This is a genomic window from Flavivirga spongiicola (genome assembly GCF_030540825.1).
Classification (GTDB): domain Bacteria; phylum Bacteroidota; class Bacteroidia; order Flavobacteriales; family Flavobacteriaceae; genus Flavivirga; species Flavivirga spongiicola.
This window is the reverse complement of sequence record NZ_JAUOEO010000001.1, coordinates 2,976,031-3,033,701: the sequence shown is the minus strand read 5'-3', so window position 1 is coordinate 3,033,701 and position 57,671 is coordinate 2,976,031. Positions and strand designations below refer to the sequence as shown.

Genomic DNA, 57,671 nt, shown 5'->3' with positions numbered 1-57,671 from the left:
AATGATATTAGTAGTAGCAATAAGGTGATTCTAATCATTTCTTTTCTTCTGCTACCTGAAAAATTATTGGCAACGAATAAGGCACATCAACTTTTTTACCCCGCTGCTCACCCGGTATCATTTTAGGCAAAGTATTAATTACGCGTATAGCTTCTACCTCTAAAGCTGGGTGTGGTGCTCTGGAACGTACTCCCGTTATATTACCTTCTTTATTAATTTTAAAAATAACATTTATACGTTGCCTCCCAGACAAACCTAACTCAGTCGCTAATTCTGTATTAAAATTTCTGTTTACATGCTTTGTAATGGCATTTGAAGTACATTTTTTTTGCTCTTGTTTGTCTTGCAATGATTCACAGCCTGGGAATATTGGTGCTTTATCCACAACAGAATAAGGAACAGAAATATCTAACTTATCTTTCTCATAACCCGAAATAGCAACTTCGTCTAACATTTGCGTATCATTTTCAACATCAAATATTATTGGCAAGGAATAAGATACAGTTACATTTTTACCGCGCTGAACACCTGGTTTCATTTTAGGTATAGCAGAAATAACTCGTATGGCCTCTGCTTCTAAATCAATATGCGGAGCTCTTGCTCTTATCTCATCTGTACTTATGTTACCTTCAGCATCTATTTTAAAAATAACATTAATACGTTGTCTACCACTTAATCCATTTTGGTCAGCAACTTTAGTATTGAAATTTTCAATTATAAAATTGGTGATATTTTCATTCATACATTTTTTCTTATCAGCATTACTAAGTAGGTCTTCACATCCTGGAAATACTGGCACATTCTCAATAACAGCAAAAGGAACTTCTACTTCATCCAACATCTCTGTTGCATCTGCCACCTGAAATATTATTGGCAAAGAATAAGGTACAATCACAGATTTACCTTTATGTGTCCCTGGAATCATTTTCGGTAAAGCTTTAATAACCCTTATTGCTTCAGCTTCTAAATCTGGATGTGGTGCTCTTGCTCGTACACCAGTAATACTACCTGTTTTGTCTATTTTAAAAATCACATTAATACGCTGTCTACCTGTCAAGTTTAAAGCACTAGCCAATTCTGTATTGAAGTTTCTATTTACAAATTGCGCTATTTTTTTAGACGTGCAATCTCTTTTCTTTGCATTACTCTTCTCTCTTTCACATTCTGGAAAGACAGGTACGTTTTCAATTACTGAAAATGGGACTTCAGATGCATTTGTATATTTCTCTTTTAACTTTAAAAGCTCTTCTTTCTGTCGCTTTTTACTTTCTGCACTTTCTGGAATGTTCTTAAAATACACATACATTTTATATGCTTGACCTTCAGAAGAATTTACCACCCAAGGTTCTGGTTCATAATATTCTGGAACCTTCTCATTTAAGGAATGTACACTATAAGTCGCTGTCTTCTTTTCCTCATCAAAATGTGCCCAACTTACATAATCTGGATGTGACTTTAAAAATGCTTCATAATTATTATGAATCTTTTTGTTTTCGATAGACATTTCCTTTTCTCCAACGTTTAAAGTATAAGTATATTGACTTAAATTTATAGATTCCTTTTGAATCTCTTGCCCTTCAGATGACGTGTATACCAACATCCCAAAAACCATAGGAATTAACAATGCATATTTAAATAGATGGATCTGTTTTGATTTTGATTTTGATAACATGACGATTCGTTTTTTGATTAATGATTGATTGAAAAAAGTATTGATGAATGATATATTTTTAGTCTCAAAAACCTGAGCTAATAAGTTTTGATAATACGCTTCTTTATTTTGATGTTTTAAAGCATTGGCATCGGCTATAAACTCATGAAGTGTTGCTATTCTATTTTGATACATATACACCAAAGGATTAAACCAAAATAAAATGCGTAGCACTTCAAAAAACAATAAATCTATAGTGTGTTTTTGCTCTGTATGTATAAGCTCGTGTTTTAAAATAGTTTCTTTATCTTCTATTTTTATATGTTCTCCTAAAAAAATATAATGGAAAAACGAAAAGGCTGCATTACTATTTAATAATTCAACTAATACAACTTTTCCAATAGATTGCTTTGGGTTTTTTATTACCAAAGAGAAAATCTTAATAACTTTAAAAAGAAATAAACTAAAGGCAACTAAAACACCTATATAAAATATAACTTCCCATATTGATAATGCATTTGTGTTTAATACCACGACATCTAATAATATAGTATTATTAGAGTTTACAGGTGATTGCCCTAAGACAATTTCAGGTAATGAAACGATATAGTCCTGTGGAACTACTTTTTTAAAACTATCAACTTTTATAAAAGGTAGTATTAAAGATAGAACTCCTGTTGATAAAAGATACATTCTGTTCCAATTAAAAAACGTTTCTCTTTTTAGAAATACATCATATACTAACAAAAAGAAAAGTTGAAACGCAATGGTTTGGATAATATAATGTATCATAACTATTGTTTTTTATTAATCTCTTTTAAAACAGATTCTAAATCTTTAATATTCATATCATTCTTCTTCACAAAAAAAGACACCATACTTTTAAAAGATCCTTGGAAGTAATTATCAACTAACTTATTTATAGACTGATTGCTATAGTCCTGTTTTGCAACTAATGGAAAATAGATATGTCCTTTTCCTTCTTTTTCGTAACCTACAAATCCTTTGTTTTCTAAAATTCTAACAATGGTAGACACCGTATTATAAGCAGGCTTAGGTTCAGAAAACTGCTCTATTATAGCTTTAACATTGGCTTTTTTTAACTCCCAAAGTATTTGCATGATGTCTTCTTCTGCTTTTGTAAGTTGTTTCATGAATGCTGAATTTATTTCAGTATCTTTTTGATACTTTTATTTAATTTAATGAGATACTGAATCAAGTCCAGCATAGCAAAGTGAAATATTTCACTTTGCTAATATAACTAAATATTTAGTTCAAACTAAATATTTAGTTCAAAAAATGTAACATTTATCTTCCCAATACGTCTAATCATCATAAAACTTAAATACCTTTATGGACATTGTTTTAATTATTATTGCTGCTTTATTTATGATTTTAGGTATTATAGGCAGTTTTTTACCAGTGCTACCTGGCCCCCTAACAAGTTGGGTTGGACTTTTAATACTTTACTTCACAGACACCATAACAATAAGCAAGTCATTTATAATAACGACATTAATTATAGCAGTACTTATTTGGGTCTTAGATTATATTATTCCTGCCATGGGCACTAAACGGTTTGGAGGTACTAAATATGGCATGATTGGTACCACCATAGGACTTATAGCAGGGCTTTTAAGTCCTATTCCTGGTGGTATTATTATTGGACCTTTTGTTGGGGCATTAATAGGAGAACTTTTAAACAAAACGGACACTAAAACTGCTACTAAAGCAGCTTTTGGATCTTTTATTGGCTTCATAGCATCTACCTTTATAAAATTCATTACGGCCATCATTTACTTAGGTTTTTTTATAGGATTTCTTTTAGATAGTTAAATATTATGTCAAAGTAATATCTACTTAAATCTCATTACAATCTTGCTTATTTCTTTTGTCATTCCTGTGTAAACAGTAATCCACTTTGAATGATCATATTTAAATGATTAATAGACATTGACGAGCTTGTAAAACAATAATAACTCTGGGCTATATAAAATGGGGTACGATTGAGATTCTTGCCTACGCAGAAATTAAAAAAGAAGAAACCCTATGGGTCTCTCACCTCCATAGGGTCTGTAAATTGCTATTATCAACAAAAAAAATTGAGGGATTAATTAATTTTTTTGAAGCGTTGATAAGGTAAATATACTTATAAGTCCTGTATTTTAGCTGCGGAAAACCCGTAACATATTTACGGGTTTATTGTACTATTGAGTTATATCAGTGGTTTTCAGAACAAAAAAAAGTAGGATTTTTTAGAAAAAAATCAAAATACATAAATTCTGGCACTAAACAAAGCCTTTTTTTCTTGCTTCAAGCAATAAAGTTTCATCTTGTCCGTCATTAACTTCAAAAATATCCCTAAGATGTTTTTTCCTTTTTTCAACTGCACTTAGAGAAATATCTAAATGAGATGCTAAATTTTTCGTTTTTACTCCTTGAGATAACAAATGCAATATTTTTCTGTTTTTAACGTCAACTACAATATCCGTTGTAATGGCTTTTCTAATATGGCTATTTACAGTACCGCTATAAAATGGTGGGTTATTAAGTACAGCTTGAAATGCGCTGGCAAGTTCACTAGATGTTAAATCACTTTTAATTAAAAACCCTTCAGGGTCTATCGTTTTAATAATATTATGAATTCTAAAAGATTCGTTAAACATAGTTAATATGATAATCTTAGTATTTGGTAAAATTCGACGTGCATATTCTGCCAGGTCTTCACCGGAACTCATGGATCCATCCTCTGAAGGTGGTAAACTAATATCTACAAATAGCACATTATACGGCAGCTCGTTTTGAATAGATTTATCCATATAAGCGATCGCTTCATCACAGTTATTGGCTATATCAATTTCGAGTTCCTGGTTTTCTTTTTTAGTAAAAAGTAGTGTATTTTGATACCCTTCTATAATTATAGGGTGATCATCAATCATTAATATTTTTATCTTTTCAATCATAATAAATTTTGTTTTAGGTAATTGGGGCTTCGATAGTTACTGTAGTTCCTGCATCTTTTTCTGAGGTTATATTTATATTTCCGTTAATTTCATTTATCCTGGAGTTCATGTTCTTTAGTCCTATACCGGACTTTACTTTATTAACATCAAATCCAGAACCATTATCACTCATTATTAAGCAAATTACATTATTTTTTAATTTAAAACTAATATTTACTTGTGTTGCGCTAGCATGTTTATAGATATTATGGAGCGATTCCTGAATAATTCTGTATATATGAATTTTAGTTTTATTAGAAACATCATCCCAATGAATCGTATCATCATGCTCTAATTTGTAGCCAAGTTTATAGGCTATTGTTTGCGTTTCTAAAAAAGTTTTTATGATATCTATAAATCCAGAACCTGAAACAAAATTGGTATTTAACTCATGCGATACTTTCCTTATATCCTGCTCAATTATTTTAAGTTCGTCTATATATTGGCCTCTGGTTTTTATAGCCTCTGCATCATTACTCATGTTTAAACTGTCTAAACTTAAACGTGTACCAAATAAGCGTCCTAAAACCCCGTCATGCAACTCTTCAGAAATACGTCTTTTCTCTAAGGTCCTTGCTTCTTCAATACTTTCATTTTGAGACAGCATTAGGTTGTAAATCTCTTCATTTGTTTCTTGCTGCTTCTGTATAAACTTTAATTCTTTATTTCTATTTCTTTGGGTAATGACTAGATATAACAGAAAAGATGAAATGACTATGACTACAGAAAGTATTAAAAGCCACATCCGTTCTTTAGCAATTCTAATATTTTCTTGTTCTATTTGGTTTGTTTCAAAACGAATTCTGGCAAATTTATTTCTTATAGATCGTTCATTTTTTTGCAGGCTGTCATTAAGCTTTATATATTCTTTTGAGTACATTGCAGCAACATTACCTTCTTCTATCTCTGAGAGCAATAAAAGAGATTTCAATAAATCATCATTATGATATTGTTCAGCGATGTCTTTCGCTTTGTAAGCGTAATACTTTGCAGATTTTTTGTCGTTTTTATAATTAAAATACTCAGCTAAATGTTGATTTATTATAATAGAATTATACCCATTTTCCTGAATACTATCACTTATCCTTAGTGCTTGAAAATATAATTTAGGGAGCTTTTCGTAATGTTTAGACAGATATAATGTATGTGCATAATTATCCAAGACAAGAGCATAAACTCCTCTTCTCTCTTTCTTCAAATCGTCACCATTAAGAAGTTGATTATAATAATTTAATGCCAATTTATAATTTCCCGCATTTTTATATGATAATGCTAAATTATTTTTCGAATTATTGATAGTCCTTAAATTATTTCCTTTTAATTTTTTCTTTAATTCTATAGCCTTTTTATAATATGAAACAGATTCATCATATTGTTCTAACTGCCTAAAAACCAAACCTAGATTATTATATATAAACGCCTTATACTTTCTAACCTCATTAGTTTCATTTAACAACCCTAAAAGAGAAATAGCTTCTATAGAGGTAATTTCACTTCCAGTAAGATCTTTTTCATTTTTTTGAATAACAGCAATGCCATATAATGTTTTAGCTATACTTAAATTCTTTTTTAAATTTTTATAAATTTTTTCAGCTTTGTGATAATGATAATAAGCACTATCTCCTAAAACACTATATCTATAAAGTTCTCCAATATTATAATGCGCATTTGCAATAGATAAGGAATCTTGATATTTATTGTCTAAGACATTTTGCTTTATTGAATCAATTATTTGCAACCTACTTTGCTTTTGTCCAAAAACTGAAAAAAAATTGAAAATTATAAATATGTTTATTAGAATAAATTTCAAAAGAAAAGAATTAGCTATTTCTTCAAATGTATTTATAATTTTTTAATTAATATAAATTAAAAAAGGTTCTTTAATTAACATAAAGAACCTTTTATTCTATTTACAAAAATAACTTTTAGTCATCTATTTCTCCACCAGTAAAAGGAGGTGCAGGCATATCAGTATGGTTATCTGCTCTTAGTACATCATCTTCGTTTAAGTCTTGTTTTGTACAAGATACTAATGTTGCGAAAAGTAGTGCTACGAATAAAGTAATTTTTAGGGCTTTCATAATTTTCAATTTTAAGGTTATTATTATTTATTTTCTCTAATTATTAAATTGTTGGCTAAGACATTAATAAAAACATCTCAGACGAGGGAAAAAATGGATAATTAACTTAAAATCGAATGCATAAAAGCTCAACGATTCTATAAAATATTTTACGAGGGAGTAATAAATGAATTAATTTGTCTTTTAAAAAACTTAGGGATATTCTGGAGCGCTCTTTAAGACGCAGTAAAATTGGTTAAACTACATTTGTTAAAGAAATATATTCGACAAAATGTATTATTTTATCGATTAAGTGTAGATTATTAATAAAAACTGTTGATAACCTGTTAAAAACTGTTAAAGGGTAGATTTACTTTTAACGAGGCTTGTCTTTACAATTTTGGTCTTCACATCCTCATTTAAATGCATGTTTTCCAGCCTATTAATTAATAATTGGGCTGCATGAGCTCCAATAATTTTAGCGTGTTGCCTAATAGTTGTTAATCTTGGAAGTGTATGATTAGAATCTGATTTACTGGCAAAACCAATAACAGAAATATCCTTTGGTACTTTTAAACCTAAATTAACGGCTGTATTGATAGTGATAATACCCGATGAGCTATCTGCAGCAATGACCGCATCAACCGTTTTATTCTTTTTAAGAAAAGACTTTATTCTTTTTTGGTGGTCGTCTTTCTTTTTTATTTTTAAAACCAGAGGTTCTTGATTATTATTTTCCAGTATCGCTTTGTTATAACCTCTTTCTCTTAATTTACCAACACTTAAATCATTAATGTTACTAATAAAAGCAATATTTTTACGATTTTCAAGAAGCAAACCTTTAGTTGCATTATAAGTAGCATCAAAATCGTCTACAATAACTTTGTCACATAATACATCATGTGCAACCCTATCAAACATAACAATGGGCAAACCCTTGCTAATGGTTTTCTTAAAATGATCTATTTCATTTTTAATTTGGGTTTCTTCCGCAACAGATAGTATAAACCCATCTACACTACCATTTGCCAGTAACAGCAAACTTTCTTTTTCCTTTTCTAAAGATTCGTTAGAGATACAGGTAATAATATTATAACCTAAATTATTTGCCTCTCTTTCTATACCAAAAAGTACTTTGGCTAAAAAGTGATTAAGGATATTAGGAATTATAACACCTATAGTCTTAGTCTTATTTTGCTTTAAACTTAAGGCTACTTTATTAGGTGTGTAGTTATACAACTCAGCAAGTTCTTTAACTCGCTTAACGGTATCTTCTCCAATTTCTTCACTATTATTTAATGCTTTTGAAACTGTGGAAATAGAAACATTTAACTCTTTTGCTAACTGTTTTAAAGTAACCATACTATTTTACATAAAAATTATAAGTATCGCAATTTACAAAATTACTCTATGCAAATGGTCTAATTAAAAAGATTGGGGGAGTTTTATACCAGTTATGGTTTCAATTTACTGTAAATGACATTAGTACAGACAGTGTAGAATTATAAAAAAACGGTATTTCTAAAATTAATATTTCTCAGAAAAGAAGCACAAAAACGGTAAGCGTATGATAGCGTATTTCAAATAAAAACATACTAATATTTGACCAGCCTGATCATAGTCAAATATTAGCTAAGGATTTTATTAAAATTAGATAGATTGTAAAAACTAAAGTCTTTTGTATTTTAACGCAGTTAAGATTTTCCTAATATTCTAAACATACCTGTTCCACAAGTTGGGCAACTTCCTTTCATTGCTTTTCTTCCATTTTTCATGGTCACTTCGTTAGCATCTTTAATTTCTTTTTTCTCTTTACACTTTACACAGTAGCCTTCCATAATTTAAGATTTTATTTTTATTAAACTTTATAACGTTATAAATGTAGGCTTTATTCTTGGTGTTGACAAATAAAAATACCACGTAAACATCACATTCTCAAACAAATAAAAAATTCATGTATTTTTTGATTTATAGCCACTTATCACTGGACGCATTTTACACAACAAATCTTTCTCACCAAATACTTTGGTTTGATGATTACCTAATTCCATGCAATACGATCTTATAAAAACACACTAATGATATAGAAGGATTTGGTTATATCAGAATCAACCCTAAATGGTTATTGAATTTTACTCTCTTTAGTTTTTTTTGGCTCATAAAAGACACCAAAAAAACATCCACATAATCAACCTAAACTGCTGTAAATTAGTAAATTTTTAACATAACTTTCTTAAAAATTTTTAGACAAAAGCGGTAATTTCGTTGGTTAAATACAAATAAACCAACGATGAGAAATATTACTTTATTGTTTATTCTTTTTTTAAGTATAAATTTAATTTCAGCCCAAGATACTAGCCTCTCAACAACACCTGCACCCAATTATCGCTTAGCATCACAGTTTTCCCCAACTAACCTTGCAAAATTAGTGCACTCAACAACTGTTAGACCTCATTGGTTAAAAAGAGGAAATCGTTTTTGGTATCAATATAAAACGACAGAAGGCTCCAACTACTATTTGATAAATGCGGATACAAAATCGAAATCGAAATTATTTGACAATGAAAAAATGGCAAAGTGGTTAACAGAAATCACAAAAGACCCCTATGATGCACAACATTTACCTCGTTTCAATTTTAAATTTGTTAAAAATGAAACCGCTATTCGCTTTAGAGTAACTTCTACAGAAGAAGTGGAAGTTTTAGAAGACGAGAAAACTGTCGAAAAGGATTCTTCTGCCACAAAAAAAGAAAAAAAGAAGGCCCCTAAAATGGAAAAAAAGGTGTATCATCTTGAATATAAATTAGGTGGTAATTCCCTCACTATCTTAGACAATAAAAAGAAAGAAAAAGAGCCCTGGAAAAAATGGGCCACGATTTCACCCGATAGTACCATTGTATTGTTCTCTAAGAATTATAATTTGTTTTGGATGGATAAAGCAAATTTTTTAAAAGCCGTTAAAGACGAAAAAGATTCAACGATTGTAGAGAACCAATGGACCACCGACGGTGTAGAACATTATGGTTATGGTGGATCTGGACGTGGAGAAAACAACGAAACAAAGGAAGAAAAGAAAGACGATAGAAAAAGAATTAGTGGTATTTGGTCTCATGATTCTAAAAAATTTGTATTTACAAAATCCGACTCCAGACATATTAAAGATCTATGGGTAATCAATTCTGTCGCTAAAAAACGTCCTACTCTGGAAACCTATAAATACCATATGCCAGGAGAAGCGGAATTCTACAAACGAGAACTATTGGTCTTTGATATGCCCTCTAAAGAGATTGTTAACATTAAATTAGACACAACAAAACAACAAAGTATCTCTGTTTACAGAGCACCGGGAAAACAATCAAACAGAGATGATGATTTTCAACCGCCATTGTTACTTTCAAAAAAAGGAAAAATTTATTTTAATACCATAAGCAGAGACAGAAAGAAACTGGATATATGTGTTGCAGACATTAATTCCGGAGACGTCACTGTCTTAATAGAAGAACGATTTAACACCTATATAGAATCGAGGCCTTTGGTTTTGTTTAATAATGAACAAGAGATACTCCATTGGTCTGAACGTGATGGCTGGGCTCATTTTTACTTATACGATTCCAATGGCAACCTGAAACGCCAAGTGACTTCAGGCTCTTATCATGTAAACGGATTTACTAATTTAGATGAGAAAGCACGGGTTCTTTATTTTACAGCAAGTGGGGTTTCTAAAAATCAAGATCCTTACTACGAACATTTATATCGCATTAATCTGGATGGTACTGGTTTACGAAACATCAATTCTGGAGATTATAATACAGCTATAAGTATGGCCGATTCTAATAAGTATTTTGTGAGTAATTATTCCAGAGTTAATACCATACCTAAATCTGAATTAAGAAATGCCAATGGTTCTATTATTATGACCTTAGAAGAAGCAGACCTGTCTCAACTCTTTGCAACAGGATACAAGTTTCCTGAGCCCTTTAAAGTAAAAGCAGATGACGGCATTACAGATATTTACGGTGTTATGTACAAACCTTTTAATTTTGATGATACTAAAAGCTATCCTCTATTGGAGTATGTATATCCTGGCCCCCAAACTGAAGCGGTGAATAAATCTTTTTCAATTAGAATGGATAGATTAGATCGTATGGCACAAGTAGGGTTCGTAGTTATTACATTGGGAAACAGAGGTGGACACCCTAATCGTTCAAAATGGTATCATAATTATGGTTATGGAAACCTTAGAGATTATGGTTTGGCTGATAAAAAATATGTAGCAGAGCAATTGGCAAAAACACATCCTTATATTAATATTGATAAAATTGGGATTTACGGGCATTCTGGAGGTGGTTTTATGTCTACCGCTGCCATGCTAGTATATCCTGACTTTTTCAAAGCAGCCGTTTCTTCTGCCGGAAACCACGATAACTCGATGTATAATAGCTGGTGGAGCGAAACCCATCATGGGATTAAAGAAAAAAAAGATGCTGATAATAATATTTCTTATGAATATGCCATTGATAAAAACCAGTCTTTAGCATCCAACCTAAAAGGCCATCTTATGCTAATTACTGGAGACATAGATAATAATGTACATCCTGGGGGCACTATTAGAATGGCAAATGCCTTAATTAAAGCCAATAAGCGATTTGATTTTATGATCATGCCCGGACAACGTCATGGTTTTGGAAATATGACGGAATATTCCTTTTGGCTTAGAGCAGATCATTTTAGTAAATATCTATTAGACACCAAAACTATGAGCATCGATATTACAGAAATGAATAGAGATAGACCAAAAAAATAATGGCTATTGCCAAATAAAAAACCACGCTATAAGCGTGGTTTTTTATTTATAATCTAAATATTATTTGTTATTCTTTTTTACTTAATTAAGAACTTCTTCTACTTCTACACCAGCTATTTTATCACTTCCTTTTAAAGCTTCAATATTAGCTTTTACTTCAGATGCACTTCCATTAAAAGTCTCATAACTAGTTGATTCTTCACCATCTTCAATAGTTACTGTAGTGACTATCGCTTTAACAGTGCCATCATCATTATTAATCATTTCTACTTTAACTTCTTTAGAAATCGCAACATTTTCTATCTCATTTCCTTCTGAAACGTAAGCTGTAACAACATCCGAAGATAAAGCAATACTAGGCGCAATAACCAATGCTACAACCGACATTAATTTCAATAAAATATTTAAAGAAGGCCCTGAAGTATCTTTAAAAGGGTCTCCAACGGTATCACCAACAACAGCCGCTTTATGAGCGTCTGTTCCTTTTTTACCTTGTTCTTCAATAGTTTTTTTAGCATTATCCCATGCACCACCAGCATTCGATTGGAAAATTGCCATAAGTACACCACAAGTAGTCACACCTGCAAGTAAACCGCCTAACATTTCTGCGCCTCCAATAAATCCAACAGCTACAGGAACCGCAATCGCTAATAAGCCTGGAAACACCATTTCTTTAATCGATGCTTTTGTAGAAATATCTACACATTTATCATACTCAGCATAGCCATCGGCAGCATCAAATATTTTTCTATCTTCTTCATTGGCTTTAGACATATCAGAATCGTATTTGCGCATCACTTCAAGAGCCGCTTTTAATTGTGGAATATCTCTAAATTGACGACGTACCTCTTCAATCATGGCCATAGCTGCACGACCAACGGCATTCATAGATAAGGCAGAAAACACAAAAGGCAGCATACCTCCTACTAATAGCCCTGCCATAATTTGAGGTTGCGAAACATCAATAGCAGTCACATTTGCTGTTTTCATAAAAGCCGCAAATAAAGCCAACGCCGTTAAGGCAGCAGAAGCAATTGCAAATCCTTTACCAATGGCAGCTGTTGTATTACCTACAGCATCTAACTTATCGGTACGTTCACGAACTTCACTCGGTAATTCTGCCATTTCAGCAATACCACCAGCATTATCAGAAATTGGTCCATAAGCATCAACTGCCAATTGTATACCTGTATTTGCCAGCATTCCTACCGCAGCAATAGCGATACCATATAAACCAGCAAAATGATGTGATACTAAAATAGCCGCAGCAATTAATATAATTGGAATTGCAGTAGACATCATTCCAATACCTAAACCAGCAATAATATTTGTTGCAGCACCAGTTTCAGATTGTCTTACAATAGAGTTTACCGGTCCTTTTCCAGTTCCTGTATAATATTCTGTTACTTTACCAACTGCTAAACCAGCTACTAAACCAGCAATCGTTGCCCAAAACACACCCATAGCTCCAAAAGGCAAACCGTCAACAGTTTCAGGAATTAAAGCATTAATAATAAAGTAAGAAGCAACAACCATTAATCCTGCTGAACCAAATTCACCAATATTTAAAGCTGTTTGTGGGTTTCCACCATCTTTTACTCTTACAAAAAACGTTCCTATAATAGACATCATAATACCAACAGCTGCTAATACCAACGGTAAATACACAGCACCTAAACCGTTAAAATCTGGTGTTAAAATAAAAGCACCTAATACCATAGTACCAATAATAGATCCCACATAAGATTCGAATAAATCGGCTCCCATACCAGCTACATCACCAACATTATCACCTACATTATCTGCAATAGTCGCAGGGTTTAAAGGGTGATCTTCAGGAATTCCCGCTTCCACTTTACCAACTAAATCGGCTCCTACATCTGCTGCTTTGGTATAAATACCACCTCCAACACGTGCAAATAATGCTATAGACGACGCTCCTAATGAAAATCCAGAAAGTACATTTAGTACTAACGATAAATTCTCGGGACCACTCCACATGTCCTGATAAATCATAAACAAACCACTAAGCCCTAATACACCTAATCCAACAACGCCTAATCCCATAACAGCACCACCGGCAAAAGCAACTTCTAATGCTTTTCCTAAAGACGTTCTTGCTGCACTTGTTGTTCTAACATTTGCTTTAGTAGCGACTTTCATGCCTATAAATCCAGCTAAGGCTGAACAAATGGCTCCAACAATAAATGATACAGCAACCATACCATTAGATCCTTCTTCTGCATTTCCTTTAAAATATAATAGAACAGCCACAGCAATTACAAATATTGATAAAATTTTGTATTCTGCTTTTAGAAAAGACATGGCGCCATCAGCAATGTTTTTCGCAATTCTAATCATTTTTTCATCACCTTGATCCTGTTTGGATACCCACGCACTTTTTATAAAGACATAGAGCAATGCTAAAACTCCAAACACTGGTAAAAATTTCACTATTAATTCCATATTAATTAGTTGTTTTATTGGTTATTATTTTTTAACGGAGCTAAAAATAGGAAAATATAAGTGATAAAAAAAGCCACCCTTAATTAAAGATGGCTCATTTTTTTTTGTAATATTTTATTAATCTTTCAATTATACCAATTTGAAGGTAAGATATCGTATTAAACTGCTGTTATTTTAAAATCTAAAAATGTTGTGATTAGATTACATAACATCGTTATGGGATTTACGAACAAGGTTTTTAAACTTTAAAAAGCCTGTACTCAACTTCCTGCCGACAGAGATTGGGTAAACGAGTCGACATGTGACTTTTACACTAAAATTGGTATTAGATCGTAAAAGTTCGTTTTTTCTTGTGTTCGCTATTTTCATATCGCTTAACACATTCTTGATAAATTTTAGCAGCTTCTTCAGCATTTCCCCATCCCCCAGTATCAACTTTCTTTTTTTCTAAATCCTTATATACCTGGAAAAAATGCTCTATTTCTTTTAATCTATGAGGGTTTAAATCTGATATATCTTTATTTTTACTCCAAATGGGATCGGAAACAGGCACACAAATAATTTTTTCATCAGGTCCTTTTTCATCCGTCATATGGAAGACACCAATTGGTCTTACCTCCATAACCACCATAGGATATGTTGGTTCTGTTCCCATAACCAATACATCTAATGGATCTTGGTCCAAAGCCAAGGTTTCTGGAATAAACCCATAATCTCCAGGATACATCATTGATGAAAACAACATACGGTCGAAACGAATTTTGTGCAGGGTAAAATCGTACTCATATTTATTTCTACTCCCTTTTGGTATTTCTATTAACACATCAAATGTTAAATCTTTTTTCTTACTCATATATTATAAATATTTTAGGGACGCAAATGTACTGAACACTTAGGCTTTAAGCAACAAAAAACTAAGGTTGTTTTATATTAATATTTCCTATCTTGTGCCTGACTAATTCAAATAATACACTAAAAACTATGAGACTTTTTCTTTTTTCATTTTTAGCTCTTTTTGCTATATCACCTACTGAAGCCCAAACACAACCTTGGCAAGGCAAATTTGAGCCTATTGACAATATGATTACTCCACCTAACACTTACAGAACTGCTAGCGGGGCTCCTGGAAGGGATTATTGGCAACAACGTGCTAATTATAAAATAAAAGTGACCCTTGACGAAAGCAACAATACCATTTCTGGTGAAGAAACCATTACTTATTACAATAATTCTCCAGATGATTTGAGCTATTTGTGGATGCAGCTTGAACAAAACGTCAACAAAAAAGGAAATGAAGATTTTGGTGGTATAAATAACAATATAAAAAACGGCATGACTAGCAGGCAAATGCAATTTCTTACTAGAGCCATAGATTTTCCTGCCGGTTATTCTATTAAATATGTAAAAGATTCTGATGGGAATAATATAAAAACCATGGTTAACAATACCATGATGAAGGTTAAACTGAATACACTTCTTAAATCGGGTGAATCTACAAGTTTTTCTATAGCATGGTCTTATCCTATTACCGATAGGAGTATGTATTTGCTATCTCGCGAAGGCTATGAGTATTTTCCATCTGACGATAATACTGTTTACCTCATTGCTCACTGGTTTCCTAGAATGGCCGTTTATAATGATACTGAAGGTTGGCAAAATCAGCAATTTCAAAAGCTTGGGGAATTTGCTCTGGAGTTTGGAGATTATGACGTTGAAATTACCGTACCAGGAGATCATATTGTGGCGGCTACTGGTTTACTTCAAAATAGCGAGTCTGTGTTAACAAAAACACAGCGTAAAAGATTAGATGACGCTCGGAAGTCTTTTGACAAACCTGTCATGGTTATTACACAAAAAGAAGCCGAAGCCAATGAAAAACAAAAATCAAAGAAGCAAAAAACCTGGAAGTTTAGTGCTAAAAATGTTCGTGATTTTGCTTTTGCATCTTCTCGTAAATTTATGTGGGATGCCCAAGCTGTAAAATTACCGACCAACACCGTTATGGCCATGTCTTTTTATCCAAAAGAAGGCTTACCTGTTTGGCAGGAAGAATCTACTAAAGCGGTCATGCATGCTTTAGAAGTATATTCTGAAGCTACTTTCGATTATCCTTACCCTGTAGCTATTTCTGTAAACACGTCTAATATTGGCATGGAATTCCCAATGATTAGCTTTAATGGCGGACGACCAAAAAATGGCAAAATAAGCGATGGGGCTAAACAAGGTATGATAGGGACTATTATTCATGAAGTCGGTCACAACTGGTTCCCTATGATTGTGAGTTCGGACGAACGTAAATGGATGTGGATGGACGAAGGTTTAAATACTTTTTTACACCAAAGAACCGTTGCAGAACGCTATCCAGATTTTAATAGTGTAACACCTAAAAGTATTGTGCCCTTTATGAGTGGTGATAAAAATATTTTACGTCCAATTATGACGACTTCAGATAGTGAACTTATGTCTCAATTTGGGGCTAATTTTTATTTAAAACCAACCGTTGGACTGCAAATGCTTCGTAATTCTATTATTGGAAAAGAGTTATTTGATGAAGCTTTTAAAGAATATGCTAACCGTTGGAAATACAAACACCCAAATCCTTCCGATTTATTTAGAACACTTGAAGATGCTACTGCTACCGATTTAGATTGGTTTTATAGAGGTTGGTTTTTTACTACCGATCATGTAGATATGGAATTAAGTCATGTAAAATGGTTTAAAGTATATGAAGAGAATTCGAATATCGAAGATCAAAATAACAGCTCTAAAGTAAAAATTGATGCCTCTGGCAAAAACGCCCAAGCTCAAGCTAAGGACTTTTCCAGTGGTCCGGAAACAATTACTATGAATACAACACCTGACGCTGCGTATGGCCAATTTTTATCAAGAATTGATGAACCTGAATTACGCAAACAGCTTTCTGGTAAAAATATTTACGAAATCACAGTCAAAAATGTCGGTGGGCTTGTTATGCCTGTTACTATTGAGTGGATCTTCACCGATGACTCTAAAGAAATAGACATCATCCCTAGCGAAGTTTGGCGTAGAAATGAATACGAAATTCAAAAAACGTTTATAAAAGCAAAGGAAGTAAAGGAAGTGAATTTAGATCCCAATTTTGAATATGCCGATACCGATATGAAAAATAACGCATTTCCTAAAGTTGAAACGCCATCTGAGTTTGATGCTTTTAAAGAGAAAAATAATTAATGTTGTTCTACAGAATAAACTTTAAAAAAAGCTTCCAAAAGGAAGCTTTTTTTAATCCACATCAAACCTAACGCCTAATGAGATATTGTTCTGATCTACCATCTGGTCTTTAAAAATGGGCGACACATCGTATTTAACATATAGTGCTACATCATCAAAAGCAATATAACCACTTAATCCATACACTAAATTACTAGTGTTAAAACCACGCTTTTGCTTGTCTTTTATTCGCTCTCCATTCAATTCATATTTTAATTTTTGACGTGTACCAATATTAAAACCAGCATAGCCACCTACACCTATTTTGAATTGATTTCGCGTAGAGTACCTAAAATATGTGTCTTTTTCAATCTTTCTTGAAGGCCCAAACTCAAAATGTACAGGAAACACCAAATTGGTAATCGACAATTTAGACTTTTTAAGGTTTTCTGGAAATTCTTGCAATATGGTTTGATTGCCTTGCTGAATGAAATACTTATTATCATCAGGTTTTAATCCATTAATTTGAAAAGAGTACCCATACTTAAAACGCAAAAAGTTAGAATTTTTAAACACGCGTGTTTTCCACGCCCAGCCTAGTTCTAAAAATCGAGAACCGCCAAATTTATATGGAGAATCGTCAAGCTTTTCACCTTCAATAATAGCATTATTTAAGCCAAAAGCCAATACAAAATCGCTGGAAGTTCGCTTATCATATTTCTTTAATTTGTTTTTCCCTCTCACAGAAAACACTTCCTCTCCATCTATGGCAATACCTAGTTTAACTTCTTTTTCTTCCCTATTCAACCCATAACTATTTCGTTCAAGAAGCGCTATCTTATTATCTATAATTCCTATACGATTTTCAATATTCAATGCTGCTAATTTTGCTGCTTCCATTTTTAACTTTTGAGCTTCTTCACTTGTAATTTCACCATTGTTTAAACGCTTATTAATAGCCTCTACTTCTATTTTCAGAAAGTCTTTTTCTTCCTTTTCAATAACTGTTTTCAAATGCTTAAGCATTTTAATGTTCTTTTCATTTTTAATGGCTGGAATCGTATCTTGTGCATTGATTAATTGCACGCTTACACATAGCACAACGAGTGCTAAATACTTAGTAATAGTTTGCATAACTGTTCGTTTTTTTATGCTGAAATAAATTCAGCATCTGTTGATTATTGATGATGATTTGATGATATTTATAGTTATAATTCATGAGATTCCTGCCTGCGCAGGAATTTGTTAATCATTACGCTGGGCTACTGCTGTTTTAACAGTACCGTAACTTGCTTTGATAGCTTCAAAAACTTTGCTTCTAAAGGATTGATCTAATTCTGCTTCAACGTCTTGAAGTAATAATTTAGCATCAACCACGCCTGTAGTTCCATTATATAGTCTGTTTAATTTGATTTCTTTTTGAGCCTCTAATAACAAGGCATTAATAGCATCGTCTGTAACTATGTCATTATCTTTTAGTGCTTGTATTTGATTTGCGACTGCTTGAATCTTTTCTTCTTCAAATGATAAAGGTTCAAGAGCTACTTCAACAGTACTAACAGCCTCTTTGTTTAATTCTTTTATGTTGCTTTCTTGAACAAGAGCTGTTTGCTCTTTATTAAATTCAGATTTAACAAGAACTGATTTTTTTGCCGGTTCTTTAACGACTTCCTTTTCTTTAACTTGAGTCTCTTTTGTAGTATTTTCAATATTAATATATTCTTCAACGGCTATGGCTTTATTTTCATTCTGCTCCACAATCTCTGGATTTACCACCGTTTTTGGAACATCATTTACACTAGTTTCATTATTAAAAAACTGAGGTATTATTAGCAAAATCCCAACCATACTTGCAGCTAAACCTAACCATAAGATGGGTTTATTATTTTTCTTTTTTTCTTGATTACCTAAACGTTCTGAAAGTTTACCCCAAGCATTATCAGATGGTTGTAACCTTCTTTTATCAAGCTTATCCTTAATATTTTTTTCAAATTTAATTGGTGCCATAGCTTGTTGTTTTGTTTAATTCTTTAATTCTTTCCTGAAGCCATTTTCGCGCTTTAAATAATTGCGATTTTGAGGTGCCTTCTGCTATATTTAACATCTCTGCTATTTCGTAATGTTTATATCCCTCAATAGCATACATTACAAATACGATTTTATAACCTTCGGGAAGCGCATCAATAAGCTGCTGTATTTCGGCAACTTCCATATCGGTATTCATATTATTAGCATAATCACTCTCAGGGTCAAAATCTTCAACAGAAAATTCTATTTGTTTTTTTTGTCTTAAAAATGAAATAGACTCTCTGATCATAATACGTCTAATCCAACCTTCAAAACTTCCTTCTCTTTTAAAACTTTTCAAATTAGAAAACACTTTAAAAAAACCATTTAGCATGGCTTCTTCAGCTTGCTGTAAATCTTTTATATAATATCTACAAACACTTAGCATTTTTGGCGCATGTAATTCAAATAATACATGTTGAGCCTCCCGATTATTTTTAATCGCTTTTTTTATAAGTGACGATTCGTTATTATGCAGTTGTATGACTTTCAAAAATGATTTCATTTAGCCTTCTATTTTTAAAGACGCAAATTTCATGCTAATGGTTGCCCAGTATAAAAAATATTTATATAAATGTAAATGAAATAAGATATAACACAAACGAGTGCTAAGCTTTCCGGTTTACATTGAAATTAGAAATAATAGATACAAACCATATGATTGTGACTAATTGTAAGCATTTAACTTGTAGGAATAAATAACTATATTTATAACTTGTTAAATTCATAATAAAATATGCACTTAAAAGCTTTATTCGCATTCTTCCTTTGTACCTTAAGTATTTCAAGTCAAACTAACTCTATAAATGAATTAATCGAGTCCAGTTTAAATTATAGAGGAACCTTAAAATCAAATTGTAATATAGAAAATACTGTATTTGAAAGTAAACCGAATCCTTTAATTATTAAAACAAACCATGTTAGTATAGGACTAAACTCTAATTATATTATTTATAAATTAGACCTAGAAAAAGGCAAAAAATATAATATTTCTACTCTTTCAGATGAATATAATATTGATTGTCATATAGTTTCGGATAGCATTATTAATAGCGGGGTTAAACATAAAGGCAGAACTTGGAGAAAAAATATAGTGATTAATAATTTCAAAAAAAACAACTATCTTTTTCTTACAAAACCAGATTCCACAACATTTAAATTTCAAATTTTTATTTGTGAGAAACCAATAAAAAGCTTTAATTCAATAGTAACTAATAAAACTATCATTAATTCTGATAATATAAAACTACATACTAATTCAATAAAATTCCAAGGAGAACAATATAACATATATAAAACTAATGAGGTTGATACTAATAAATGGTTAAAAGTTGAAATTTTAGGAGATTTTGTTCCAGTTATTTATGGACTTAATAAGAATAATGAAATTATTAAAGTAGACAAATCATCAATTAATAGTAATAACGCAGAAATAAATATAGCTCCTAAAGATAGTATTAGAAAAATATTAGTAGGGAAATATCATAATAATAAACAAAATAATGAAAGCGAATTTATATATTCTCTAAAATTTAAATCTTATGGTTTTGATCCTAATGGGGGAATTTATGACAGAACTAAATATTACTTCAGTAACCCTTTATTGAATTTTATTATTGCCTTTTTAAGTAGCTTAATTTTAAGCTACTTGTTTTATTTTAAATCATTAAAGAAAAAAAAACTGTCATACAAGGAATTGACAGATAAGCCTATTCTATTTGAAGACGAATCTGACAAAACCAATGATAGATTTATTATAGTTAATAATGAAAAATTATATAGATGTAACATCTATGAGATTATTTTTAAAAATAGTGGAGCTTCAAGAATAGAAAAATCATATGTAAAAGAACCTCTAATGTTAACCTGTGAAAATATTGAAAGAATTATAGACTTAAAAGAAAGTAAAAAAGGAAATGGATGGGGTAACATAGAAATAATTGATGAAAATAAATTAAAAATAAATTTTGATTTTATCGATGAAAATGATTCTTTAGATATCAAAATAATCGGCTTAATCAATGAAGATTATATAAAGAACAAAGGTGTTAGTCCAATAGTTGATGGTAGAATAGCTGAAGTTACAATCAAGAATGAACGAACCAAGCTAGATTTTTTCTTTGAAACGAACTATCTTATCATTTCATTTATTTTTATTCTTATCGCAATTCCATTGTATGTAGTAATTATATTTGATTTAGAAATACCTGAATTCCTTTGGGATATGATCGGTTTATTTTATAAAATTGGATTTCTCTTCATACTTTTTTACTCTATAATTAACAAATCAATTCGTCGTTCTTATGTTCGAACGTTCAAACTAATACCATATCTAATAAGAAGAATCATCAAATCTAGTTAAATTAATATCAAAATTATATTATGAAAGATTCTACTTCTTCCTATCAATGACATAATTCACCATAAGTTCCAATGAATTTTTATAATCGGATTCCGGATAGGTTTGAAGTATTTGTAAGGCCTCTTCCTGAAATGCTTTCATCTTCTTTATAGCATAATCTAAGCCCCCGTTACCTTTCACAAAAGCAATAACTTCTTTAACACGCTTAGTATCCTTATTATGGTTTTTTATAGAATTAATGAGCCACTTTTTATCTTTTTTTGAAGACTGATTAAGCACATAAATTAGAGGCAAAGTCATTTTCTGTTCTTTAATATCTATGCCTGTAGGTTTGCCAATTTGAGTATCACCGTAATCAAACAAATCGTCTTTTATTTGAAACGCCATACCTATAAGTTCACCAAATTTTCTCATAGACTCCACATGCTGCGATTCTGGTTTTACAGATGCCGCTCCCAAACTACAGCAAGCTGCAATTAAGGTTGCTGTTTTTTGACGGATAATTTCATAGTAAACAGCTTCTGTAATATCTAGTTTTCTAGCTTTTTCAATTTGAAGTAATTCACCTTCACTCATTTCACGAACCGCAATAGAAATAATCTTAAGTAAATCAAAATCATTATTGTCAATACTTAAAAGCAAGCCTTTAGACAGTAAATAATCACCTATTAAAACGGCTATTTTATTTTTCCAAAGCGCATTTACAGAGAAAAAACCACGTCGACGATTACTATCATCAACCACATCATCATGCACCAAAGTCGCCGTATGAATAAGCTCAATGACCGAAGCGCCTCTATAAGTACGCTCGCTAACCTCGCCATTAGACACCATTTTAGAAACTAAAAACACGAACATAGGACGCATTTGTTTCCCTTTTCTGTTTACAATATAATGGGTAATCCTATTAAGCAACGCAACCTTACTAGACATGGAGAGTTGGAACTTCTGTTCAAAAAGATCCATCTCATAAGCTATAGGTTGTTTTATTTGCTCTACTATTTTCAATATTCAAACTTAATCTCAGCGAAATTACTAATAAAGTTAAAATATTACTACTATAGATTCCCGAAAGTTCCTTTTCAATGTGTTTACTATTTATCTTACAAAAAAACGCTTAATCGATAAAATGCTTGTTTAGAAAAAAGATTTCATACCTTAAATAGATAATAACCAACCAATTACAGTATGAAAAAATTTACTTTATTAATAATATTTTCGATTTCAACAATTTCTATCAATGCTCAAACGGTAGCATGGTCATCAGATTTAGAAGATCTAACTGGTTGGGGTGTAGGTAATGGAACCGCAGACACAAATGATGATACATGGGGTTTTTACTCAGGTGGCGGAGAAGCATTAGGTTTTACTGGAGCCTTGGGTTTCTCAAGATCTTGGGATCCAGAACCAGCAGCAACTGGTGGAACACCTATAACACCTGATAATTTATTGTTTACGCCCACATTTGCAATTCCAGCAAATGCTCTTTCAATTTCTTTTAAAATGAAAGTTGGGTCTAATGACCCTAATTTCTTTGCAGAGAATTTTGCTATTATAGTTTATGATGATGCCGACTTTGATGGAACACTAACAGGAATTTATGAAGAAACTTTAACCGCTGGTGGGAATGGTAGTGCAAAAGATATTACAGCTGATATACCCGCATCTTTTGCTGGAAAAACTATTGGGATTCTTGTAAGACATTATGACTGTACGAATCAAAATCAATTATTAGTTGATGACTTTGAAGTATCTTTTTCTACATCTTTATCTATTACAGACCATACATTAGAAATAGTTCATTTTTATCCAAACCCTGTTAAAGACTTTATAAAAATTGACACCAAGTCAATTATTGACTCTGCGATAATAGTTAATCAATTAGGGCAACGGATAATTGATGTTAAACCTAATAATATTGTAGATAATTCTATTAATTTGTCTACACTCAATAAAGGCTTGTATTTTATAACTGTTAAATCTGAAGAAAGATCTGCTACTATTAAAATAGTTAAAGAATAATACTATTCTAACGGACGAAATGAAAAAAGAACTTTGGCTTGAAGTTCTTTTTTTCATTTTTTATTTGCTAATTGCCCGCAAGCAGCATCAATATCTTTACCTCTACTTCGGCGTACATTTACAACAATTCTGTTTTTCTCTAAAGTGTTGATATAGTTTTCTAAAGCCTCATTCGTTGCCTGCTGAAAAGCACCATCATCAATAGGGTTATATTCAATTATATTTACTTTACATGGCACATACTTACAGAATCTCACAAAAGCATCAATATCTTTTTGAGTATCGTTTATCCCTTTCCAGACTACATATTCGTAACTAATTTTTCTGTTTGTTTTTTCGTACCAGTATTCTAATGCCTCTTTTAAATCCGCTAATGGAAAGGTTTCATTAAAAGGCATAATAGATGTACGAACAGCATCAATAGCTGAGTGTAAAGACACTGCTAAATTAAACTTCACGGCATCATCTGCCATTTTCTTTATCATTTTTGGCACACCCGACGTAGATACAGTAATTCGCTTTGCAGACATTCCTAAACCTTCTGAAGATGTAATTTTATCGATAGCCTTAATAACATTGTTATAATTCATGAGAGGTTCCCCCATACCCATAAATACAATATTACTTAATGGCCGATTATGATATAAACGGCTTTCTTTATCAATAGCGACCACCTGATCGTAAATCTCATCTGGATTTAAGTTACGCATACGTTTTAAACGCGCTGTTGCGCAAAACTTGCAGTCTAAACTACACCCCACCTGACTGGATACACAAGCGGTTGTTCTTGTTGCTGTTGGTATTAAAACCGACTCTACTATGAGGCCATCATGCAATCGAACTGCATTTTTTACTGTGCCATCTTTACTACGTTGCATCGTATCAACTTCGATATGGTTGATAACAAAATTTTCTTCCAGCATTTGACGTGTTTCTTTTGAAACGTTAGTCATGTCCTTAAAAGTATGTGCTGATTTTTGCCAAAGCCATTCATAAACCTGATTACCCCGAAAGGCTTTATCTCCTTGTTTTACAAAGAATGCTCTTAGATCGTCTTTGGTTAATGCGCGAATGTCTTTTTTACCAGCTGCCATAAGTGTTGCAAAAATAGTGAAAGGTTTTTCGAATTTCGATATTTGATTTATTAATTGAAGTTGTAATACTGTATTAGGATTTGAAACCGATAGATTGTACTTAAGATTCACTTCTTTTCCCTATAGAAGAAAACTGTCATTCAGAGCGTAGCGAAGAATCTCTTAATGCTTACATCTGATAAAAACTCAAGTCCCTATTACTATTCATTTAGATGTCTACAGGTACAACACAAGAACTGTTCCAGATTCTTCAGTCGTTCCTCCTTCTGAATGACATAGACCATAAAAAAAGCCTTGTTAAAATAAAACAAGGCTTAAGAACATATTTCTCTTTAATAAGATTCTGAAACAAGTTTTAGGACTAAATAATTAACATGGCATCGCCATAACTGTAAAATTTGTATTTTTCTTTTACAGCTTCATCGTATGCTTTTTTAATAAAATCGTGTCCTGCAAATGCCGAAACCATCATTAATAATGTTGATTTTGGGGTGTGAAAATTAGTAATCATACAATTAGCGATACTAAAATCGTACGGAGGGAAAATAAATTTATTGGTCCATCCGTCAATTTCATTTAGCTTTCCATTAGATGATACAGAACTTTCTATAGCACGCATAGCAGTAGTCCCAACAGCACAGATACGTCTTTTATTTGCTATACCTTTGTTTACAATATCTACTGCTTTTTCATCAATTTTTAACTCTTCGCTGTCCATTTTGTGTTTCGACAAATCTTCTACCTCAACCGGGTTAAAAGTACCTAACCCCACATGCAAAGTCACTTCGGCAAAGTCAATACCTTTAATCTCTAATCTTTTTAGTAAATGTTTAGAAAAGTGAAGCCCAGCAGTTGGAGCTGCTACTGCACCTTCATTTTTTGCATATATAGTCTGGTAACGTTCTTCATCTTCTGGCTCTACATCTCTTTTTATATATTTTGGAAGCGGCGTTTCTCCAAGTTCGGTTAGTTTTCTTCGGAACTCTGTGTACGACCCATCATATAAAAAACGTAATGTACGTCCTCTGGATGTTGTATTATCTATAACTTCTGCGACCAATGTATCATCATCGCCGAAGTACAATTTATTACCAATTCTTATTTTACGTGCCGGGTCTACCAAAACATCCCAAAGACGTTGTTCTTCGTTTAATTCTCTTAACAAAAACACTTCTATTCTTGCTCCTGTTTTTTCTTTATTACCGTATAATCTTGCAGGAAAAACTTTGGTGTTATTAAGAATTAAAACATCATCTTCGTTAAAATAGTCAATTAAGTCTTTAAACATTTTATGTTCAATGGTTTGCTCTTTTCTATTTAAAACCATTAAACGTGACTCATCTCTATTTTCTGCAGGATGTTCTGCTAATAATTCATCTGGTAAATTGAAGCCAAAGTGTGATAATTTCATTTGTTAGTTTTTATTGTTTTTATTGCGTCAAAGGTGTTTTTCAATAGTATAAATCTTAGGTTAAAAATAACCTATAATAGTATTGAAAGGTTTATTTAGCAAGCCGTTAGTTATTTTTTGAAAGTTGCAAATATACAATCTCCGAGTAGGGGTTGTCAAGTAAATGGGTGATTATTATTTAGTTATTTTAAATCCAATAGATTTTAGGTCATCCCAAAAGCTTGGATATGATTTTGAAACGACATCCGCATCTTCAATAACAACAGCTGTTTTAAGTGCTATAGGAGCAAATGCCATGGCCATTCTATGGTCATGATATGTCTCAATTGACACGAGTTCATTAATCCTATTTGAAGCTGATAAATGCAGAGACTTGTCTGTAATTTTAACGTGACCTCCTAATTTTTCGATTTCATTTTTCAAAGCAACCAACCTATCCGTTTCTTTAATTTTAAGTGTATGAAGTCCTGTTAAATCACAAGGTATTCCTAAAACAAAACATGTTACTGCTATAGTTTGAGCAATATCTGGAGCGTTTTTTAAATTTAAAGCTAATGGCTCTAAGTTTGAAAATTCTTTCTTTAAAGTAACGCTACTATTATCATTGAAAATTGCGCTTACTCCAAAATGTCTATAAACATCGACTAAAACAGAATCACCTTGTAAGGAATTTGCTTTGTATGAAGACAATGTAATTTCTGTTCCAATCTCACTAATAGCAGCAATACTAAAATAATAGGATGCTGATGACCAATCTGATTCTACAGTTAATGTTTGTGGTTGTTCGTTGTTGGTTGTTGATTTAACTGTAATCACATTTCCTTTAAATGAAGATTCTACCCCAATTTCATCTAATAAACTAAGTGTCATTTTTATGTATGGAACCGATGTTATTTCACCCTCCAAAGTTAGTTCTAATCCATTTTCAAGTTTGGAAGCAATAAGCAATAAAGCAGAAATATATTGACTACTTACATTTGCTTTTAATGATACTTTATGCTTAGTTAATTTTTTCCCTTTTATTTTTATTGGTGGAAATCCTTCATTTTCAACATAACTAATATCCGCACCAAGTTCTTGAAGTGCTTCTACTAAAACTTCAATGGGGCGTTCTTTCATGCGCTTAGACCCTGTAAGAGTCACTTCTCTTCCTTCCTGAACAGAAAAATAAGCCGTTAAAAAACGCATGGCTGTTCCAGCATGGTTTATATCAACCAAATCCGAATCTGTACGCAACGCCTTAGTCATTAGGTTACTGTCATCAGAATTAGACACATTATTAAGACTGATTTCAGGATACAGTGCTTTTAAAAGCAGTAATCTATTGGATTCACTTTTAGACCCTGTTATTTGAATTGAAGATTGCTTGTCAATTTTAGATTTTTGAAGTGTGATATGCATGCTTGTAAATTCTCTTTTAAAGCTGCAAATTTACTTTAATTTTTCGTTATTATGGTGCCTATCATGATCTCGTTTTGCCTTCTTATCCATTCTTTTATCAAAAGCTTTTTGCAAATCAACGCCTGTTTGGTTTGCTAAACATAATACCACAAATAAAACATCTGCCAATTCTTCTCCTAGGTCTTTCCCTTTATCACTTTCTTTTTCGCTTTGTTCACCATAACGTCTTGCTATAATACGAGCTACTTCGCCTACTTCTTCTGTAAGCTGAGCCATATTGGTAAGCTCGTTAAAATAGCGAACACCGTGTTCATTTATCCAATCGTCAACTATTTTTTGTGCGTTTTTAATATCCATCTATACTTTAGTTAATACTATTTGTTCGTTTTCTTTTTCAATAATTTGTTTAAAATACTCTTTTAAAGCATCATAATATAAGGGAGAAATGATAGATTCATTGATTTTAGCATCGATTAATAACTGAATTGAGGATCCATTATTCGATATATTAAACTTAAATAGCCCCAAATTATCTGGCATACTAAATGCAGCGGATTCTGGAACGGATTCCACTTTATACCCTTCAGGCAAATTGATTATGATTCGATATTTAGAGGTAGAAGGATATCCAAAATCGACTGGAAATGCTCTTTTTTCCAACTTAAAAGGATTCTCTGCTGTTCTTAAAAAAAACATTGGTGAAAAGTATATTTTATCTCCTATAATATCTGCTTGACTTTCCTTAACAAATTTGTAAGACTCTATTATTGGTTTTGATAAATCTAATCCATTTGTAACTTTAAATTCTGAAATTTCTAAACCACTATATTTATTCTCTAATTTCTCTATAAAATCATCTTCATTAGCATCGTTATAACGCTCTCTATACGACAGGGCGTTATGATTTGTTTTAACACTTCTACACCCACCGCTTATGCTACCGTCTTCATTTAAATTGATCATCATAGAAATATTATTCTTTGATTTTTCTTTAGGATACAAATCTACCAATGTAGAGCCTCCGTTTTCTGAAATGACCCGTCCCTGCCAATTCAACGCTCTAAATGGCAAAACATTAGGCGTACTATATTTGTTAGTTGCATCTAACAAAACACTTCCTTCAGGGAATTTAACATAACTTACTACATAATTATAACCTTCTCTTGTAGGGAATATTGGGACACCATTTCGCCTTGTACTGACCAAAACAGGATATGCATTTAAACCTGCATATTTTAACATGGACGTTAGCATCAAATTTATCTCTGCAACATTTCCTACTTGATCCTTATATGCCTTTTTAACACCATCATTTGTGTACTTACTATTATAACCATTCCATTTTACTTTAGATTTAACAAAATCAAAAATTAAAGCGGTACGCTGCACAGGGTCCGATATAGAACTAATCACAGCATCAATTTCATCTTTAAAATAGCTTGTTTTGTTTAATTCCTCTCCAAAATATGAGCTTTTATAAATGGTTTTAACAACATCTTCCCATGTTGTTGAATAATACTTAATAGTAGATTGTGGTAACTTTTCATAAGACAACTCATATTTTACAGAAGATCTATAATTATTTATACTATTCACATGAGGTTCTTCTTTTAAAGCAGGTACATTTGTAAGGTTATATGATGATATATTCTTAATAAATTCTAGATCTGATGAGCTGTATGATGTTCTAGTTATTCCATTACGTATACCTGTACCACTTGACCTAGTCTTATTTGTGAAAGTAATTTTATCATTTTTCTTTTTTGTTTTAGGAATCACTGGCAAAAACCCTTTAGTATTCACTTTAAAAACAAAATACTCAGGGACTTCAAATCTAGCATCTAATTTTTTTACAGGAATATCATACTGAAAAACAAAATCATCAACGAGAGAATAAAAAGGTGACACCACTTTATATTTAAACTCAACTACACAGCCTTCTTTAATATTTGGCAAGGTAAATTTCATTTCATTAAGACGTTTAGATTTTTCTGTTTCAAACATCCCTTCTTTGGTTAGCTTAGCTTCTTCTATTTTTCCTTCCAATAAATTATAGGTATAAGCCTTTATACTATTTATTTCTTCCTTATGACCGCCATTATTAAACAAACTCACTTGTTTAGTAGCATAACCGAAGCCTTCTTTATTGTATATTTTTATCCGTTCATGTATCTCAGTAATAAGCTGAAACCCTTTTCCCTGGTGATATTCAAAAAAAGTCTTTCTGTACTTATATAAATACGTTGCACTAGCTGCTGAATCTAACGGGTTAAATTTTTCTTGCAACTCTTCTTTAGATACTTTTCTGAATTTGTAATCTTGAGCAAATGCTGTTAGCGTAAAGCATAAGCTCAATAAAATCATTGTGATTCTCATTCTTTTTATTTTTTAATCAGGGCCATTTTTGCATTGTCTTGTTTATTCACTTCTTTATAAAAGTTTCTGAACAATTCGTAATCTTCTTTTGGAAACTCTCCATCTTTTACTACAAATTCTCTTTTATAAATAAGCGTGTTTTCATCTTTAACAATCACCTCTGATTTATAACTACCAAATTTATTTTCAATATTTTTATTATCAGGCTTAGATTCTACTTTATAATCTTGTGGTAATTTAATCTCGACCTCATCTATATCTGTAAACCCTCTTTTAATTTTAAGAGGGAGCTTTCTATTTCTGTAACGATCCGGTATATCTGTATTTCTATTTAAAGCATTTAGCGTAAGCAGCATTCTATCTCCTAATATTTTAGAGTATTTCGATGCCTGGAAACTAACATCTTCTATAAATTCAACAGCTTCTTTATCATTCGTAATATGCATGTTATTAATTGTAACCGTATTTATGTATTTCCATCGTTCTTTATAATGTTTATCAAGGTCTCTCTCTGTTTCTGTTTCTAACCAATATTTATTATCATATTGTATCCCTTTGGAATTAACATTTACATGCGCATTAATACCACCATCATTGGAAATCGTATAATTTCCTTTAATTATTTGCACACTCTCTTCTGCTTCGTATTTTTTTGTGTGCTGAATTTTACCCCCTTCCGAAGTTATAACCAATACATCTCTATCATCGGTGAAATCTCCAATAAAACCAAAGGGCAGTTTTTGGCTTGTGCACTCCAGCCATATATCTTCTTTATTTTCTTGTGGGATGTTAAGAATAACGTGATTTGCCTGCCCCATTAAAGATGCAAATTCACTATCAATATTATATTGAGTATTAGGTGATGCGTAAACTTCTGTATAATTAGATTTAACTCCAACAGCCTCTAATAAAGCTTTTGTGTAATTTGTAAGCCCTTTGCAATCCCCATATTTCATTTTATCAACTTCTAAAGCCGAAATTGGCTGAATTCCCCCAATACCAACCTGAACACTAATATACCTTGTATTATCTTGTACAAATTGATATACAATTCTTGCTTTTTCTATTGGGTCTTCAACATTTGCGGTTAAATTTCTAATTTTTTCTAATGATTCTTCGGAGATTTTTGTTCTACCAATTAATAATTTATCATTAATCCATTTACCTAACCCTCCCCAGCTTTCATTATTATCTCCATAATATCCATCATAATGAAAATTCTTTGTTGAGACCAATAGCCTAGGCGCAAATGTCATAAGTTTAGGGCTCATTTCTTCCTGCTTTAAAGCTTCAATACTCTTAGCTTCATAAGCTAAAACACCTGCTTCGCTATTATCAATAATATTATATCCTGAAAAGTTTTTCTCTTTTTTATTTATCCCAACAGAAGCATCGTAAATAATTTTAAACGAACTATGTTGTGTACTTATAAGATACCCTTCCAACGGCCTCCAAAAAGGAATCCATGCTGTATTTGATGTCTCTGTTTCATATTCAAACTCAACCGTATATGGGTAGTCAATAGGCGTATATTCCAAATATTTCATTCTATCATCCTCATATAAAGAAAAACTACTTACGGCAGCAACATCCTTAAAATCATTTTTTTTAAACTTTTTTATTTCTTTTCCAAATTTGTCATAAACAACAGCTCTTAGTTTTTTTATAGTAATCTTGTCATCGTAATAAACATATGAACTTATATATTCATTTCCTTTTTTATTTAATACTGTAACTACCCGCCTATATGAATGGTTTAATTTTTTTACCGAAGAAATATTAATCTGAGTATCGTCTACTCTAAGAACTGCATTTGCATTTTTGGTTAGGCTTTCTGGAAGGGTTAAACTTTGATATAAATTTTCTTGTGAAGAAACAGATAAAGCTATGAGTAAAATAACCATACTCATAATTTTTCTTACTATCATATATTTATTGCTTTAAACGTCAAAGATATTTGTATCTGACTGATTATTATATGAGAAAACTCAGTTTTTACCATAAAGACCCTTTTTTACCCAGAAAAATAAAATTCTCACAAACAATATAAGAAAAGATGGGACAAAAACATATTTAAACTCGCTAAATAGTACTTTCATTCCCCATTCTGAAAAAAATTCTTTTATACCAATTGGAGACACTTGTATCCCTCTAAACGGAAAGAAAAAACGACTATTGTTAAAAGGAATAAGAAAGCCAACACCTTTCCCTCCAGATGTCATAGCGTCTAAAATACCATGTGAAAGCGTTGATAAAAAAATAACCGAAAACCAAATACCTTTATTTTTTCTACCAAAAGTAATCATTAGAACAAAAGCCCATAAAATGGAGAACAAAATGGAGTGAGTAAATCCTCGATGTCCCATAGGGTGACCATAGGGAATACCAAATTTAAAGGTTATAACATCAAAATCAGGAAGTATTGTTGAAAATATAGCTAGTGCTATTAGCCATTTAGCATTGTGCTGATCAATGACTTTAGCCAATGTAAAACCGACCACACCATGTCCAAATATAGATGCCATTAGACTTTGTTTTTTGAATCGATTATTATAGTTACCGGCCCGTCGTTTAGCAGTTCTACTTTCATATCGGCTCCAAATTGTCCAGTCTGTATTTTTTTACCTAAATCAACTTCTAATTGTTTCACAAAACTTTCATAAAGTGGAACAGCGACATCGGGTTTTGCTGCTTTAATATAACTTGGTCTATTTCCTTTTTTTGTAGAAGCATGCAAAGTAAACTGACTTACCACCACAGCATCACCACTAACATCTAACAAAGAGTTATTCATTATATCATTTTCATCATTAAAAACACGAAGATTCACTATTTTATTTGTTAACCATTTAATGTCTTCTAACGTATCTTCATTAATAATACCTAAAAGGATTAAAAGCCCTTTAGAAATGGATGCTACTTTTACCTCATCAATAGTTACACTTGCTTTTGATACTCTTTGAATAACAACTTTCATAAACTCCTAAATAGCAAAAGAAACTTCTTTTTTAAATTTATTAATAAACTGAATACTTCTTTTCTCGCAAAGACGCTAAACCACAAAGGTTTAAAAATGATGAAATCGACTGTGGATTTCAAACTACCCATTAACAAACTGAGACTGATTACTGATTATCCCAATTATCAGTTCTGTAATGTTCATCTTCACCTTCTATAATTTGTAAATAGCTTCTGTAACGCGAAAACGTTATTTCATCATTATCCAGCGCCTTTTTAACTGCACATTTAGGTTCCTGAATGTGTAAACAATTATTAAATTTACAGTCTTGTTTCAATTCAAATATTTCTGGAAAATAATCGCCAACTTCTTCCTTATCCATATCAACCACCCCAAAACCTTTTATTCCAGGTGTATCAATAATTTTTGCATCAAAGCTTAAATCGAACATTTCTGCAAAGGTTGTCGTATGTTGTCCTTGCATGTGTTGTGTTGAAATTTCTTTTGTCTTAATGTTTAAAGCTGGCTCTATAGCATTTACAAGTGTCGATTTGCCTACTCCAGAATGTCCCGAAAACATGCTAACCTTATCACGCATTAAAGCCTTTACTTTATCTACATTTTTACCAGTTTTAGCAGAAACGCCTATGCATTCATACCCTATTTTCCTATAGACATGTGCCAGATATTTAACTTCTAAAAGTGTTTCTTCATCATAGGTATCTATTTTGTTAAATAGCAATACTGTTTTAATAGAATAGGCATTGGCTGTGACTAAAAATCGATCGATAAAACTGGTTAATGTTGGTGGATTATTAATGGTGATCATTAAAAAAACCTGATCCAAATTGGCAGCAATAATATGTGTTTGTTTAGATAAGTTAACCGATTTTCTAACAATGTAATTTGTTCTATCATGAATCTTATGTATGATACCAGATTCTTGATTATTATTGGTTTCAAGTTCAAAATCCACCATATCACCAACAGCAATGGGGTTCGTGCTTTTAATACCTTTTATGCGAAACTTCCCTTTTATGCGACATTCATAAACATGGCCCAAATCGGTTTTAACCGTGTACCAACTTCCAGTAGATTTATAAACGAGTCCTGTCATATTTTTTCAAAAGTAAAGTTAAAAAATCTTTTTTTTGGCATAGATATTGTTTAATCTTGTCATTATTAATTTTAAAAACCTCTATTAAGATGAAAAAACTACTTATTGTTTTTACTATTGCATTATTTTCTTTTATCGATTCAAGTGCTCAAGTTCAGTACAAAGTTATTACCAGTGTAGAATCTATTGTTCCTAGTGGATTAGGACGTTCTAGAATCATTAGCGCAAACGAAGAAAAAGATTACAAAGAATACACCAGTACACAAACTGAAGAAGATAAAACTCGAAACAAATCTAAACGTGGAGATATAAGAGTTAAAGGTTTTGATGAAACAAAATTATTAAACTTTTATAACATTGGTGGTATCCGTTTTCAAAATATTGCTGCCAATGATGCTCTAATTACTTCTAAAATCAATACAATGATAGAAGAAGGCTGGGAGTTAGCTTTTGTAACTAGTGCTGTTGAAAGTAAAGGTGGTAAAGATGACAAACAAGGTATTTTTATTACTCGTTATATTTTTAAAAGAAACAAATAATTTTATTTCTTTTATCTCAATAAAAAAGCCTCGCAATTGCGAGGCTTTTTTATAAAATCAAATTACTATTTAACCATTAATAATCTTCTCTTGATGATTAATAGATTCCTGGTGAATCGCTTTAAACATTCTTAGAATAAACTCCTCACTCAATCCGTGTTCTTCTCCTTCTAAAACCATTTTTCCTAAAATCTCATTCCAACGTTTAGATTGTAATACGGCTACATTCTTCTCCTTTTTAAGAGATCCAATACCATCTGCAGCTTCCATACGTTTTCCTAACAAAGTGATAATTTGATTATCTACAACGTCAATTTGCGCTCTTAAATTATTTAGGGCACTGTTATATTCTGCTTCAGCATTCGTCTCTTTTCTAATTTTAAGATCTTTCATAATTTGCACTAAAGTACTAGGCGTTACTTGTTGGGCAGCATCACTCCAAGCATTTTCAGGATCATAATGAGTTTCAATCATTAGCCCATCAAAATTTAAATCTAATGCAGCTTGAGACACATCAAAAATCATATCGCGATTACCCGTTATATGAGATGGATCATTAATTAAAGGGATATCTGGAAACTTATTTTGAAACTCAATAGCTAATTGCCATTCTGGAATGTTTCTATATTTGGTTTTTTGATATGTTGAAAACCCTCTATGAATAGCGCCTATATTTTTAACGCCTGCTTTATATATTCTTTCAATACCACCTAACCATAAAGACAAATCTGGATTTACCGGATTTTTCACCAATACAGGTTTATCTGTTCCTTGTAAAGCATCTGCAATTTCTTGCATAATGAATGGACTCACTGTAGAACGTGCGCCTATCCATAATAAATCTACATCATGCTCTAAGGCTAATTTTACATGAGCCGCATTTGCTACTTCTGTACAGATTTTCATTCCTGTTTCTGCTTTCACCTTTTGTAGCCACTTTAAACCCAATGCACCAACACCTTCAAACATTCCCGGTCTTGTTCTTGGTTTCCAAATACCAGCTCTAAAATAGTTAACGTCTGTATCTTTTAACTCATGAGCTATTTTTAATACTTGCTCTTCTGTTTCAGCACTGCAAGGTCCTGCAATAACCAAAGGATGATTTAAATTCAATGCATCCAACCAGTTTTTCATTTCTTTTTTATTCTCCATGTTACTTAATATTCAGCCGACTAAGCTATTCCGTTTAAAATTTGTTTTATATGATTCGTGTTTTTCATTTCGTTGTAAACTTCTTCAAAGTCATCTTTTTCCATAAGTTCTTTAAACTTCTTCAGATTATTGATGTACTCTTCTAAAGTCTCAATGACATTCTCTTTATTTTGTTTAAAAATAGGTGTCCACATCTCTGGGGAGCTCTTTGCCAGACGGACTGTGGATGCAAACCCACTGCCTGCCATATCAAAAATATCACGTTCATTTTTTTCCTTTTCTATCACCGTTTTTCCTAACATAAATGAACTTATATGTGATAAATGCGACATATACGCAATGTGTTTATCGTGCGCTTCCGGGTTCATGTAACGAATCCGCATCCCTATATCTACAAAAAGTTTCAACGCTTTTTCTTGAAGTTTGAATGCCGTTTTTTCTACTTCACAAACAATATTCGTTTTACCCTTAAACAAACCGCTAATGGCTGCACTAGGACCTGAATGCTCTGTTCCTGCTATAGGGTGCATTGCTAAAAAATTTCTACGCTTAGGGTGGTTTTCAATGACTTTACATATATCTAATTTGGTAGATCCCGCATCTACAACCAATCCCGAATCGGAGATCTTATCCAAAATAGTTGGTAACAACTTTACCGTAGCATCCACGGGGATAGATATAATAACTAAATCGGCATTATCAATATCCTCTAAGGTTGCTTTTTTATCAATTAAATCAAGTGACAAAGCTTCATTGAGTGTGGCTTCCTTTCTACTAATACCGTGAATAACTACTTCAGGATTATTTTGTTTAATATCTATAGCAAGGCTACCACCTATTAACCCAACTCCTATGATGTAAATATTTTTCATTTTCTTCTCCCTAACCCTCTCCAAATGAGAGAGAATTATTACGGGTTTATTTAATTATTTTTCTCTATATTTTTTACTCATAATAAACTTAACTGCATACTGCAAACTATCTTACTCTTTTTATAGCTTCTTCTAAAACTTCGTTTGATGCACATAAAGAAAATCGAATATATCCTTCACCTTTACTTCCAAAAATAGTTCCTGGGGTAATGAATATGTGATTGTTTTTAAGTACTGAATCTATATAGGCTTCAGCTTTTACAGAGGCTGGTAATTTAGCCCAAACAAAAAGCCCCACAGCATTTTTATCATAAGTACAATTTAAAGCGTCTGCTAATTGCCAAACTAAATCGCGACGTTGTTTATAGACACTATTAAGGGTAACAAACCACATATCTGAACACTTTAAAGCTTCAATAGCCCCCTTTTGGATGCCAAAAAACATGCCCGAATCCATATTACTCTTCACCTTTAAAATATTTTTTATATGCTTACTATCGCCAACTACCATTCCTACACGCCATCCTGCCATATTAAAGGTTTTACTTAACGAATTAAGTTCTAAACAAACATCTTTTGCTCCGGCAACACTTAATATACTTTTTGGCGCATCATTCAATATAAAACTATACGGATTATCGTTAACTATTAAAATTCCATGACGCTTAGCAAATGCTACTAATTCTTCAAATAAATAAGTGTTTGGTTGAGCTCCTGTTGGCATATGTGGATAGTTTACCCACATCAGTTTCACTTTGCTTAAATCTAATTGCTCTAAAGCTTCAAAATCCGGCAACCAATCATTTGCTGCATCTAATTCGTAAAAAACAGGTTTAGCACCTACTAATTTAGTAACAGATTGATACGTCGGATAACCAGGATTTGGAATCAACACGGCATCACCTTCATTTAAATATGCCATCGAAATATGCATAATACCTTCTTTACTTCCCATAAGTGGTAAAACCTCCGTAGAAGCACTCAAAGAAACCGAAAAATGTTCTTTGTAAAACCCCGCTATGGCCTCTCTTAACTCCGGTAGCCCTTGATAACTTTGATACTTATGTGCGTTAGGTGCTAACAATCCTTTTTTTATGGCCTCTACAACTCTTTGTGGCGGCTGTAAATCCGGACTACCAATACCCAAATTAATGATAGGTTTACCGCTGGTTATAAGAAAATTCACCTCTCTTAATTTTTTTGAAAAGTAGTATTCTTCCACCGTTTGTAATCTATTCGCAGCTTCAATCATAATTTAGCATTTTTATATTCACCCAGCACTTTAAGGCCTTCTCCCATAATATCAATTATAGATTTTGATTTTTTAAAATCCATGTATTTTTCAAAAGTAACATCAACAAAAAAAGCATATTTCCAAGGCGTTTCAACTATTGGTAATGATTGAATTTTAGTTAAATTCAATTTACAATCACTCATCACATTAAGAATGGCTGCTAAACTGCCTCGTTTATGGTCGCTTTCAAACTTAACCGAAGCTTTGCTAATTTCATTTTCGGGTACTTCAGAATTTGTTCGCTTTATTATAACAAAACGCGTTTCGTTGTGTTTTATAGTTTGAATACTTGGTGCCAGAATATCTAACTCAAATATATCGGCAGCCAAAGTACTTGCAATAGCACCTACCCCTTTAAGCTTATTTTTATGTATCCGTTGGGCCACCTCTGCTGTATCCTTATCTTCCACTAATTTAATGTGAGGATATTGTTTAAAAAACTCTTTGCACTGCAACAATGCCATGGGATGCGAATACACTTCTTCTATGTCTTCTATACGTTGATCTGGCCATGCCATTAAATTGTGCTGAACATCTATATAATGCTCTCCAACAATGTGTAAGCCATATTTATCAATTAAAGCATAATTAGGAATAATAGATCCTACTATAGAATTTTCTAAGGCCATAATAGCAGCATCGCATTCTTTAGTAATTAAAGAATCAACGACCCTATCGAATGTTAAACATTCAATGGCATCAACTGGCTTATCAAAAAATTGTTGTGACACAATATGATGAAATGATCCTTTTACTCCTTGTATAGCTACCGTTTTAATCAAATTCAATTTTTATTAATCAGACCGAAATCTTCATTGTTGAACAAAAAAAAGTCCCGATTTTCATCGAGACTTATATTTAAAATTTATAGTTATAAATTATACATACAACGCCTCGTTCCTTTTGCTAAAAAAGAAATAAAACCAGTTGTTAAAATATGTATAATATACTGTTGTCATAATTACAGTGCTAAAGTAAATAATATTTTAAGAAATCAAAATTGTAGTATTAGTTTTTTTTGAATTTTTTAAAAATTTTAAAGATTATATAACAAAACTTCTATTGCATTATATAATTATTATTTTTGAATAAATAATTTTAATTATGTCTATTGAAGTAGTAGGAGTTTCAAAACACTATGGCGAACAGAAAGCTTTAAATAATATTTCATTCAAAGTTAACAAACCAGAAATTGTTGGATTTTTAGGGCCTAATGGTGCTGGGAAATCTACTATGATGAAAATTTTAACTACTTATATTAACCCTAGCAAGGGTGCTGCGAAGGTAAATGGATATGACATAAAAGAAAGCACACAACTTGTTCAACAAAGTGTCGGATATTTGCCAGAGCATAATCCGTTATATTTAGAGATGTTTGTTAAGGAATATTTAAACTTTAATGCCAATATTTATAAGGTTTCCAAACAACGTGTTAATGAGGTTATTGAACTTACAGGTTTAACTCCAGAAGTTCACAAAAAAATAGGACAACTTTCTAAAGGGTATCGACAGCGCGTAGGTTTAGCTAATGCATTATTACATGATCCCGAAGTTTTGATATTAGATGAACCAACCACTGGTTTAGACCCAAACCAATTGATTGATATTAGAAATCTCATAAAAGAAATTGGAGAAACTAAAACCGTATTTCTATCTACACATATTATGCAAGAGGTCGAAGCTATGTGTGATCGTGTCATCATAATTAATAAGGGAGAAATTGTTGCAGATAAAAAACTTAACGAATTACGTGATACCAAAGAACAAATTGTTATTGTAGAGTTTGATTATCGTGTTGAAGATGCTTTTTTACTAAAACTTCCAAAAGTAAAAAGCGTAGCTAATACGCATGGTTTTGTTTATGAAATCACTTTTAAAACTTCGGAAGATATGCGGTCTTATGTATTTGACTTTGCTCATGATAATCAATTGAAAATTTTACAACTCAATCAAAAGAATGCCAGTTTAGAATCACTTTTCAGGGATTTAACATCAAAATAATCCCCTCTTTTATATGGATAAGTTTTAAATGAAAAGTATGACAAATATCATCCTTATCATAATATGAAGGCATTAATTTTGCGGTACAATATTTTAAACACAGCATAGTTAATTCGTTTAAAGACAAACAATAAACTATCTTGTAATACTATAAAACACTACTATGAGCAAAGGAATTTATGTAGCTACTATTGAGCCTAACAGTGGAAAATCTGTTGTTGTTCTTGGCTTAATGCGTATGCTTTTGGGAAAGACTGCTAAGGTTGGGTATTTTAGACCAATCATTGAAGATCTTGAAGCTGGAGAAATGGATAATCACATCAATACAGTGATGTCTCATTTTGAACTAGATATTAATTACAAAAAAACATTTGCATATACAAGAAGCCAAGTGCTTGACTTATATAATCAGGGGAAATCTGGTGAAGTTATAGATGAAATTATAAAAAAATACAAAAATCTTGAAGCCCATTTTGATTTTGTTTTAGTAGAAGGTACTGATTTCTCTCACGAAAACTCAAGTTTAGAACTAGATATTAATATTTTGATATCTAAAAATCTGGGGATTCCTGTTATTATAGTTTCTCAAGGAGACAAAAAAGAACTTAAAGAGATCGTGGATAGTGTTCAATTAGCACATAATACTTTTATACAAGATGTTGATGTGCTTTCAATAATCACTAACAAAGTAAACCCTGAGGACCTTTCTACGCTTAAAGCACAATTAAAAACACGTATAAGCAACGGAACAGATATTACTGTTATACCTAAAATCCCTAACCTTAGCAGTCCTACTGTAAAAGAAATTTCAAAAGCTTTAAATGGCGAAGTTCTTTTTGGTCAAGACATGCTAAATAACCTAACCGAAAATTTTAGCGTAGGAGCTATGCAATTACGTAATTATTTAATCCATCTAAAGGAAAATGCACTGGTTATCGCACCTGGTGATAGAGCCGATATTATCTTGGGAGCTTTACAAGCTAATATTTCAAAAAATTATCCTAAAATTGCTGGGATTATTTTAACAGGCGGCCTTATCCCTGAGGAACCTATTTTAAAACTTATTGAAGGACTTTCCAGTATTGTGCCTCTTATTAGTGTAAAGGGCGGCACATATCATGTAGCTAGTAGTATTGGAAATATTAAATCTAGAATATATGCCGAAAACAAAGAAAAAATAGCCACATCTATAGCTGCTTTTGAAAAACATGTAGATACAGACAAGCTAGCAGAACGGCTTATTACTTTTGAATCTGAAATATTTACACCTAGAATGTTTCAATACAATTTACTACAACGTGCCCTAAATGATAAAAAGCATATTGTTTTACCTGAAGGTTATGATGAACGTGTTTTGCGTGCAGCTGCAAGATTAATTAATGCGCATGTCGTAGAACTAACACTTCTGGGCGATGAAGATAAAATTAAGGAGCTTATTGAAAAACTAGATATTCCACTAAACATTAAGGAAATAAACATCGTATCACCAACTAAATCACCACATTTTGAAGACTATGCAAGCACTTTTTATGAACTCAGAAAGCATAAAAATATAAGCATACAAATGGCAAGAGATGCCATGTCTGACGTTTCATATTTTGGCACGATGATGATTTATAAAGGTCATGCAGATGGTATGGTTTCCGGAGCGGTACATACTACACAACATACTTTACGACCTGCATTACAATTTATAAAAACAAAACCCGGAGTAAACTTGGTATCATCTATTTTCTTTATGTGCTTAGAAGACAGAATTTCTGTGTTTGGAGATTGTGCCATTAATCCAAATCCGAATGCACAACAATTGGCAGAAATAGCTATTTCGTCAGCACAAACGGCAAAAGAATTTGGTATAGAGCCTAAAGTTGCTATGCTTTCTTACTCATCTGGTTCTTCCGGAAAAGGGGCTGATGTAGAAAAAGTTAGAGAAGCTACCGATATTGTAAAAGGGCAAACTTCAGATTTAAAAATCGAAGGCCCTATTCAATATGATGCTGCGGTAGATATGCGTATTGGAAAAAGTAAATTACCAGATTCTGAAGTAGCTGGGCATGCCAGTATTTTAATTTTTCCAGATTTAAACACAGGCAATAATACTTACAAAGCCGTACAACGAGAAACAGGAGCATTAGCTATAGGACCTGTTTTACAAGGGTTAAATAAACCGGTAAATGATCTTAGTAGAGGTTGTACTGCTGATGATATTTATAGTACAGTTATCATTACTGCTATTCAAGCTCAAAATCAATAAATATGCAAGTATTAGTTTTAAATTCAGGAAGTTCCTCTTTAAAATTTCAATTATTTTCAATGCCGGAAGAAACCATTCTTTGTTCTGGTTTAATTGAACGCATTGGGTTTGATGATACAAGATTCAAATTCAAAACCGAAGAAGACACTCTTGAAGTTGTAACCGCCATTCCTAATCACAAAAGGGGTCTGGAATTATTAGCAAAACAGTTATTAGATAAAGATACTGGCATTATTAAATCTACTGATGATATTGATATTGTAGGACATCGTGTTGTACATGGTGGTAAACATTTTAGCGATACCACTGAAATTACTGAAGTTGTAAAAGATAAGATAAAAGCGCTTTCGTCATTAGCACCTTTGCACAACCCTCCAAATTTAGAAGGCATTGAAGTTGCCGAAACCATATTTCCAAATGCTAAACAAGTAGCGGTTTTTGATACGGCATTTCATCAATCAATTCCAGAATATGCTTATAAATATGCGATTCCAAATGAATATTCAGAAAAACATAATATTAGAGTTTATGGATTTCATGGCACCAGCCATAAGTATGTTTCAGAAAAAGCTATTGAATATCTAGGGAAAAACAATTCAAAAATCATCACTATTCATTTAGGTAATGGCTGTAGTATGACTGCTGTTAAAGATGGAAAAAGTATTGATCATTCTTTAGGTTTTTCACCTATTAGCGGATTGATTATGGGCACGCGTTCCGGAGACATTGATCCTGCTATCATTTTTCATTTAGCTGAAAAATATGATTATAGCATAAATGAAATCAATACACTACTCCAAAAGAAAAGTGGCATGTTTGGTTTAACAGGCTTAAGTGATTTAAGAGACATCGAAGCGGAAGCTGAAAAAGGCAACAAAGCTTGCCAATTGGCGTTACAAATGAATGTGTACCGTATAAAAAAATATATTGGTAGTTATGCAGCAGTTTTAAACGGATTGGATGCTATCGTATTTACCGCTGGAATTGGTGAGAATTCTATTTTAATGCGCCAAATGGTTTGTGAAGATTTAGACTTTTTAGGTATCGAGCTCGATTCTAAAAAAAATAATATAAAGCCTAAAAACTTAAAAAATATAAATACGGAAACATCAAAGGTTGAAATATTGGTCATTCCTACCAATGAAGAGTTAGAAATTGCTAAGCAATCGGTTAATTTATTTAGTGATTGATCGGAAACAGAGCAAAATTAAAAAAGTTTCTTTTTACAATCTTTTGATAAAATTAGTCTGTTTCCGACCAGTCTCTATTCAAAAATTAATCGTCCTTTATATAATTCATCAACGGCAACTATTGGTGGTCGATTTACAGAAATCACGTCACCCGTTCCAGAAATAGTACCCTTTATTTCTTGTTGCGGGTTTACAATCATATCGTTTGATGACCTGTTCCATAATTGTACCTTTTGAGCAACAAGATCTCGTCCTTCAAAACGCGATGATACTGCTGCAAAAGTAAGATTTAAGTTTTCTGTTTTACCTGAAATAAAACAATTAGACAAATTGTTAAAGACTAATCGAAACGTATTATTATCAATCTGCAATCTAAAATTAGCAGTTGTAAAGGTATCCGGTACTCCAAAATCTTCTGATAGAATAGTTAAACTTGGATATGTTAAAATGCCATCAGAGCTTATATCATATTGTGTAGAACTCCTTATTTCTGTAATATTTGGGGATGTCACGTATACCTTAGTAGTACCATAATCGCGCACATAGTTACAAGTGTTATTATCTGTTAATGTTAGCTTACCGTCTAAAACAGAAGCTTCTACATCATTTAATAAATTCGCTCCAGTTTCGATAATAACCTTTTGTTCAACTCCTTCTTTAATGACTAATTCAATATCGCGATTTACTAATATTCTATTAAAAGGTGCGACAACTATTTCCTGTTGAATAATGGATCCTGCTTTCTGAAAACAGTCCCCAGAATTTTCGCTATCACAAGCTATTATTAAAAACAAAACTAATATTTGAGTTATTCTTTTCATGTTTTCATTCCTGCGAAGGCAGGAATCTATTATTATATTTTAACAATTTAAACTTATTTTGCTTAGTCTTACAAACCCTTCGACTGCGCTCAGGGAAACAGCAGAACAATCTTTTTCAATGGCGTCATTACCACATGCTAATCAAAATTTTTAAACCAAGCCTTGGACAGATATCTGACCATACTATTTATAATAGTCTTTTTTAATTCCTTTTGGGTTTAAGTTTCAATTTATGAGATTCCCACCTTCGTGGGAATTGTTCACAATCTAACACCAACCCCAAATTCTACCGCCTCTGCTTTGGCACCATGCGATTTTAGTGTCAATGCCCCAAACCATTTATCACTAAAATAGCGTTTTAAACCTATCCTAACATATGTACGCCCCTCAAAATCAAACGGATAATAAACATAGTACCCAAACTGTGTAATTAGTGACGTTTTATTAATAAACAATTCATGACCTGCAAAAACACCAACTCTTTTATAATCTTCCTTACCAGATACACCATCTTCTGGGAAAGCAACTGATTTGTGATGAATAATCTCTTTTAAAAAATTTGAAAAGAACACATCGGTTCCAAATTGTAAGGCACTTTTTATATTAATACGCTTATCTGCATAGGCAGAAAAAATATAAAAAGGGAATTGTCCGCTACCAATTATATCACTTTCGTTAATACCACTTCTAAAAGCAAAATTATATTTTATGGGTTGTATAAATGTTTCTTTTTCCTCATTACTAAGAAGTGTTATATATTCCGGTTCTACATCATCTAAACTATAAATTATTCCAACATTTAGAGCTAATGTATTTATACTTGCGTTAGGAGCTTTTACATTAGCATTAGAATAGTGAAGAAATGACAAACCTGCCTGCACCCCAAACCTATCTATAATATGCTCCTTTTTGTAATTAAACATCAAGTAGGTACTACTCATTATTTTAGAACCAAAAGCAATATTTCTGAAATTTTCTTCTTTATCATAAGGATTGGTCGTTAAGGCTAATCCTTGACCAACACGCAGCATTAAATGGCGTTTTAAGAAATAAAAATTGTAATGCGCATATAGTGAATAATTATTTCCTAAAACATCGTTTTTTAGATTTTGGTAAGCAAAAGAGATACCATAATCAGGATAATTATAGCGTTGTTCCCAATCTTTAAATCCATAGGTTTTTTTGTTCCAACCTAAAATTACACCTTCTGGATGTCCTTTAATTAAATGCAGAATATCGTTATTGTGCAACGCGATGTTTCCTTTAAAATAATTAACATCTATGTAAGATGTATATGCTTTTTCTTGTGAAAAAGAAACACTGAAAACTGCACAAAAAATACAGACTAAAAATAACCTCATTAACAGATTTGCTTAAAGAGCAAAAATAACAGAATTATCAAAACAACTGTGATGCAATGGCTTTTATATTATCGCTCTTACCCATAGAGTAATAATGAAGTACAGGAACTCCTGCTTTTTTAAGCTCTTCTGATTGCTTTATAGCCCACTCTATTCCCACTTGTCTTACCTGCTTATTGTCTTTACATTTTTCAACTTCATCAACTAAGGTTTCTGGCAAATCTATTTTAAATACTTGTGGTAATATCTGTAAATGACGCTTTACTGCCAGTGGTTTTATTCCCGGAATAATAGGCACATCAATCCCCGCCTCTTTTGCTTTGTCTACAAATTCAAAGTATTTTTTATTATCAAAAAACATTTGTGTTACTACATAGTCTGCTCCGGCATCTACTTTCTCTTTAAGGCGTCTTAAATCGGCCAGCATCGAAGGAGCTTCCATATGTTTTTCCGGATAGCCGGCAACACCAATGCAAAAATCAGATTTATGATCCGACTCTATAACCTCATGCAAATACTTTCCACAATTCAAATTCTGAATTTGAGCCACTAAATCTGTTGCATAGTTATTACCTCCTTTTGAGGGTTCAAAATATTTTTGATGACTCATAGCATCTCCACGTAAAGCCATCACATTATCAATCCCTAAATAATGACAATCAACCAGCAAATATTCGGTTTCCTCTTTTGTAAAACCACCACACAATACATGTGGAACTGTATCCACATTATATTTATGTTTTATAGCTGCACAAATACCTACGGTACCTGGACGCATACGGGTTATTTTCCTATCTAATAAACCTTCTCCTTTATCAATATAAACGTACTGTTCTCTTGAGGTTGTCACATCAATAAATGGTGGATTAAACTCCATTAAAGGATCTATATTATTATACAATTCCTGAATACTTCTACCTTTTTGTGGTGGAATAATTTCAAAGGAAAACAATGTTTTTCCGTCTGCCTTTTTTATATGTTCTGTTACCTTCATATTTATTTCCTGCAAAGGCAGGAATCTTTTAATTCATTATTTATTTTTTGTCATTCCTACGCCCGCCTGCCGGACGGGCAGGAAAGTGGGAATCTCTTCAATTTTAGTTCTTACCTTTTAACCTACGTTTCAAGTCCTTACTTATTATGTACTGTGAGTTTTCTACTGTAATCACTAACGCAGACTAAACCAATGTTTTCTTCAAATCTTCAAAAGCCTCTTCATACTCCCAATATATCCATCTACCATCTATGTAGTCTGTTAAAATATATTTTTCACTAACTGATTTTATTCTGGAAACAGCTACTACTTTTTTAGAAAACCCATCCAGAGTTATATGCTCTGTTATTTCTTTATTATCATTATCATAACCATGTACAATAATATGACTTCCTAATGTTAACTCTATAAACTCCATTATTTTTTATTATTACTCACAATTAGAAACTCTTCAATTTAATTTCATAAGATTCCTGCCTTCGCAGGAATTTATCTACTGATTAGCAAGATTAGGATGCAACCACTTTCTGGCTTTATCTTTTTTAATCCCTTTTCTAGTAGCATAATCGGTTACCTGATCATCCGTAATTTTACCTAAACCGAAGTATTTTGCTTCTGGATTCCCAAAATAATATCCAGATACTGCAGCAGCCGGCCACATGGCCAAACTTTCCGTTAAAGAAACGCCTATAAGCTTTTCGACATCTAATAACTCCCAAATAGTTTCTTTTTCTAAATGATCCGGACATGCCGGGTAACCAGGTGCCGGACGAATCCCTTTATAAGTTTCTTTTATCAATTCTTCATTAGATAAACTTTCACCTGCTGCATATCCCCAATGTTTTGTTCGCACTTGTTTATGTAAATATTCTGCAAATGCTTCTGCAAATCTATCAGCAATGGCTTGTGCCATTATAGAGTTATAATCATCTTCTTTTTCCTTGTAATAAGTTGCTAGTTCCTGGGCTCCAAAAATACCTACACAAAAAGCTCCCATATAATCCATTTTACCTGTTTCCTTTGGTGCAATAAAATCAGACAAGGCTATATTTGGAATCCCATCTCTTTTCTTTAATTGCTGGCGTAGGGTTCTAAACACTGCAATCTCGCGACCTTTTTTCTGAATAGATATGTCGTCATGGTTAATAGTGTTGGCTTCAAACAAACCAAAAACAGCTTTTGGTTTTAATAATTGTTTTGCAACAATTTGTTTAATCATAGCTTGTGCATCTTCGTATAATTGTGTTGCCTGTTCACCCACAACCTTATCCGTTAAGATCTCTGGGAATTTACCATGCAAATCCCACGAAATAAAGAAAGGTTTCCAATCTATGTATGGTAGTAATTCTTTTAAGCTTAATTGCTTTAATATTTGAATTCCTAGCTCATTAGGCTTTACAATTTTAGATGTTTCCCAATCTATAGGGTGTTTTTTACTTCGAGCTTCTTCTATGGATATATATGATTTCTCTTTGCCTCGTTTTAAAAACTTCTCGCGAAATTCATCGTAATCCTTTTTTAGTTTTGCAACATACGCATTGGAAGTTTTCTTATTCAATAAATCTCCGACAACAGTCACCGCTCTGGATGCATCATTTACATGAACTACAGCATTTTTATACTGAGGATCAATTTTCACAGCCGTATGTGCTTTCGATGTCGTTGCACCACCTATTAGTAGGGGTACCGAAAAGTTTTGGCGTTCCATTTCTTTAGCTAAATACACCATTTCGTCTAAAGACGGCGTAATTAAACCTGACAAACCAATAGCATCTACATTATGTTCTTTAGCCTCAGAAATTATTTTTTCTGGTGGCACCATGACCCCCAAATCAACTATCTCGTAATTATTACAACCTAAAACAACGCTCACAATATTTTTACCAATATCGTGTACATCTCCTTTTACAGTTGCCATTAACACCTTTCCTAAGGCTTGTTGTTTTTCGCCTTTTTCAGCTTCAATAAATGGATTTAAATAGGACACCGCTTTTTTCATGACCCTTGCCGATTTAACCACTTGTGGTAAAAACATTTTTCCGGCTCCAAACAAATCACCAACCACATTCATTCCAATCATTAAATGACCTTCAATAACCTCTATTGGTTTTTCGGCTTCTTGTCTTGCTTGTTCTACATCTTCAATAATATAGGCATCAATTCCTTTTACCAAGGCATGTGTAATACGCTCTTGAAGTGTATTTTCCCTCCAGGATAAATCTAAAACCTTTTCTTTTTTAGAACCTTTTACCGTTTCAGCAAAATCTAATAAACGCTCTGTTGCATCGTCTCTTCTGTCTAAAATAACATCTTCAACATGTTCTAATAAGTCTTTAGGAATATCATCATATACTTCTAAAAGGGCAGGGTTTACAATTCCCATATTCATACCTGCCTGAATGGCATAGTATAAAAACACCGAGTGCATCGCTTCACGAACACCATCATTTCCTCTAAAAGAAAACGACACATTACTCACACCACCGCTAACACTCACATTTGGTAAATTTTCACGTACCCAACGCGTCGCTTCAATAAAATCGATCGCATTTCTACGATGTTCTTCCATGCCTGTAGCTACAGGGAATATATTTAAATCGAAAATAATATCTTCCGATGGAAATCCTACTTTGTTAACTAATACATCATAAGAACGCTTTGATATTTCAATACGTCTTTCGTAATTATCTGCTTGCCCAACCTCATCAAAAGCCATCACAACAACAGCTGCTCCATAGCGCTTAATCTGTTTTGCTTCCCAAATAAACTTTTCTTCACCTTCTTTTAAAGAAATAGAGTTTACTACACATTTTCCTTGCACAACTTGAAGTCCGGCATCAATAATCTCCCATTTAGAGCTATCTATCATAATGGGAACACGACAAATATCTGGTTCGGCAGCTATTAAATTTAAAAAGCGCACCATCGATTCTTTACCATCAATAAGACCATCGTCCATATTAATGTCTATTATTTGTGCACCTCCATCAACCTGGTGACGCGCGATATCCAACGCCTCATCAAATTTCTCTTCTTTTATTAATCTTAAAAACTTACGAGACCCAGCAACGTTAGTACGCTCACCAACATTTATAAAATTGCTGTTTTCGTTTAGAACCAAAGGTTCTAATCCCGAAAGTTTCATGTACCTTCTTTGGTTATTAGTTGCTAGTTGTTGGTTGTTGGCTGTTTTATCCATCATATTTTTTTATAATAATTAATAAAACCACTTAACAATTTTTTGCTTGAAATCACTTTTTCTAATATGTTTTTTAATTCTTCTTCTAAAATATATCCTAAATCAAAGGATAAATATAATTGGGTTTCCACTTCATTAAGAGAGCCTTTTGCTATAAAAAGGAAATGAATAGTTTCTTTGTTTGATTGTCTGCCAACTCCTTCTGCTATATTTGATGGTATAGAAATTACACTTCTTCTAATTTGATTTGTTAAGCCATATAGCTCTTCTTGAGGATATGATTTTGTTAATTTATAAACCAACTTAACCAATTCTCTTGAATATTTCCAAACATCTAATTCTGTATAATTCATATAGCTATTTTCTAACCATCAACCAAAAAACTAACAACCATCAACTATTGTATAATGTTCTACTATAGGAAATGGTTCATAAAAATCATGCAACAATGTTTTCCATTCTTGATATTCTTTCGATTTTCTAAATCCGATTTCGTGATCTTCAACCGTTTCCCAATTCACTAATAATATATATTTATCTTCTTGCTCCACACACTTTTTTAATTCGTGCGATATGTAGCCTTTCATGGACGAAATAATACTTTTCGCTTCTTGAAAAGCTTTTTCATAATCTTCTGAAAGTCCTTTCTTGATGTTTAATATGGCTACTTCGAGAATCATAACTCCTATTTTATGAGATTCCTGCCTCTGCAGGAATGACAGTTCTTGGTTTATATTTAGCTGCTATGTCTGCAATAACTCTAATATGTTCCGGACTTGTACCACAACAGCCTCCTATAATATTTATTAAATTCTTTTTTAAATATTCTTCTATTTGCCCCCCCATTTCTTCTGGTGTTTCATCATATTCGCCAAAAGCATTTGGTAACCCTGCATTGGGATGTGCAGAAATTGCAAAATCTGTTTTAGAAGCAATCGCCTCTAAGTGTGGTTGTAATAAGTTAGCTCCCAAAGCACAATTAAAACCTACTGACAATAATGGAATATGTGATACGGAAATTAAAAATGCTTCTGCTGTTTGACCGGAAAGTGTTCTCCCTGATGCATCGGTAATGGTACCACTAAGCATAATAGGAATATCTATGCCCCGTTCTTCTTTGACTTCTTCTATAGCAAACAAAGCTGCTTTAGCATTTAAGGTATCAAAAACAGTTTCTACCAATAACAAATCGGCTCCACCATCAATTAAAGCTTCCACTTGTTGTTTATAGGCTATACGCAGCTCATCAAAAGTAACTGCTCTATAACCAGGATCGTTAACATCTGGCGACATACTCGCCGTACGGTTTGTAGGTCCGATTGACCCCGCTACGAAACGAGGTTTGTGTGGTTCTTTTGCTGTAAATTCATCGGCAACTTCTTTGGCAATCTTAGCCGATTCGTAATTAAGTTCGTATACCAAATCTTCCATTTGATAATCTGCCATAGCGATTGTTGTGCCAGAGAAGGTATTAGTTTCTACAATATCTGCTCCTACTTCAAAATATTTGGCATGTATTTCTTTAATCGCTTTTGGCTGTGTGATAGATAGTAAGTCGTTATTACCCTGCAATGGTGTTGGATAATCTTTAAAACGATCGCCTCTAAAATCCTCTTCGGTAAATTTATAAGCCTGCAACATAGTCCCCATAGCACCATCCAGTACTAAAATACGATCTTGTAAAGCTTGTTTTATGTTTGACATTTTGATATTATTTTTGACGAATGTTTGATTTTCAAATATTCGTTTTATCTATATGTCATCAAGAAAAGTAAAAGAAACACTTTTCGTTATCTTTCTAATATTATTGAATATTAGTAGAATTTAGCACCTTCTTTAAAGTTAAAGGGTTGCCAAGGTTTCACAGGGTCTATTCCCTCTACCTTTCTGGATAACAATATTTATACATTAATGAACTAGCGAACAAAAATACTAACAATATTTTTTTTATTCACATTAAAACAAAAAATTTTAAAAAATTACTTGATTTATTCAAATAAGGGAGATGATAAATACCTATCACCTCTATCACAAATAACAGCCACTATTACACCTTCATTAATGGACTCAGCAACTTCTAAGGCACAAAACACAGAACCGCCGCTACTCATTCCAGCAAACACGCCTGCTTCTTTTGCTAAACGTTGTGTTATTGCTTTGGCATTAGCTTCTGTCACTTCTATAACCTGATCTACCTTAGACCGATTAAAAAATTTAGGCACATATTCTTCAGGCCATTTTCTTATTCCCGGAATTCTGGAATTGTCATCTGGCTGTGCTCCTACAATGGTTACATCTTTATTTTGTTCTTTTAAATATGTTGAGACCCCCATAATGGTTCCGGTTGTTCCCATAGCCGAAACAAAATGAGTTATTTTACCTTGTGTTGTTTCCCAAATTTCAGGCCCAGTAGTTTTATAATGTGCTTTCCAATTATCATCATTTTCAAACTGATTCAACAGCGTATAGCCTTTTTCATCTCTAAGTTTGAATGCCAGATCTCTTGACCCTTCAATTCCGATATCTGAAGAGGTTAAAATAACTTCGGCTCCATAAGCTTTCATCGTCTTTACGCGTTCTTCCGTAGAATTTTCAGGCATGATCAACACCATATTTAATTCTAAAAGTTTTGCAATAAACGCTAAGGCAATCCCTGTATTACCACTAGTGGCTTCAACTAAGGTGCCTCCTTTTTTAATATCACCACGCTTAAGCGCTTCATTAATCATATTAAAAGCAGGTCTGTCCTTAACACTACCTCCGGGATTATTCCCTTCTAATTTCAAAAAAAGCTTAACACCTTCTTTAGAAATTAAATGACTAGCATCTACCAAAGGTGTGTTGCCAATAAAATCTAAAATTGTTTTACCGTATGCCATTCTTTTTGGGTCTGATTTTTATTTCAGTTTGATAGGTTACCAAGGAATTTTCCGGAACCGATTGGGTAATCCATACATTGGCACCTATAATACTATTGGCACCTATAACAATATCACCTCCTAAAATGGTTGCATTGGCATATATGGTCACGTTTTCATTTATAGTTGGGTGTCTTTTTACTTGGGCCAAGTCTTTACTAACCTGAATGCCCCCTAAAGTAACACCTTGATAAATTTTAACGTTGTTTTTTATTATGGATGTTTCTCCTATTACAATTCCCGTTCCGTGATCTATATAAAATGATTCTCCAATAGTGGCTCCTGGATGTATATCTATACCCGTAATACCGTGAATATACTCACTCATCATTCTAGGGAGAATAGGCACATTCAATTTATAAAGTGCATGACTCAATCTATGAATAGATATCGCATAAAAACCAGGGTAAGCCAAATAGATTTCCTCTAAACTGTGTGATGCTGGGTCATTATTTTCAAAAGCTATTGCATCTAAATCTAATTGCTTTCTAATCTCAGAGAGGTTTTGGTTGAAGCTTTTCCACTTTTCTTCCCCGTCTTCTATTGATAGTTTAGAAAGTATTTTAAGAAAAGTAGTTTCTAAATATTGCGCATGTACGACCTGTTGTTCTTCATCAAACAAAGCATAAAACAACCTTTTTGTAAATGTTTTAACTGTATCTTTTAAACAAACGTTGTAACTTTTTTTCATCTGTTTACTTTTATTGCTTTTTATTTGTCAGACCTGCCTGTCGGCAGGCAGGTGTACTGTGATATTTAAAATAATCATTTCCTTGTACGTCTAAAGATTATTTTAGACATGTCGTTTCATGCATTTATTTAATTAATCGCTTGAACAACTGCTTTTGGAGCTTCCTTACGTGTCCCATCAAACCCATCAATTCCACTAACTGTTGTATACTTCAAGACATATTTTTTACCTGGGTTGATAATTCTATAAGCTGCCTGACACATTAATGTAGCCTCATGGAAGCCACAAAGAATTAATTTTAATTTCTCCGGATATGTATTAACATCTCCTATGGCAAAAACGCCAGGGATGTTTGTCTGATAGTTTAAAGCATTATCAACTTTTATAGCATTTTTTTCAATCTCTAATCCCCAATCCCCAATAGGTCCTAATTTAGGAGACAAACCAAATAAAGGAATAAAGTGGTCGGTTTCAATTTTAGTCGTTTCACCATCCTTTATCACACTAACCGCCTCAATTTTTCCGTCACCATGAAGTTCCTTAACTTCAGCTGGAGTGATTAGGTTTATTTTATTTAAGAGGGTTAACTCTCTAACTTTCTCAACAGAGTCCAACGCGCCTCTAAATTCATTTCTTCTGTGAATTAATGTGACTTCGGAAGCTACACCCGATAAAAAGATACTCCAGTCTAAAGCTGAATCTCCTCCTCCGGAAATCACTACCTTCTTGTTTCTGTAAAATTCCGGGTCTTTAATGATGTATTCAACACCCTTATCTTCATAATCAGCAATACCTTCGATAGCTGGTTTTCTAGGTTCAAAAGACCCTAGTCCTCCTGCAATAGCTACAACAGACGCATGGTGTTGCGTTCCTTTATTAGTCGTAACAATAAAAGAACCGTCCTCCTGTTTTTCTATTGTTTCAGCACGTTCACCTAAAGTAAAACCAGGCTCAAATTGCTTGCCTTGTTCAAGTAAATTTTTAGTTAAATCTCCTGCTAAAATTTCTGGAAACCCAGGAATATCATAAATAGGTTTTTTAGGGTAAATCTCAGAACATTGTCCTCCAGGTTGTGGTAATGCATCAATTAAGTGACATTTAAGTTTTAATAAACCCGCTTCAAAAACTGCAAATAATCCGGTTGGACCTGCTCCTATTATAAGTATATCTGTTTTAATCATGTTACAATTTCTTTTTTTCAATTAATCCTTTGGTAAATTCATTAAGCGTTTCTACTTTTTGCTCGAAATCACCTTTTATTGTTTTTCTATATTCATTTAAATTTTTAACCAAATCGTCTACATTTTCCGGAATGACATCCTCAAAAAACTGACGTAATCTTTTGGCTGTTGTTGGCGACTTTCCATTCGTGGAAATTGCTACTTTCACATGGCCTTTTGTTACAATACCTCCCATGTAAAAATCACAATATCGTGGATTATCGGCAACATTAACTAAAATACTTCTTTTCCTGCAATGCTTGTAAATTTTTATATTTACTTCGGGTACATCAGTCGTAGCTACAACCACATGCTTTCCTTTTAAATAGCATTTACTATAAATAGCTTCTATTAATGTAACATCACCTTTCTTTGCAAGTTCTATAGTACCTTCTCTAAACATAGGTGATACCATTGTGACATGTGCATCTGGACTCGATTTTAGTAAAAAAGTTAATTTTTCTTCGGCCACAAAACCTCCACCTACAATAAGTACGCTTAAGTTTTTAGCCTTTAAAAAAACAGGATATAAGTTATTCCTTTCTTCCATACCTAATCAAACTATATGGCATTAACTTCTTTATAAATGGATGTTAATACGGCTCGTTCTTTAACAACATCACCAATAACAATAATAGCAGGGTTTGCCAACCCTTTTTCTGCTACAATGCCCCTAATAGTTTCAATAGTACCAATACCAACATTTTCATCTTCTCTGGTGCCATTTTGAATAATTGCAATAGACATGCCTTGTTTGTTTTCTTCTGAAAAAATACGAACAATTTCGTCCAACTTACTCATTCCCATTAAAATGACCACGGTTGCCGTTGATTTTGCTGCCAAAGCAACATCTGATGACAACTGATGATTTTTAGTTGTTCCTGTAATGACCCAAAAACTTTCTGCAGTGTTTCGTTTTGTTAAAGGAATCCCTCGATATGCAGGTACTGCAAGAGCCGATGATATTCCGGGAACCACAAAAGTTTCTAAACCAAATGACCTTACATAATCTATCTCTTCTGCACCCCTTCCAAATATAAATGGATCTCCGCCTTTCAACCTTACAACATGTCCATGACTTTTAGCTTTACTAACTATAAGCTCATTGATTTGTTCTTGCTGAAACGCGTAACACCCTTTACGTTTACCCACAAAAATAAGTTCGGCCTCGCTTGATGCGTATTTTAGCAACGCCTCATTTATAAGAGCATCGTACAGGATAACATCTGCAGATTCAATAGATTTAATAGCTTTAAGCGTTATTAAATCCACATCGCCTGGTCCAGCTCCTACAACGGTTAAACGCCCCCTAACTCCCGAAGGGGGGACAGATACAATATTGTTGCTATGTGATTTTTTTTCTTTCATCAATAAATTAATGCCAAGGCGATTTTATACCTATGCCGTTATTTTTCCCCCTTTGGGGGCTAGGGGGCTTTCAGCTTCTCTGAATGTTCTTACTTTTTCTAAAAACAAATTAGCATTGCTAATATACTTTGCAGCAAACGCTTCTGTCGGAGCAAATTTATTAATTTGATATATCAATTCTGAAAAAGATGTTCCTAAATCTATATTTCCGCTTGCTATAAACAATTCATCAAACTGACTTACAATGCCTGCATGCGTATTTGTTTTCTTATTTTCTGCCAATAATAACGCTTTCGCGGAATTAACTAAAGAACTGTAAGCATGATAAATGGCACTTGAATACACTTTGTCTCCAAAAGATTTTTTAGCATTATCAATCTTTTCTTCACTTTCTAAAAACAATGTTGTTATTAAATCGATAACCACACCGGCACATTCACCAATACCAATTTCCTTAACATATTTCTCTTCTTCTCCCCAGTCGATAAAATCGTCTTGTGTTAAATTAGTAACATCTTGAAGGTCGTTTAAGAAATCGTAGAAATATCTTTCTCCTTTTTCTTTATAATAGTCTACAAACGATTTCCCTTTTGCATTTGCTTCAAAATCATCTAAAATACGTCGTAATGCTTCCGGCCCTCTTTTACTAGGCACTTTAACCACCTTATCTGCAAACACGCCGTTACCATCTCCTAAGTTTCCACCACCTAATAATACTTGTAATGCAGGTGCTACTAATTTATCCGGTGTACGAACAGACATACCCTGAAAACCAATATTTGCCATATTATGTTGTCCACAGGCATTCATACAACCACTAATTTTAATGACTAAATCTTCATTATTTAAGTACTGTGGATATTCAGCTTTAATAACACGTTCCAACTCATCTGCAATTCCCGTACTGCTTGCAATTCCTAAATTACAAGTATCTGTTCCTGGGCACGCTGTAATATCAACTGCTTTATTATAACCTGCTTCTACAAATCCTAATTTTTCTAATTCATTATAGAAAAACGGTACCAATTCTTCTTTTACAAAAGGAATGACTATGTTTTGACGCAATGATAGTCTTATTTCACCAGCCGCATATTTTTCAATTAAATCGGCTAATAATCTTGCTTTGTCTGTATAAAAATCTCCTAAAAGCACCTTAATACCAATGGCTACATAACCGTCTTGTTTTTGAGGAATCAGATTTGTTGACTTCCAAGTTTCAAAAGCTTTTTGGTCTTTTATTTCAACTTGTGGTATCTCATTTACTTCAACCGGTGTTGAAGCTTCATATGAATCCGCATCAATAGCAACTGACTTAAATTCAATAGCATGTTGCTCTTCTTCAACTAAGTCCTTAAAAGCCTCTAACCCGATATCTTTTATTAAAAATTTCATACGTGCTTTGGCACGACTTTTACGCTCACCATGACGGTCAAAAATTCTTAAAACACCTTCTGTTACCGGAATAATTTTGTCTGTTTCTAAAAAATCATATAACACATCTGCGTGACGCGGCTGTGAACCTAATCCACCACCAAGCATCACTTTAAATCCGCGCACACCATTTTCAATCTTTGCTATAAAACCTAAATCGTGCATGTATGATAAACCTGTATCTTCATCTGAAGAAGAAAAAGACACTTTAAACTTACGCCCCATTTCCTGACAAATAGGATTCCTCAAGAAGGAACGAAATAACGCATCTGCATAAGGTGATACATCAAACGGTTCATTGACATCTATTCCCGCAGTTTCTGAAGCGGTTACATTTCTAACGGTGTTACCACAAGCTTCTCTAAGTGTAACATCGTCACGTTCT

50 protein-coding genes and 1 riboswitch (2 of these 51 only partly in view) are annotated in these 57,671 nt (G+C 32.7%); of the genes, 9 read left to right on the top strand and 41 right to left on the bottom strand.

The annotated features are described in order from the left end of the window. The 3 genes in view from Q4Q47_RS12130 to Q4Q47_RS12120 are tightly spaced (at most 2 nt apart) and all read right to left on the bottom strand, a layout consistent with a single transcriptional unit that may run on beyond the window. Positions 1 to 38, bottom strand: partial view of a tetratricopeptide repeat protein gene (locus tag Q4Q47_RS12130; RefSeq protein ID WP_303306922.1) — the 5' portion only. The gene continues 1,105 nt to the left of window position 1, outside the view; the window shows 38 of its 1,143 coding nt (coding positions 1-38); it begins with the start codon at positions 36 to 38; its stop codon lies off the left edge, out of view. After that, positions 35 to 2,443 carry a M56 family metallopeptidase gene (locus tag Q4Q47_RS12125; protein WP_303306921.1) on the bottom strand — a complete coding sequence of 803 codons (2,409 nt, stop codon included), beginning with the start codon at positions 2,441 to 2,443 and terminating at the stop codon, positions 35 to 37. Before Q4Q47_RS12125 ends, Q4Q47_RS12130 begins: the two co-directional genes overlap by 4 nt. A gap of 2 nt (positions 2,444 to 2,445) precedes the next feature. Further along, positions 2,446 to 2,805 (bottom strand): BlaI/MecI/CopY family transcriptional regulator, encoded by a 360-nt coding sequence (locus tag Q4Q47_RS12120; RefSeq protein ID WP_303306920.1) that lies wholly within the window; start codon positions 2,803 to 2,805, stop codon positions 2,446 to 2,448. Between the two features lie 199 nt (positions 2,806 to 3,004). Between Q4Q47_RS12120 and Q4Q47_RS12115 the strand changes: the two genes are divergently transcribed. Beyond that, positions 3,005 to 3,487: a DUF456 domain-containing protein gene (locus Q4Q47_RS12115; RefSeq protein WP_303306919.1), complete on the top strand. Its 483-nt coding sequence runs from the start codon at positions 3,005 to 3,007 to the stop codon at positions 3,485 to 3,487. Positions 3,488 to 3,939: 452 nt separating this feature from the next. Here the strand turns inward: Q4Q47_RS12115 and Q4Q47_RS12110 are convergent, their stop codons facing one another. From Q4Q47_RS12110 to Q4Q47_RS12090, 5 genes are all read right to left on the bottom strand, one after another. After that, entirely contained in the window at positions 3,940 to 4,614 is a 675-nt protein-coding gene (locus Q4Q47_RS12110; RefSeq protein ID WP_303306918.1) for a response regulator, read from the bottom strand. 13 nt (positions 4,615 to 4,627) lie between these two features. After that, entirely contained in the window at positions 4,628 to 6,391 is a 1,764-nt protein-coding gene (locus Q4Q47_RS12105; protein ID WP_303306917.1) for a tetratricopeptide repeat-containing sensor histidine kinase, read from the bottom strand. Positions 6,392 to 6,578: 187 nt separating this feature from the next. After that, the gene (locus Q4Q47_RS12100) at positions 6,579 to 6,734 is read right to left on the bottom strand and encodes a hypothetical protein (protein ID WP_303306916.1); all 156 of its coding nucleotides are present in this window, start codon (positions 6,732 to 6,734) and stop codon (positions 6,579 to 6,581) included. 336 nt (positions 6,735 to 7,070) lie between these two features. Beyond that, positions 7,071 to 8,075: a LacI family DNA-binding transcriptional regulator gene (locus Q4Q47_RS12095; protein WP_303306915.1), complete on the bottom strand. Its 1,005-nt coding sequence runs from the start codon at positions 8,073 to 8,075 to the stop codon at positions 7,071 to 7,073. Positions 8,076 to 8,407: 332 nt separating this feature from the next. Continuing rightward, positions 8,408 to 8,551, bottom strand: a complete 144-nt coding sequence (locus tag Q4Q47_RS12090) for a DUF5679 domain-containing protein (RefSeq protein WP_303306914.1) — start codon at positions 8,549 to 8,551, stop codon at positions 8,408 to 8,410. A gap of 452 nt (positions 8,552 to 9,003) precedes the next feature. Between Q4Q47_RS12090 and Q4Q47_RS12085 the strand changes: the two genes are divergently transcribed. Continuing rightward, the gene (locus tag Q4Q47_RS12085; protein WP_303306913.1) at positions 9,004 to 11,517 is read left to right on the top strand and encodes a S9 family peptidase; all 2,514 of its coding nucleotides are present in this window, start codon (positions 9,004 to 9,006) and stop codon (positions 11,515 to 11,517) included. Positions 11,518 to 11,598: 81 nt separating this feature from the next. On the opposite strand, the gene Q4Q47_RS12080 is transcribed toward Q4Q47_RS12085, so the two are convergent. Together Q4Q47_RS12080 and Q4Q47_RS12075 are read right to left on the bottom strand one after the other, a co-directional pair. After that, the gene (locus Q4Q47_RS12080; RefSeq protein WP_303306912.1) at positions 11,599 to 13,983 is read right to left on the bottom strand and encodes a sodium-translocating pyrophosphatase; all 2,385 of its coding nucleotides are present in this window, start codon (positions 13,981 to 13,983) and stop codon (positions 11,599 to 11,601) included. Between the two features lie 325 nt (positions 13,984 to 14,308). After that, on the bottom strand, positions 14,309 to 14,836 hold the full coding sequence (locus tag Q4Q47_RS12075; protein WP_303306911.1) for an inorganic diphosphatase: 528 nt from the start codon (positions 14,834 to 14,836) through the stop codon (positions 14,309 to 14,311). A 128-nt stretch (positions 14,837 to 14,964) separates the two neighbouring features. On the opposite strand from Q4Q47_RS12075, the gene Q4Q47_RS12070 reads away from it, so the two are divergent. Continuing rightward, the gene (locus Q4Q47_RS12070; protein ID WP_303306910.1) at positions 14,965 to 17,193 is read left to right on the top strand and encodes a M1 family metallopeptidase; all 2,229 of its coding nucleotides are present in this window, start codon (positions 14,965 to 14,967) and stop codon (positions 17,191 to 17,193) included. A gap of 51 nt (positions 17,194 to 17,244) precedes the next feature. Here the strand turns inward: Q4Q47_RS12070 and Q4Q47_RS12065 are convergent, their stop codons facing one another. The 3 genes from Q4Q47_RS12065 to Q4Q47_RS12055 all read right to left on the bottom strand — a co-directional run bounded on the left by Q4Q47_RS12065 (position 17,245) and on the right by Q4Q47_RS12055 (position 19,744). After that, positions 17,245 to 18,306 carry a hypothetical protein gene (locus Q4Q47_RS12065; protein WP_303306909.1) on the bottom strand — a complete coding sequence of 354 codons (1,062 nt, stop codon included), beginning with the start codon at positions 18,304 to 18,306 and terminating at the stop codon, positions 17,245 to 17,247. Positions 18,307 to 18,417: 111 nt separating this feature from the next. Beyond that, positions 18,418 to 19,179: a hypothetical protein gene (locus Q4Q47_RS12060; protein WP_303306908.1), complete on the bottom strand. Its 762-nt coding sequence runs from the start codon at positions 19,177 to 19,179 to the stop codon at positions 18,418 to 18,420. Further along, the gene (locus Q4Q47_RS12055; RefSeq protein WP_303306907.1) at positions 19,166 to 19,744 is read right to left on the bottom strand and encodes an RNA polymerase sigma factor; all 579 of its coding nucleotides are present in this window, start codon (positions 19,742 to 19,744) and stop codon (positions 19,166 to 19,168) included. The genes Q4Q47_RS12060 and Q4Q47_RS12055 overlap by 14 nt, the downstream gene beginning before the upstream one ends. Positions 19,745 to 19,975: 231 nt before the next feature. Between Q4Q47_RS12055 and Q4Q47_RS12050 the strand changes: the two genes are divergently transcribed. Next, a complete protein-coding gene (locus Q4Q47_RS12050; RefSeq protein ID WP_303306906.1) occupies positions 19,976 to 21,601 on the top strand; it encodes a hypothetical protein in 1,626 nt (541 codons plus the stop codon). Between the two features lie 30 nt (positions 21,602 to 21,631). On the opposite strand, the gene Q4Q47_RS12045 is transcribed toward Q4Q47_RS12050, so the two are convergent. Continuing rightward, positions 21,632 to 22,609, bottom strand: a complete 978-nt coding sequence (locus Q4Q47_RS12045) for a polyprenyl synthetase family protein (protein WP_303306905.1) — start codon at positions 22,607 to 22,609, stop codon at positions 21,632 to 21,634. 180 nt (positions 22,610 to 22,789) lie between these two features. Between Q4Q47_RS12045 and Q4Q47_RS12040 the strand changes: the two genes are divergently transcribed. Continuing rightward, positions 22,790 to 23,623 carry a T9SS type A sorting domain-containing protein gene (locus Q4Q47_RS12040; protein ID WP_303306904.1) on the top strand — a complete coding sequence of 278 codons (834 nt, stop codon included), beginning with the start codon at positions 22,790 to 22,792 and terminating at the stop codon, positions 23,621 to 23,623. Between the two features lie 53 nt (positions 23,624 to 23,676). On the opposite strand, the gene rlmN is transcribed toward Q4Q47_RS12040, so the two are convergent. The 9 genes from rlmN to rsgA form a co-directional block, all read right to left on the bottom strand. Continuing rightward, positions 23,677 to 24,717 carry a 23S rRNA (adenine(2503)-C(2))-methyltransferase RlmN gene (rlmN, locus tag Q4Q47_RS12035; RefSeq protein WP_303308468.1) on the bottom strand — a complete coding sequence of 347 codons (1,041 nt, stop codon included), beginning with the start codon at positions 24,715 to 24,717 and terminating at the stop codon, positions 23,677 to 23,679. Positions 24,718 to 25,078: 361 nt separating this feature from the next. Next, positions 25,079 to 26,128, bottom strand: coding sequence for a tRNA preQ1(34) S-adenosylmethionine ribosyltransferase-isomerase QueA (gene queA / locus Q4Q47_RS12030; RefSeq protein WP_303306903.1), 1,050 nt, complete (start codon positions 26,126 to 26,128; stop codon positions 25,079 to 25,081). A gap of 174 nt (positions 26,129 to 26,302) precedes the next feature. Then, positions 26,303 to 27,529, bottom strand: coding sequence for a 3-phosphoshikimate 1-carboxyvinyltransferase (locus tag Q4Q47_RS12025; protein WP_303306902.1), 1,227 nt, complete (start codon positions 27,527 to 27,529; stop codon positions 26,303 to 26,305). A 30-nt stretch (positions 27,530 to 27,559) separates the two neighbouring features. After that, complete coding sequence (locus Q4Q47_RS12020; RefSeq protein ID WP_303306901.1) at positions 27,560 to 27,886, bottom strand: nucleotide pyrophosphohydrolase; 327 nt, start codon at positions 27,884 to 27,886, stop codon at positions 27,560 to 27,562. Continuing rightward, a complete protein-coding gene (locus tag Q4Q47_RS12015) occupies positions 27,887 to 29,905 on the bottom strand; it encodes a DUF3857 domain-containing protein (RefSeq protein WP_303306900.1) in 2,019 nt (672 codons plus the stop codon). A gap of 5 nt (positions 29,906 to 29,910) precedes the next feature. Continuing rightward, positions 29,911 to 31,833, bottom strand: a complete 1,923-nt coding sequence (locus tag Q4Q47_RS12010) for a DUF3857 domain-containing protein (RefSeq protein ID WP_303306899.1) — start codon at positions 31,831 to 31,833, stop codon at positions 29,911 to 29,913. A 60-nt stretch (positions 31,834 to 31,893) separates the two neighbouring features. After that, a complete protein-coding gene (locus Q4Q47_RS12005) occupies positions 31,894 to 32,430 on the bottom strand; it encodes a metal-dependent hydrolase (RefSeq protein WP_303306898.1) in 537 nt (178 codons plus the stop codon). Beyond that, positions 32,430 to 32,882: a D-aminoacyl-tRNA deacylase gene (gene dtd, locus Q4Q47_RS12000; protein WP_303306897.1), complete on the bottom strand. Its 453-nt coding sequence runs from the start codon at positions 32,880 to 32,882 to the stop codon at positions 32,430 to 32,432. Before dtd ends, Q4Q47_RS12005 begins: the two co-directional genes overlap by 1 nt. 148 nt (positions 32,883 to 33,030) lie before the next feature. Next, on the bottom strand, positions 33,031 to 33,981 hold the full coding sequence (gene rsgA / locus Q4Q47_RS11995; RefSeq protein WP_303306896.1) for a ribosome small subunit-dependent GTPase A: 951 nt from the start codon (positions 33,979 to 33,981) through the stop codon (positions 33,031 to 33,033). 89 nt (positions 33,982 to 34,070) lie between these two features. Between rsgA and Q4Q47_RS11990 the strand changes: the two genes are divergently transcribed. Further along, on the top strand, positions 34,071 to 34,520 hold the full coding sequence (locus Q4Q47_RS11990; protein ID WP_303306895.1) for a hypothetical protein: 450 nt from the start codon (positions 34,071 to 34,073) through the stop codon (positions 34,518 to 34,520). Between the two features lie 69 nt (positions 34,521 to 34,589). On the opposite strand, the gene Q4Q47_RS11985 is transcribed toward Q4Q47_RS11990, so the two are convergent. The 4 genes from Q4Q47_RS11985 to Q4Q47_RS11970 form a co-directional block, all read right to left on the bottom strand. Then, entirely contained in the window at positions 34,590 to 35,672 is a 1,083-nt protein-coding gene (locus tag Q4Q47_RS11985; protein ID WP_303306894.1) for a bifunctional 3-deoxy-7-phosphoheptulonate synthase/chorismate mutase type II, read from the bottom strand. Positions 35,673 to 35,692: 20 nt separating this feature from the next. Next, positions 35,693 to 36,544, bottom strand: a complete 852-nt coding sequence (locus Q4Q47_RS11980) for a prephenate dehydrogenase (protein WP_303306893.1) — start codon at positions 36,542 to 36,544, stop codon at positions 35,693 to 35,695. Positions 36,545 to 36,650: 106 nt separating this feature from the next. Next, complete coding sequence (locus Q4Q47_RS11975; protein ID WP_303306892.1) at positions 36,651 to 37,796, bottom strand: pyridoxal phosphate-dependent aminotransferase; 1,146 nt, start codon at positions 37,794 to 37,796, stop codon at positions 36,651 to 36,653. After that, a complete protein-coding gene (locus Q4Q47_RS11970) occupies positions 37,793 to 38,620 on the bottom strand; it encodes a prephenate dehydratase (RefSeq protein ID WP_303306891.1) in 828 nt (275 codons plus the stop codon). Before Q4Q47_RS11970 ends, Q4Q47_RS11975 begins: the two co-directional genes overlap by 4 nt. A gap of 322 nt (positions 38,621 to 38,942) precedes the next feature. Between Q4Q47_RS11970 and gldA the strand changes: the two genes are divergently transcribed. From gldA to Q4Q47_RS11955, 3 genes are all read left to right on the top strand, one after another. Next, the gene (gene gldA / locus Q4Q47_RS11965; RefSeq protein WP_303306890.1) at positions 38,943 to 39,839 is read left to right on the top strand and encodes a gliding motility-associated ABC transporter ATP-binding subunit GldA; all 897 of its coding nucleotides are present in this window, start codon (positions 38,943 to 38,945) and stop codon (positions 39,837 to 39,839) included. 163 nt (positions 39,840 to 40,002) lie between these two features. Further along, positions 40,003 to 42,093: a phosphate acetyltransferase gene (gene pta, locus Q4Q47_RS11960; RefSeq protein ID WP_303306889.1), complete on the top strand. Its 2,091-nt coding sequence runs from the start codon at positions 40,003 to 40,005 to the stop codon at positions 42,091 to 42,093. Positions 42,094 to 42,095: 2 nt separating this feature from the next. After that, positions 42,096 to 43,283, top strand: a complete 1,188-nt coding sequence (locus tag Q4Q47_RS11955) for an acetate/propionate family kinase (RefSeq protein WP_303306888.1) — start codon at positions 42,096 to 42,098, stop codon at positions 43,281 to 43,283. A 74-nt stretch (positions 43,284 to 43,357) separates the two neighbouring features. Here Q4Q47_RS11955 and Q4Q47_RS11950 read toward each other — a convergent pair whose 3' ends face one another. The 14 genes from Q4Q47_RS11950 to Q4Q47_RS11885 form a co-directional block, all read right to left on the bottom strand. Then, complete coding sequence (locus Q4Q47_RS11950; RefSeq protein WP_303306887.1) at positions 43,358 to 44,104, bottom strand: head GIN domain-containing protein; 747 nt, start codon at positions 44,102 to 44,104, stop codon at positions 43,358 to 43,360. Positions 44,105 to 44,364: 260 nt separating this feature from the next. Next, entirely contained in the window at positions 44,365 to 45,465 is a 1,101-nt protein-coding gene (locus tag Q4Q47_RS11945) for an acyloxyacyl hydrolase (protein ID WP_303306886.1), read from the bottom strand. Positions 45,466 to 45,502: 37 nt separating this feature from the next. After that, positions 45,503 to 46,459 carry a methylenetetrahydrofolate reductase [NAD(P)H] gene (gene metF, locus Q4Q47_RS11940; protein WP_303306885.1) on the bottom strand — a complete coding sequence of 319 codons (957 nt, stop codon included), beginning with the start codon at positions 46,457 to 46,459 and terminating at the stop codon, positions 45,503 to 45,505. Positions 46,460 to 46,643: 184 nt separating this feature from the next. After that, positions 46,644 to 46,877, bottom strand: coding sequence for a hypothetical protein (locus Q4Q47_RS11935; RefSeq protein ID WP_303306884.1), 234 nt, complete (start codon positions 46,875 to 46,877; stop codon positions 46,644 to 46,646). 75 nt (positions 46,878 to 46,952) lie between these two features. After that, entirely contained in the window at positions 46,953 to 49,661 is a 2,709-nt protein-coding gene (metH, locus tag Q4Q47_RS11930; RefSeq protein WP_303306883.1) for a methionine synthase, read from the bottom strand. Beyond that, positions 49,658 to 50,011, bottom strand: a complete 354-nt coding sequence (locus Q4Q47_RS11925; RefSeq protein WP_303306882.1) for a four helix bundle protein — start codon at positions 50,009 to 50,011, stop codon at positions 49,658 to 49,660. The genes metH and Q4Q47_RS11925 overlap by 4 nt, the downstream gene beginning before the upstream one ends. 30 nt (positions 50,012 to 50,041) lie before the next feature. Continuing rightward, the gene (locus Q4Q47_RS11920) at positions 50,042 to 50,338 is read right to left on the bottom strand and encodes an antibiotic biosynthesis monooxygenase family protein (RefSeq protein WP_303306881.1); all 297 of its coding nucleotides are present in this window, start codon (positions 50,336 to 50,338) and stop codon (positions 50,042 to 50,044) included. Positions 50,339 to 50,348: 10 nt separating this feature from the next. Then, positions 50,349 to 51,362 carry a homocysteine S-methyltransferase family protein gene (locus Q4Q47_RS11915; RefSeq protein WP_303306880.1) on the bottom strand — a complete coding sequence of 338 codons (1,014 nt, stop codon included), beginning with the start codon at positions 51,360 to 51,362 and terminating at the stop codon, positions 50,349 to 50,351. 83 nt (positions 51,363 to 51,445) lie between these two features. Beyond that, positions 51,446 to 51,556: riboswitch (SAM riboswitch) on the bottom strand. Between the two features lie 90 nt (positions 51,557 to 51,646). Continuing rightward, the gene (cysM, locus tag Q4Q47_RS11910) at positions 51,647 to 52,537 is read right to left on the bottom strand and encodes a cysteine synthase CysM (RefSeq protein ID WP_303306879.1); all 891 of its coding nucleotides are present in this window, start codon (positions 52,535 to 52,537) and stop codon (positions 51,647 to 51,649) included. Then, positions 52,524 to 53,267, bottom strand: coding sequence for a serine O-acetyltransferase EpsC (gene epsC, locus Q4Q47_RS11905; RefSeq protein WP_303306878.1), 744 nt, complete (start codon positions 53,265 to 53,267; stop codon positions 52,524 to 52,526). The genes cysM and epsC overlap by 14 nt, the downstream gene beginning before the upstream one ends. 128 nt (positions 53,268 to 53,395) lie before the next feature. Continuing rightward, positions 53,396 to 54,448 (bottom strand): NAD(P)/FAD-dependent oxidoreductase, encoded by a 1,053-nt coding sequence (locus Q4Q47_RS11900; RefSeq protein ID WP_303306877.1) that lies wholly within the window; start codon positions 54,446 to 54,448, stop codon positions 53,396 to 53,398. Between the two features lies 1 nt (position 54,449). Then, the gene (locus Q4Q47_RS11895; RefSeq protein ID WP_303306876.1) at positions 54,450 to 55,037 is read right to left on the bottom strand and encodes a precorrin-2 dehydrogenase/sirohydrochlorin ferrochelatase family protein; all 588 of its coding nucleotides are present in this window, start codon (positions 55,035 to 55,037) and stop codon (positions 54,450 to 54,452) included. Between the two features lie 11 nt (positions 55,038 to 55,048). Continuing rightward, on the bottom strand, positions 55,049 to 55,855 hold the full coding sequence (gene cobA, locus Q4Q47_RS11890) for a uroporphyrinogen-III C-methyltransferase (protein ID WP_303306875.1): 807 nt from the start codon (positions 55,853 to 55,855) through the stop codon (positions 55,049 to 55,051). Between the two features lie 30 nt (positions 55,856 to 55,885). Beyond that, positions 55,886 to 57,671, bottom strand: partial view of a HEPN domain-containing protein gene (locus Q4Q47_RS11885; RefSeq protein WP_303306874.1) — the 3' portion only. Its footprint extends 332 nt past the window's final position; the window shows 1,786 of its 2,118 coding nt (coding positions 333-2,118); the start codon falls outside the window, past its right edge; the stop codon is at positions 55,886 to 55,888.

Bases quoted from the DNA above. Each gene is read 5' to 3' on its own strand.
- Q4Q47_RS12125 (WP_303306921.1), bottom strand. From the start codon at position 2,443: ATGATACATTATATTATCCAAACCATTGCGTTTCAACTTTTCTTTTTG.
- Q4Q47_RS12120 (WP_303306920.1), bottom strand. From the start codon at position 2,805: ATGAAACAACTTACAAAAGCAGAAGAAGACATCATGCAAATACTTTGG.
- Q4Q47_RS12115 (WP_303306919.1), top strand. From the start codon at position 3,005: ATGGACATTGTTTTAATTATTATTGCTGCTTTATTTATGATTTTAGGT.
- Q4Q47_RS12110 (WP_303306918.1), bottom strand. From the start codon at position 4,614: ATGATTGAAAAGATAAAAATATTAATGATTGATGATCACCCTATAATT.
- Q4Q47_RS12100 (WP_303306916.1), bottom strand. From the start codon at position 6,734: ATGAAAGCCCTAAAAATTACTTTATTCGTAGCACTACTTTTCGCAACA.
- Q4Q47_RS12095 (WP_303306915.1), bottom strand. From the start codon at position 8,075: ATGGTTACTTTAAAACAGTTAGCAAAAGAGTTAAATGTTTCTATTTCC.
- Q4Q47_RS12090 (WP_303306914.1), bottom strand. From the start codon at position 8,551: ATGGAAGGCTACTGTGTAAAGTGTAAAGAGAAAAAAGAAATTAAAGAT.
- Q4Q47_RS12085 (WP_303306913.1), top strand. From the start codon at position 9,004: ATGAGAAATATTACTTTATTGTTTATTCTTTTTTTAAGTATAAATTTA.
- Q4Q47_RS12080 (WP_303306912.1), bottom strand. From the start codon at position 13,983: ATGGAATTAATAGTGAAATTTTTACCAGTGTTTGGAGTTTTAGCATTG.
- Q4Q47_RS12075 (WP_303306911.1), bottom strand. From the start codon at position 14,836: ATGAGTAAGAAAAAAGATTTAACATTTGATGTGTTAATAGAAATACCA.
- Q4Q47_RS12070 (WP_303306910.1), top strand. From the start codon at position 14,965: ATGAGACTTTTTCTTTTTTCATTTTTAGCTCTTTTTGCTATATCACCT.
- Q4Q47_RS12065 (WP_303306909.1), bottom strand. From the start codon at position 18,306: ATGCAAACTATTACTAAGTATTTAGCACTCGTTGTGCTATGTGTAAGC.
- Q4Q47_RS12060 (WP_303306908.1), bottom strand. From the start codon at position 19,179: ATGGCACCAATTAAATTTGAAAAAAATATTAAGGATAAGCTTGATAAA.
- Q4Q47_RS12055 (WP_303306907.1), bottom strand. From the start codon at position 19,744: ATGAAATCATTTTTGAAAGTCATACAACTGCATAATAACGAATCGTCA.
- Q4Q47_RS12050 (WP_303306906.1), top strand. From the start codon at position 19,976: ATGCACTTAAAAGCTTTATTCGCATTCTTCCTTTGTACCTTAAGTATT.
- Q4Q47_RS12040 (WP_303306904.1), top strand. From the start codon at position 22,790: ATGAAAAAATTTACTTTATTAATAATATTTTCGATTTCAACAATTTCT.
- rlmN (WP_303308468.1), bottom strand. From the start codon at position 24,717: ATGGCAGCTGGTAAAAAAGACATTCGCGCATTAACCAAAGACGATCTA.
- queA (WP_303306903.1), bottom strand. From the start codon at position 26,128: ATGAAATTATCACACTTTGGCTTCAATTTACCAGATGAATTATTAGCA.
- Q4Q47_RS12025 (WP_303306902.1), bottom strand. From the start codon at position 27,529: ATGCATATCACACTTCAAAAATCTAAAATTGACAAGCAATCTTCAATT.
- Q4Q47_RS12020 (WP_303306901.1), bottom strand. From the start codon at position 27,886: ATGGATATTAAAAACGCACAAAAAATAGTTGACGATTGGATAAATGAA.
- Q4Q47_RS12015 (WP_303306900.1), bottom strand. From the start codon at position 29,905: ATGAGAATCACAATGATTTTATTGAGCTTATGCTTTACGCTAACAGCA.
- Q4Q47_RS12010 (WP_303306899.1), bottom strand. From the start codon at position 31,833: ATGATAGTAAGAAAAATTATGAGTATGGTTATTTTACTCATAGCTTTA.
- Q4Q47_RS12005 (WP_303306898.1), bottom strand. From the start codon at position 32,430: ATGGCATCTATATTTGGACATGGTGTGGTCGGTTTTACATTGGCTAAA.
- dtd (WP_303306897.1), bottom strand. From the start codon at position 32,882: ATGAAAGTTGTTATTCAAAGAGTATCAAAAGCAAGTGTAACTATTGAT.
- rsgA (WP_303306896.1), bottom strand. From the start codon at position 33,981: ATGACAGGACTCGTTTATAAATCTACTGGAAGTTGGTACACGGTTAAA.
- Q4Q47_RS11990 (WP_303306895.1), top strand. From the start codon at position 34,071: ATGAAAAAACTACTTATTGTTTTTACTATTGCATTATTTTCTTTTATC.
- Q4Q47_RS11985 (WP_303306894.1), bottom strand. From the start codon at position 35,672: ATGGAGAATAAAAAAGAAATGAAAAACTGGTTGGATGCATTGAATTTA.
- Q4Q47_RS11980 (WP_303306893.1), bottom strand. From the start codon at position 36,544: ATGAAAAATATTTACATCATAGGAGTTGGGTTAATAGGTGGTAGCCTT.
- Q4Q47_RS11975 (WP_303306892.1), bottom strand. From the start codon at position 37,796: ATGATTGAAGCTGCGAATAGATTACAAACGGTGGAAGAATACTACTTT.
- gldA (WP_303306890.1), top strand. From the start codon at position 38,943: ATGTCTATTGAAGTAGTAGGAGTTTCAAAACACTATGGCGAACAGAAA.
- pta (WP_303306889.1), top strand. From the start codon at position 40,003: ATGAGCAAAGGAATTTATGTAGCTACTATTGAGCCTAACAGTGGAAAA.
- Q4Q47_RS11955 (WP_303306888.1), top strand. From the start codon at position 42,096: ATGCAAGTATTAGTTTTAAATTCAGGAAGTTCCTCTTTAAAATTTCAA.
- Q4Q47_RS11950 (WP_303306887.1), bottom strand. From the start codon at position 44,104: ATGAAAAGAATAACTCAAATATTAGTTTTGTTTTTAATAATAGCTTGT.
- Q4Q47_RS11945 (WP_303306886.1), bottom strand. From the start codon at position 45,465: ATGAGGTTATTTTTAGTCTGTATTTTTTGTGCAGTTTTCAGTGTTTCT.
- metF (WP_303306885.1), bottom strand. From the start codon at position 46,459: ATGAAGGTAACAGAACATATAAAAAAGGCAGACGGAAAAACATTGTTT.
- Q4Q47_RS11935 (WP_303306884.1), bottom strand. From the start codon at position 46,877: ATGGAGTTTATAGAGTTAACATTAGGAAGTCATATTATTGTACATGGT.
- metH (WP_303306883.1), bottom strand. From the start codon at position 49,661: ATGATGGATAAAACAGCCAACAACCAACAACTAGCAACTAATAACCAA.
- Q4Q47_RS11925 (WP_303306882.1), bottom strand. From the start codon at position 50,011: ATGAATTATACAGAATTAGATGTTTGGAAATATTCAAGAGAATTGGTT.
- Q4Q47_RS11920 (WP_303306881.1), bottom strand. From the start codon at position 50,338: ATGATTCTCGAAGTAGCCATATTAAACATCAAGAAAGGACTTTCAGAA.
- Q4Q47_RS11915 (WP_303306880.1), bottom strand. From the start codon at position 51,362: ATGTCAAACATAAAACAAGCTTTACAAGATCGTATTTTAGTACTGGAT.
- cysM (WP_303306879.1), bottom strand. From the start codon at position 52,537: ATGGCATACGGTAAAACAATTTTAGATTTTATTGGCAACACACCTTTG.
- epsC (WP_303306878.1), bottom strand. From the start codon at position 53,267: ATGAAAAAAAGTTACAACGTTTGTTTAAAAGATACAGTTAAAACATTT.
- Q4Q47_RS11900 (WP_303306877.1), bottom strand. From the start codon at position 54,448: ATGATTAAAACAGATATACTTATAATAGGAGCAGGTCCAACCGGATTA.
- Q4Q47_RS11895 (WP_303306876.1), bottom strand. From the start codon at position 55,037: ATGGAAGAAAGGAATAACTTATATCCTGTTTTTTTAAAGGCTAAAAAC.
- cobA (WP_303306875.1), bottom strand. From the start codon at position 55,855: ATGAAAGAAAAAAAATCACATAGCAACAATATTGTATCTGTCCCCCCT.